The 56,723-nt window shown below is 69.2% G+C and carries 53 protein-coding genes; 35 read left to right on the top strand and 18 right to left on the bottom strand.

The window, feature by feature from the left end; all coding sequences use genetic code 11:
• The first annotated feature begins 126 nt into the window (after positions 1–126).
• The 9 genes from ASC59_RS12085 (at position 127) to ASC59_RS12045 (ending at position 10,316) form a co-directional block, all read left to right on the top strand.
• Positions 127–1,008, top strand: a complete 882-nt coding sequence (locus tag ASC59_RS12085; protein WP_055823418.1) for a nitrilase-related carbon-nitrogen hydrolase — start codon at positions 127–129, stop codon at positions 1,006–1,008.
• 21 nt (positions 1,009–1,029) lie between these two features.
• On the top strand, positions 1,030–2,493 hold the full coding sequence (gene hydA, locus ASC59_RS12080) for a dihydropyrimidinase (protein WP_055823415.1): 1,464 nt from the start codon (positions 1,030–1,032) through the stop codon (positions 2,491–2,493).
• Between the two features lie 8 nt (positions 2,494–2,501).
• Positions 2,502–3,518, top strand: a complete 1,017-nt coding sequence (locus tag ASC59_RS12075) for a TIGR03842 family LLM class F420-dependent oxidoreductase (protein WP_055823412.1) — start codon at positions 2,502–2,504, stop codon at positions 3,516–3,518.
• Positions 3,515–4,480, top strand: a complete 966-nt coding sequence (locus tag ASC59_RS12070) for an ABC transporter permease (RefSeq protein ID WP_082513647.1) — start codon at positions 3,515–3,517, stop codon at positions 4,478–4,480. The genes ASC59_RS12075 and ASC59_RS12070 overlap by 4 nt, the downstream gene beginning before the upstream one ends.
• Positions 4,477–5,331, top strand: a complete 855-nt coding sequence (locus ASC59_RS12065; RefSeq protein WP_055823409.1) for an ABC transporter ATP-binding protein — start codon at positions 4,477–4,479, stop codon at positions 5,329–5,331. The genes ASC59_RS12070 and ASC59_RS12065 overlap by 4 nt, the downstream gene beginning before the upstream one ends.
• A complete protein-coding gene (locus tag ASC59_RS12060) occupies positions 5,328–6,098 on the top strand; it encodes an ABC transporter permease (RefSeq protein ID WP_055823405.1) in 771 nt (256 codons plus the stop codon). Before ASC59_RS12065 ends, ASC59_RS12060 begins: the two co-directional genes overlap by 4 nt.
• Before the next feature lie 60 nt (positions 6,099–6,158).
• Entirely contained in the window at positions 6,159–7,310 is a 1,152-nt protein-coding gene (locus ASC59_RS12055) for an ABC transporter substrate-binding protein (RefSeq protein WP_055823402.1), read from the top strand.
• 129 nt (positions 7,311–7,439) lie between these two features.
• Positions 7,440–8,762 (top strand): aspartate aminotransferase family protein, encoded by a 1,323-nt coding sequence (locus ASC59_RS12050; RefSeq protein WP_055823399.1) that lies wholly within the window; start codon positions 7,440–7,442, stop codon positions 8,760–8,762.
• 60 nt (positions 8,763–8,822) lie between these two features.
• On the top strand, positions 8,823–10,316 hold the full coding sequence (locus ASC59_RS12045) for a CoA-acylating methylmalonate-semialdehyde dehydrogenase (RefSeq protein ID WP_055823395.1): 1,494 nt from the start codon (positions 8,823–8,825) through the stop codon (positions 10,314–10,316).
• Positions 10,317–10,523: 207 nt separating this feature from the next.
• Here the strand turns inward: ASC59_RS12045 and ASC59_RS12040 are convergent, their stop codons facing one another.
• Positions 10,524–11,285 carry an enoyl-CoA hydratase/isomerase family protein gene (locus ASC59_RS12040; protein WP_055825406.1) on the bottom strand — a complete coding sequence of 254 codons (762 nt, stop codon included), beginning with the start codon at positions 11,283–11,285 and terminating at the stop codon, positions 10,524–10,526.
• Positions 11,286–11,412: 127 nt separating this feature from the next.
• Positions 11,413–12,327 (bottom strand): LysR family transcriptional regulator, encoded by a 915-nt coding sequence (locus ASC59_RS12035; RefSeq protein ID WP_055823392.1) that lies wholly within the window; start codon positions 12,325–12,327, stop codon positions 11,413–11,415.
• A gap of 97 nt (positions 12,328–12,424) precedes the next feature.
• Between ASC59_RS12035 and ASC59_RS17720 the strand changes: the two genes are divergently transcribed.
• The 7 genes from ASC59_RS17720 to ASC59_RS12005 all read left to right on the top strand — a co-directional run bounded on the left by ASC59_RS17720 (position 12,425) and on the right by ASC59_RS12005 (position 19,257).
• The gene (locus ASC59_RS17720) at positions 12,425–12,547 is read left to right on the top strand and encodes a hypothetical protein (RefSeq protein WP_268765492.1); all 123 of its coding nucleotides are present in this window, start codon (positions 12,425–12,427) and stop codon (positions 12,545–12,547) included.
• Positions 12,548–12,682: 135 nt separating this feature from the next.
• Positions 12,683–14,002, top strand: coding sequence for a threonine/serine ThrE exporter family protein (locus ASC59_RS12030; protein WP_055823388.1), 1,320 nt, complete (start codon positions 12,683–12,685; stop codon positions 14,000–14,002).
• A gap of 4 nt (positions 14,003–14,006) precedes the next feature.
• Positions 14,007–14,567 carry an orotate phosphoribosyltransferase gene (gene pyrE, locus ASC59_RS12025; RefSeq protein WP_055823385.1) on the top strand — a complete coding sequence of 187 codons (561 nt, stop codon included), beginning with the start codon at positions 14,007–14,009 and terminating at the stop codon, positions 14,565–14,567.
• Positions 14,560–16,491, top strand: a complete 1,932-nt coding sequence (locus ASC59_RS12020) for a hypothetical protein (RefSeq protein ID WP_055823382.1) — start codon at positions 14,560–14,562, stop codon at positions 16,489–16,491. Before pyrE ends, ASC59_RS12020 begins: the two co-directional genes overlap by 8 nt.
• A 3-nt stretch (positions 16,492–16,494) precedes the next feature.
• The gene (locus ASC59_RS12015) at positions 16,495–17,463 is read left to right on the top strand and encodes a ribokinase (protein WP_055823379.1); all 969 of its coding nucleotides are present in this window, start codon (positions 16,495–16,497) and stop codon (positions 17,461–17,463) included.
• Complete coding sequence (locus ASC59_RS12010; RefSeq protein WP_055823376.1) at positions 17,460–18,398, top strand: nucleoside hydrolase; 939 nt, start codon at positions 17,460–17,462, stop codon at positions 18,396–18,398. Before ASC59_RS12015 ends, ASC59_RS12010 begins: the two co-directional genes overlap by 4 nt.
• Positions 18,399–18,456: 58 nt before the next feature.
• The gene (locus ASC59_RS12005; RefSeq protein ID WP_055823373.1) at positions 18,457–19,257 is read left to right on the top strand and encodes an LLM class flavin-dependent oxidoreductase; all 801 of its coding nucleotides are present in this window, start codon (positions 18,457–18,459) and stop codon (positions 19,255–19,257) included.
• A gap of 113 nt (positions 19,258–19,370) precedes the next feature.
• On the opposite strand, the gene ASC59_RS12000 is transcribed toward ASC59_RS12005, so the two are convergent.
• Positions 19,371–20,168: an HAD-IIA family hydrolase gene (locus ASC59_RS12000; RefSeq protein WP_055823371.1), complete on the bottom strand. Its 798-nt coding sequence runs from the start codon at positions 20,166–20,168 to the stop codon at positions 19,371–19,373.
• A gap of 244 nt (positions 20,169–20,412) precedes the next feature.
• Here ASC59_RS12000 and ASC59_RS11995 point away from each other — a divergent pair, with 244 nt between their 5' ends.
• From ASC59_RS11995 to ASC59_RS11965, 7 genes are read left to right on the top strand one after another with little or no spacing between them, the layout of a single operon-like run.
• Positions 20,413–22,059: an ABC transporter substrate-binding protein gene (locus tag ASC59_RS11995; RefSeq protein ID WP_055823368.1), complete on the top strand. Its 1,647-nt coding sequence runs from the start codon at positions 20,413–20,415 to the stop codon at positions 22,057–22,059.
• Entirely contained in the window at positions 22,037–23,056 is a 1,020-nt protein-coding gene (locus tag ASC59_RS11990; RefSeq protein ID WP_055823365.1) for an ABC transporter permease, read from the top strand. Before ASC59_RS11995 ends, ASC59_RS11990 begins: the two co-directional genes overlap by 23 nt.
• Complete coding sequence (locus ASC59_RS11985; protein ID WP_055823362.1) at positions 23,053–23,913, top strand: ABC transporter permease; 861 nt, start codon at positions 23,053–23,055, stop codon at positions 23,911–23,913. Before ASC59_RS11990 ends, ASC59_RS11985 begins: the two co-directional genes overlap by 4 nt.
• Positions 23,913–25,631 (top strand): dipeptide ABC transporter ATP-binding protein, encoded by a 1,719-nt coding sequence (locus tag ASC59_RS11980; RefSeq protein WP_082513646.1) that lies wholly within the window; start codon positions 23,913–23,915, stop codon positions 25,629–25,631. The genes ASC59_RS11985 and ASC59_RS11980 overlap by 1 nt, the downstream gene beginning before the upstream one ends.
• Positions 25,628–27,001, top strand: coding sequence for an NtaA/DmoA family FMN-dependent monooxygenase (locus tag ASC59_RS11975; protein ID WP_055823359.1), 1,374 nt, complete (start codon positions 25,628–25,630; stop codon positions 26,999–27,001). The genes ASC59_RS11980 and ASC59_RS11975 overlap by 4 nt, the downstream gene beginning before the upstream one ends.
• Positions 26,998–28,236: an acyl-CoA dehydrogenase family protein gene (locus ASC59_RS11970; RefSeq protein ID WP_055823356.1), complete on the top strand. Its 1,239-nt coding sequence runs from the start codon at positions 26,998–27,000 to the stop codon at positions 28,234–28,236. The genes ASC59_RS11975 and ASC59_RS11970 overlap by 4 nt, the downstream gene beginning before the upstream one ends.
• The gene (locus tag ASC59_RS11965) at positions 28,233–29,654 is read left to right on the top strand and encodes an NtaA/DmoA family FMN-dependent monooxygenase (RefSeq protein ID WP_055823353.1); all 1,422 of its coding nucleotides are present in this window, start codon (positions 28,233–28,235) and stop codon (positions 29,652–29,654) included. Before ASC59_RS11970 ends, ASC59_RS11965 begins: the two co-directional genes overlap by 4 nt.
• Positions 29,655–29,668: 14 nt before the next feature.
• Here ASC59_RS11965 and ASC59_RS11960 read toward each other — a convergent pair whose 3' ends face one another.
• Positions 29,669–30,310 carry a metal-dependent transcriptional regulator gene (locus ASC59_RS11960; protein ID WP_055825402.1) on the bottom strand — a complete coding sequence of 214 codons (642 nt, stop codon included), beginning with the start codon at positions 30,308–30,310 and terminating at the stop codon, positions 29,669–29,671.
• A gap of 20 nt (positions 30,311–30,330) precedes the next feature.
• A complete protein-coding gene (locus ASC59_RS11955; protein WP_268765491.1) occupies positions 30,331–31,626 on the bottom strand; it encodes an Nramp family divalent metal transporter in 1,296 nt (431 codons plus the stop codon).
• 75 nt (positions 31,627–31,701) lie between these two features.
• Between ASC59_RS11955 and ASC59_RS11950 the strand changes: the two genes are divergently transcribed.
• On the top strand, positions 31,702–32,400 hold the full coding sequence (locus ASC59_RS11950) for a TrmH family RNA methyltransferase (RefSeq protein WP_055823348.1): 699 nt from the start codon (positions 31,702–31,704) through the stop codon (positions 32,398–32,400).
• Between the two features lie 100 nt (positions 32,401–32,500).
• Here the strand turns inward: ASC59_RS11950 and argG are convergent, their stop codons facing one another.
• Positions 32,501–33,931 (bottom strand): argininosuccinate synthase, encoded by a 1,431-nt coding sequence (gene argG, locus ASC59_RS11945; RefSeq protein WP_055823345.1) that lies wholly within the window; start codon positions 33,929–33,931, stop codon positions 32,501–32,503.
• Positions 33,932–34,327: 396 nt separating this feature from the next.
• Between argG and ASC59_RS11940 the strand changes: the two genes are divergently transcribed.
• Together ASC59_RS11940 and ASC59_RS11935 are read left to right on the top strand one after the other, a co-directional pair.
• Positions 34,328–34,972, top strand: coding sequence for a DUF3151 family protein (locus ASC59_RS11940; RefSeq protein WP_055823343.1), 645 nt, complete (start codon positions 34,328–34,330; stop codon positions 34,970–34,972).
• A gap of 7 nt (positions 34,973–34,979) precedes the next feature.
• Positions 34,980–36,266 carry an adenylosuccinate synthase gene (locus ASC59_RS11935; RefSeq protein ID WP_055823339.1) on the top strand — a complete coding sequence of 429 codons (1,287 nt, stop codon included), beginning with the start codon at positions 34,980–34,982 and terminating at the stop codon, positions 36,264–36,266.
• Between the two features lie 119 nt (positions 36,267–36,385).
• Here the strand turns inward: ASC59_RS11935 and ASC59_RS11930 are convergent, their stop codons facing one another.
• From ASC59_RS11930 to ASC59_RS11915, 4 genes are all read right to left on the bottom strand, one after another.
• Complete coding sequence (locus ASC59_RS11930) at positions 36,386–38,395, bottom strand: YhgE/Pip domain-containing protein (RefSeq protein WP_055823336.1); 2,010 nt, start codon at positions 38,393–38,395, stop codon at positions 36,386–36,388.
• Positions 38,392–39,141, bottom strand: coding sequence for a hypothetical protein (locus ASC59_RS11925; RefSeq protein WP_200942394.1), 750 nt, complete (start codon positions 39,139–39,141; stop codon positions 38,392–38,394). Before ASC59_RS11925 ends, ASC59_RS11930 begins: the two co-directional genes overlap by 4 nt.
• Positions 39,138–39,794 (bottom strand): TetR/AcrR family transcriptional regulator, encoded by a 657-nt coding sequence (locus ASC59_RS11920; RefSeq protein WP_055823334.1) that lies wholly within the window; start codon positions 39,792–39,794, stop codon positions 39,138–39,140. The genes ASC59_RS11925 and ASC59_RS11920 overlap by 4 nt, the downstream gene beginning before the upstream one ends.
• Before the next feature lie 65 nt (positions 39,795–39,859).
• Positions 39,860–40,072: an Rv0909 family putative TA system antitoxin gene (locus ASC59_RS11915; RefSeq protein ID WP_055823332.1), complete on the bottom strand. Its 213-nt coding sequence runs from the start codon at positions 40,070–40,072 to the stop codon at positions 39,860–39,862.
• Between the two features lie 123 nt (positions 40,073–40,195).
• On the opposite strand from ASC59_RS11915, the gene ASC59_RS11910 reads away from it, so the two are divergent.
• A complete protein-coding gene (locus tag ASC59_RS11910) occupies positions 40,196–40,849 on the top strand; it encodes a GNAT family N-acetyltransferase (RefSeq protein WP_055823329.1) in 654 nt (217 codons plus the stop codon).
• A 115-nt stretch (positions 40,850–40,964) separates the two neighbouring features.
• Here the strand turns inward: ASC59_RS11910 and ASC59_RS11905 are convergent, their stop codons facing one another.
• Genes ASC59_RS11905 through ASC59_RS11890 form a run of 4 tightly spaced genes read right to left on the bottom strand, consistent with a single transcriptional unit; the run spans position 40,965 to position 44,816 of the window.
• Entirely contained in the window at positions 40,965–42,440 is a 1,476-nt protein-coding gene (locus ASC59_RS11905; RefSeq protein WP_055823326.1) for a sodium/solute symporter, read from the bottom strand.
• On the bottom strand, positions 42,437–42,862 hold the full coding sequence (locus ASC59_RS11900; protein ID WP_055823323.1) for a hypothetical protein: 426 nt from the start codon (positions 42,860–42,862) through the stop codon (positions 42,437–42,439). The genes ASC59_RS11905 and ASC59_RS11900 overlap by 4 nt, the downstream gene beginning before the upstream one ends.
• A complete protein-coding gene (locus ASC59_RS11895) occupies positions 42,859–43,614 on the bottom strand; it encodes a LytR/AlgR family response regulator transcription factor (protein WP_235492713.1) in 756 nt (251 codons plus the stop codon). Before ASC59_RS11895 ends, ASC59_RS11900 begins: the two co-directional genes overlap by 4 nt.
• A complete protein-coding gene (locus tag ASC59_RS11890; protein ID WP_055823320.1) occupies positions 43,611–44,816 on the bottom strand; it encodes a histidine kinase in 1,206 nt (401 codons plus the stop codon). The genes ASC59_RS11895 and ASC59_RS11890 overlap by 4 nt, the downstream gene beginning before the upstream one ends.
• Before the next feature lie 194 nt (positions 44,817–45,010).
• Between ASC59_RS11890 and ASC59_RS11885 the strand changes: the two genes are divergently transcribed.
• From ASC59_RS11885 to ASC59_RS11860, 6 genes are all read left to right on the top strand, one after another.
• Positions 45,011–45,367 carry a DUF485 domain-containing protein gene (locus ASC59_RS11885; RefSeq protein ID WP_055823317.1) on the top strand — a complete coding sequence of 119 codons (357 nt, stop codon included), beginning with the start codon at positions 45,011–45,013 and terminating at the stop codon, positions 45,365–45,367.
• Complete coding sequence (locus ASC59_RS11880; RefSeq protein WP_055823314.1) at positions 45,367–46,971, top strand: solute symporter family protein; 1,605 nt, start codon at positions 45,367–45,369, stop codon at positions 46,969–46,971. Before ASC59_RS11885 ends, ASC59_RS11880 begins: the two co-directional genes overlap by 1 nt.
• A 138-nt stretch (positions 46,972–47,109) precedes the next feature.
• A complete protein-coding gene (locus ASC59_RS11875; RefSeq protein WP_055825396.1) occupies positions 47,110–48,003 on the top strand; it encodes a DMT family transporter in 894 nt (297 codons plus the stop codon).
• Positions 48,004–48,098: 95 nt separating this feature from the next.
• Positions 48,099–49,847, top strand: a complete 1,749-nt coding sequence (locus ASC59_RS11870; protein ID WP_055823312.1) for a SulP family inorganic anion transporter — start codon at positions 48,099–48,101, stop codon at positions 49,845–49,847.
• A gap of 19 nt (positions 49,848–49,866) precedes the next feature.
• On the top strand, positions 49,867–50,217 hold the full coding sequence (locus ASC59_RS11865) for a chorismate mutase (RefSeq protein WP_055823309.1): 351 nt from the start codon (positions 49,867–49,869) through the stop codon (positions 50,215–50,217).
• Complete coding sequence (locus ASC59_RS11860; RefSeq protein WP_055823306.1) at positions 50,214–51,122, top strand: SDR family NAD(P)-dependent oxidoreductase; 909 nt, start codon at positions 50,214–50,216, stop codon at positions 51,120–51,122. Before ASC59_RS11865 ends, ASC59_RS11860 begins: the two co-directional genes overlap by 4 nt.
• A gap of 18 nt (positions 51,123–51,140) precedes the next feature.
• Here ASC59_RS11860 and ASC59_RS11855 read toward each other — a convergent pair whose 3' ends face one another.
• Positions 51,141–51,563 carry a GNAT family N-acetyltransferase gene (locus ASC59_RS11855; protein WP_055823303.1) on the bottom strand — a complete coding sequence of 141 codons (423 nt, stop codon included), beginning with the start codon at positions 51,561–51,563 and terminating at the stop codon, positions 51,141–51,143.
• An 87-nt stretch (positions 51,564–51,650) separates the two neighbouring features.
• Here ASC59_RS11855 and ASC59_RS11850 point away from each other — a divergent pair, with 87 nt between their 5' ends.
• Positions 51,651–52,058 carry a hypothetical protein gene (locus ASC59_RS11850; protein ID WP_055823300.1) on the top strand — a complete coding sequence of 136 codons (408 nt, stop codon included), beginning with the start codon at positions 51,651–51,653 and terminating at the stop codon, positions 52,056–52,058.
• A gap of 52 nt (positions 52,059–52,110) precedes the next feature.
• On the opposite strand, the gene ASC59_RS11845 is transcribed toward ASC59_RS11850, so the two are convergent.
• The 3 genes from ASC59_RS11845 to purL are packed head-to-tail and all read right to left on the bottom strand — an operon-like array spanning position 52,111 to position 55,567.
• Positions 52,111–52,602 (bottom strand): NUDIX domain-containing protein, encoded by a 492-nt coding sequence (locus tag ASC59_RS11845; RefSeq protein WP_055823297.1) that lies wholly within the window; start codon positions 52,600–52,602, stop codon positions 52,111–52,113.
• 2 nt (positions 52,603–52,604) lie between these two features.
• Positions 52,605–53,252, bottom strand: a complete 648-nt coding sequence (locus ASC59_RS11840; protein WP_055823294.1) for a hypothetical protein — start codon at positions 53,250–53,252, stop codon at positions 52,605–52,607.
• Entirely contained in the window at positions 53,252–55,567 is a 2,316-nt protein-coding gene (gene purL, locus ASC59_RS11835) for a phosphoribosylformylglycinamidine synthase subunit PurL (protein ID WP_055823291.1), read from the bottom strand. The genes ASC59_RS11840 and purL overlap by 1 nt, the downstream gene beginning before the upstream one ends.
• A 188-nt stretch (positions 55,568–55,755) precedes the next feature.
• Between purL and ASC59_RS11830 the strand changes: the two genes are divergently transcribed.
• Positions 55,756–56,286 (top strand): adenine phosphoribosyltransferase, encoded by a 531-nt coding sequence (locus ASC59_RS11830; protein ID WP_055823288.1) that lies wholly within the window; start codon positions 55,756–55,758, stop codon positions 56,284–56,286.
• Positions 56,287–56,723 lie beyond the last annotated feature (437 nt).

Genomic DNA, 56,723 nt, shown 5'->3' with positions numbered 1-56,723 from the left:
AGAGAAATGTTTACGCCGAACAATAACAGAACGGACGAAGAAGTCCGGTTCGGCTTCAACCCTCGGCGTTGGTGACGCAAGTAGAACCGCCATCGCCGGCAGATCCTTTCGTGGAGGCAACCGGTCATGACCAACGTCAGCAACAGCACGAGTACCAGCACGAACACCGTGCGAGCAGCGATCACCCAGACGACCTGGACGGGCGACAAGGAATCGATGATCGCCAAGCACGAGCAGTTCGCCCGCGAGGCGAAGGAGCAGGGTGCCCAGGTCATCTGCTTCCAGGAACTGTTCTACGGTCCGTACTTCGGCATCACCGAGGACGCCAAGTACTACGACTACGCCGAGCCGGCCGATGGCCCCATCGTGCAGCGCTTCGCGGCGCTCGCCAAGGAGCTCGACATGGTCATGATCCTCCCCATCTACGAGGAGGAGCAGCCGGGCGTCTACTACAACACCGCTGTCGTCGTCGACTCCGACGGCACCATCCTCGGCTCCTACCGCAAGCACCACATCCCCAACCTCGATCGGTTCTGGGAGAAGTTCTACTTCCGCCCGGGCAACCTCGGCTATCCGGTGTTCGACACCGCCGTCGGCAAGATCGGCGTCTACATCTGCTACGACAGGCACTTCCCCGAGGGCTGGCGCGAGCTCGGTCTCAACGGGGCCCAGATCGTGTTCAACCCGAACGCCACGAAGCCCGGTCTGTCGAACCGCCTCTGGGAGATCGAGCAGCCGGCAGCCGCCGCTGCGAACGGCTACTTCGTGGCCGCAGCAAACCGCGTCGGCCTCGAGGACAACGAGTACGGCGATCTGGCGGTGAACTTCTACGGCAAGAGCCAGTTCGTCGATCCGCAGGGCAACATCGTCGGCGAGTACGGCTCCGAGGACCACGAGGAGGTCGTGGTGCGCGACCTCGACATGGACATGATCAGGCAGGTGCGCAACAACTGGCAGTTCTACCGGGACCGTCGCCCGGAGTCCTACACGTCCATTCCGAAGCCGTAGCCGACCGCGAAGGAGCGAACCATGGCAACGACTCTCATCACCAACGGCACCGTGGTCAGCGCCACCGGCCGCGCCCGGGCCGACGTGCTCATCGACGGGGAGCGCATCACCGCGGTGCTGGAGCCCGGCAGCATGCTGCTCGGCACCGATGTGGCGGCATCCGTCGACACTGTCATCGACGCCGCCGGCAAGTACGTGATCCCGGGTGGGATCGACGCGCACACGCACATGCAGCTGCCGTTCGGCGGCACCGAGGCATCGGACACCTTCGAGACCGGAACCCGGGCGGCCGCCTGGGGCGGAACCACGAGCATCGTCGACTTCGCCGTGCAGACCTACGGCCAGAAGATCCAGGACGGCCTCGCCGCCTGGCACGAGAAAGCCGCCGGAAACTGCGCCATCGACTATGGATTCCACCAGATCGTGGGCGACGTGAACGACGAGTCGCTCCTCGCCATGCGCGGGCTGGTCGACGAGGGCATCTCGAGCTTCAAGCTCTTCATGGCCTACCCGGGCGTCTTCTACTCGGACGACGCGCAGATTCTCAAGGCCATGCAGCTCTCCCGCGACACCGGCATGCTCACGATGATGCACGCCGAGAACGGTCCAGCCATCGACGTTCTCGCCGCGCAGCTCGTCGAGCAGCGCAAGACCGACCCGTTCTACCACGGCAAGGCCAGGGCCTGGGAGATGGAGGAGGAGGCGACGCACCGGGCGATCATGCTGGCGAAGCTCACCGGAGCCCCGCTCTACGTCGTGCACGTGAGCGCCAAGCAGGCCGTCGAGCAGGTCGCGTGGGCCCGTGACAAGGGCCAGAACGTCTTCGCCGAGACCTGCCCGCAGTACCTCTACCTCTCCCTCGAGGAGCAGCTCGGCGCGGTGAGCGAGAAGTGGGGTGCCTTCGAAGGCGCCAAGTGGGTCTGCTCGACGCCGCTGCGTTCGCGGGAGGAGGGCCACCAGGACGCGATGTGGCAATCGCTGCGCACGAACGACGTGCAGATGGTCTCGACCGACCACTGCCCGTTCTGCATGAAGGACCAGAAGGAACTCGGCCTCGGCGACTTCCGCAAGATCCCCAACGGCATCGGCTCGATCGAGCACCGCATGGACCTGATGTACCAGGGCGTCGTGACGGGCGAGATCACCCTCGAGCGCTGGGTGGAGCTGACCAGCACCACCCCGGCGCGGATGTTCGGACTGTACGGGCAGAAGGGCGTGATCCAGCCCGGGGCGGATGCCGACATCGTCGTCTACGACCCCGACGGCCACACCTCCATCGGCCTGCCCGTCGATGAATCCGGCAAGCCGACCGGCAGGACCCACCACATGAACATGGACCACTCGGCCTGGGAGGGATACGAGATCGACGGGCACGTCGATACCGTCATCTCGCGCGGCAAGGTCGTGGTCGACGACAACCAGTACCTGGGCGCCAAGGGCGACGGCCGGTTCCTCAAGCGCGGCCTCTCGCAGTACCTGATCTAGGAGAACCCATGGACTTCGGAGCAGTTCTCCAGACCAATCCACCGGCCTCGCGCACGGTGCAGCTCGCCAAGCTCGCCGAGAACCACGGCTTCACGCACGTGTGGACCTTCGACTCGCACCTGCTCTGGCAGGAGCCGTACGTGATCTACAGCGCCATCCTGGCGGAGACCCGCAAGGTGATCGTCGGGCCGATGGTCACCAACCCGGCCACGCGCGACTGGACCGTGACGGCATCGGTCTTCGCCACCTTGAACGAGATGTACGGCAATCGCACGATCGTCGGCATCGGGCGAGGCGACTCGGCGGTCCGGGTGACCAATGGGGCACCGACCACGCTCAAGACCCTGCGCGAGTCGATCCACGTCATCCGGGAGCTCGGCAACTCGCGCTCGGTCGAGTACAACGGCTCGCAGCTGCAGTTCCCGTGGAGCCGCGGCTCGGAACTCGACGTCTGGGTGGCGGCCTACGGGCCCCTCGCACTGAAGCTCACCGGTGAGGTGGGCGACGGCTTCATCCTGCAACTGGCCGACCTCGACATCGCCGCGTGGATGATCAAGACCGTGCGGGACGCCGCGGAGGCCGTCGGGCGCGACCCGATGTCGATCAAGTTCTGCGTGGCGGCGCCCATGTACATCGGCGACGACTGGGAGCACATGCGCGACCAGTGCCGCTGGTTCGGCGGCATGGTGGGCAACCACGTGGCCGACATCGTCTCGAAGTACGGAGCCCACGGCGATGTGCCCGAGGCTCTCACCGACTACATCGCCGGCCGCGAGGGCTACGACTACAACGAGCACGGGCGGGCCGGCAACTCGCACACCAGCTTCGTTCCGGACGAGATCGTCGACAGGTTCTGCATCCTGGGCACCGCAGAGCAGCACATCGAGAAGCTCGAGGCGCTGAAGGCCCTCGGGGTCGACCAGTTCGCCGGCTACCTGCAGCACGACAACAAGGAGGAGACCCTCCGCGTCTACGGCGAGACCGTGATCCCGGCCCTGTCGGACCACATCACGGCGAAGGCATGAGCGTGTCCGAGGCACTGAAGGCCGTCGACGCCGGGTCGATCGGCACAGTGCCCGGACTCGTCGAGGACGCCACCCGGCGGCCCCTTCGCGGCGGGGCCTTCCTCCGGCGCTTCCTCCTCGGCGCCCTCGGCGTGCTGCTGCTGGCGGCGGTCTGGGAGCTCTACAAGGCGCTCGGACCGGCGGAGGGTGTGATCGTCGGCGGCGTCACGGTGCTTCCGCGCACCACGGACCTCGCCATGCCGCACGTGGTGGACATGGTCGGCCGGCTGTTCGAGCCGGTCTCGAGCGCCGCGAACGCCCTGCCGATGTGGCTGGCCGTGCTGCAGGCCTCGGCGTTCAGCCTGGGGGTCGCATCCGTCGGCTGGATCGCCGGAGTCGTCGTCGGGCTCTTCCTCGCCCTTCTCATGCAGCGCTTCATCACGGCCGAGGCCGCGCTGTTCCCGTGGATCGTGCTGAGCCAGACGGTTCCGCTCATCGCCATCGCGCCGCTCGTGCGGCGCTGGGGTTCGCAGATCGAGATCGGATCCTTCGAGTGGGAGCCGTGGATGTCCGTGGCCCTCATCGCCAGCTACCTCGCCTTCTTCCCGATCTCGATCGGGGCTCTCCGAGGCCTCAACTCGCCCGACACGAACCACGTCGAGCTCATGCGCAGCTACGGAGTCGGATGGTGGACGACGCTGTTCAGGCTGCGCCTGCCGGCCAGCGTTCCCTACCTGCTGCCGGCGCTCCGTCTCGGCGCGGCCAGCGCCGTCATCGGCACGATCGTCGCCGAGGTGTCGATCGGGCTGCGCGGCGGGATCGGGCGCATGGTCGTCGAGTTCGCCGCGGCGTCCGGCGGCGACCCGGCCAAGCCGTACGCGCCCATCTTCGGTGCAGTGCTCGTCGGCCTGGTGGCCGCGGGCTTCGTCAGTCTCATCGGCGTGTTCCTGCGCCGCTACCGCCGTGGAGAGGTTCCAGCATGACCGACCAGAAGAGCACCCCGGGCGCTGCTGCCGCGACCGCCTCCGACGCCGTCAGCATCACCGGCGTCTCCCGCGTCTTCACGGGTCGCAGGGGCGAGAGCACTGTCACGGCCCTCGACGGCATCGACCTCGCCGTGGCACCCGGTGAGTTCGTGAGCCTGATCGGGCCGAGCGGATGCGGCAAGTCCACTCTGCTCAGGCTCATCGCCGACCTCGACCAGCCGACGGCGGGCGACATCCGGGTGTTCGGCAAGACGGCGAAGAAGGCTCGCCTCGACCAGGAGTACGGCATCGCGTTCCAGCAGGCAGGACTCCTGCCGTGGCGGAGCGTCGCTGCCAACATCGAGCTGCCGCTGCAGCTTCACGGCATGGGGGCAGCGGGACGCAAGGCCCGTACGGCGGAGTTGCTCGAGCTCGTGGGCCTCGGCGACTTCGGCTCCAAGTTCCCCGATCAGCTGTCGGGCGGCATGCAGCAGCGCGTCGCCATCGCCAGGGCGCTCGCCGAGAGTCCCAACCTCCTGCTCATGGACGAACCGTTCGGGGCCCTCGACGAGATGACGCGCGAGCGGATGCAGAACGAGCTCGTGCGCATCTGCGGTGAGACCCAGGCGGCTGTGGTGTTCGTGACCCACAGCATCCCCGAGGCCGTCTTCCTGTCCAACCGCGTCGTGGTGATGTCGCCCCGACCCGGGCGCATCCAGGGCATCCTTCCCGTCGCCCTCGGCTCGGCGGGGCAGCGCGGCGACGGCCTGCGCGAGGCCGACGGCTTCTTCGACGCGGTGAGCGAGGTGCGCGAGCTCCTCCACGGCGCGCCGGCCGAGGCCGGGGCGCGGGGGGTCGAGAACCGATGAGGCCGCAGATCGGCTCAGCGCGCGCGATCGCTGCTCCTCTCATCCTCGGCGTCGGCGCCCTGCTCATCTGGCAGCTCGCCGTGATCGCCCTCGACATCAAGCCGTTCGTGCTGCCGAGTCCGGTGTCGATCTTCACGCAGTTCATCGACAACATCCCGACGGTCTGGGCGGCATCCGTGGTCACGGGAACCAACGCTCTCGTCGGACTCATCGTCGGAGGCATCGTCGGCGTGATCTCCGCCGTGATCGCCGCCCTGCTGCCGATCATCGACGAGCTGAGCGCCGGACTCGTCGCCGCGCTGTCCGTGATCCCGATCGTCGCCCTGGCCCCCGTGCTCTACACGATGTTCAGCGCCAGTGCAGAGACAGCGCGCCAGATCGTGGCAGCCATCGCCGTGTTCGTGCCGGTGTACCTCAATTCGCTGCGGGGTCTGCGGCAGGTGCGCCCGGTGCACCGCGACCTCATGCGCGCCACCGCGGCGACACCGTGGCAGGCGACCCGGGTGGTCACCCTCCCCACGGCGACGCCCTTCGTCTTCACGGGCCTGCGCATCGCGTCGTCCCTCGCCGTCATCTCCGCCCTGATCGCGGAGTACTTCGGCGGCCCTGTCGGCGGCCTTGGCAAGTCGATCACCTCGGCCGCGTCGAGCAGCAATTACGCGCTCGCCTGGGCCTACGTCCTCGGATCCATCATCCTCGGCCTGTTGTTCTACACGGCAACCCTGGCCCTCGAGAAGCTCGCGTCCCGGCACCGTCCGAGCGCGTAATCGCGCGCCGGTCATCCGGCGCGCGGTGCACCAACCAAGAGGCACCTGAAGGAGGAAGAAATGAAACGCAGCAGACAGTACGCACTCGGCACGGCAGCAGCACTGGCCGTCTCGGCACTCGTTCTCAGCGGATGCAGCAGCACCGGCAGCGGTGGGGATTCGACGTCGGAGGCCGGCGGCGAGCTCACCCCGGTCAAGCTCCAGCTCCAGTGGTTCTCCCAGGCACAGTTCGCCGGCTACTACGCCGCGGTGGACCAGGGCTACTACGAGGACGAGGGCCTCGACGTCGAGATCGTCGAGGGCGGGGCCGACATCGTGCCGCAGGACGCCCTGGCGTCCGGAGACGTCGACTACGCCATCTCATGGGTCCCGAAAGTGCTCGGCTCCATCGAGCAGGGCGCCCACATCACCGACGTCGCCCAGATCTTCGAGCGCAGCGCCACCACGCAGATCTCGTTCAAGGACAAGGACATCACGGCGCCGAGCGACCTCGCAGGCAAGAAGGTCGGAAGCTGGGGTTACGGCAACGAGTGGGAGCTCTTCGCCGGCATGCAGAAGGACGGCGTCGAAGTCGGCGACATCTCGCTCGTGCAGCAGGCATTCGACATGAACGGCTTCCTCGCCGGCGACATCGACGCTGCCCAGGCCATGACCTACAACGAGTACGCGCAGGTGCTCGAGACCGTCAACCCCGCGACCGGTGAGCTCTACCAGCCCGACGAGCTGAACGTCATCAACTGGAACGACGTCGGAACGGCGATGCTGCAGGACGCCATCTGGGCGGATGCCGACAGGCTCGCCGACGACGAGGGCTACGCCGACACCACGGTCGCCTTCATCAAGGCGTCCATCAAGGGCTGGGTCTACGCACGCGACAACCCCGACAAGGCTGCCGCCATCGTCACGGCCGCTGGCTCCACCCTGGGTGCGAGCCACCAGCTCTGGATGACCAACGAGGTCAACAAGCTGATCTGGCCGTCGACCGACGGCGTCGGCGTGATCGACGAGGCCGCTTGGGATCAGACGGTCGACATCGCCATGAAGACGAAGAACGAGACCGGGGCCACGATCATCTCGACCGATCCGCCCGAGGACGCCTACTCCAACGAGTACGTGGAGAAGGCCCTGGCCGAACTGAAGGACGAGGGGGTCGACACCCTGGGTGCCGACTTCGCGCCCATCGACGTCACCCTCGCCGAGGGTGGCAACTGAGAATGACCCGTTGATCGAGTAGCGACCGACGAAGTCGGACGCGTATCGAGATCACCTCACCGGGTCTCGATACGCGTCCTCCCTCCGCTCGGTCGCTCCTCGACCGGCGATGGATGAAAGGCACCCAGCATGACCGACCTCGACCTCTCCGAACTCGACGACCGCACCCGCGAGCTCGATGCCGCGCACGTATTCCACTCCTGGTCGGCGCAGGCGGGCCTCGCCCCTCTCGTCATCGCGGGCGGCTCCGGTTCCCGAGTCTGGGACCACGCCGGCCGCAGTTGGCTCGACTTCTCGTCGCAGCTGGTCAACACCAACATCGGCCACCAGCATCCGGCGGTCATCGCCGCCATCCACGAGCAGGCCGACCTGCTCACCACGGTCGCTCCTGCCACGGCGAACCTCGCGCGCGGCGAGGCCGCCAAACGCATCACCGACCGCGCACCTGCCGGCTTCTCCAAGGTCTTCTTCACGAACGGCGGGGCGGATGCCAACGAGAACGCCATCCGCATGGCTCGCCTGTTCACGGGCCGCGACAAGATCCTCTCGACCTACCGCTCCTATCACGGCAACACCGGAGCCGCCGTCGTGGCAACGGGGGACTGGCGACGCATCCCCAACGAGTACGCGCGTGGCCACGTGCACTTCTTCGGCCCCTGGCTCTACCGGAGCGAGTTCTGGGCGACGACGCCGGAGCAGGAGTCGGAGCGGGCCCTGCGCCATCTCGAGCGGGTCATCCAGTCCGAGGGGCCGGCGTCGATCGCGGCGATCCTGCTGGAGACGGTCCCAGGCACCGCCGGAGTGCTCGTTCCGCCGCCCGGCTACCTGGCCGGCGTTCGGGAGATCGCCGACCGCTACGGCATCCTCATCATCACCGACGAGGTCATGTGCGGCTTCGGGCGCACCGGGCGCTGGTTCGCCTTCGAGGGCTACGACCTCGTTCCCGACCTCATCACCTTCGCGAAGGGCGTGAATTCGGGCTACGTGCCAGCGGGTGGCGTGATCATCTCGGATGCCATCGCGGCCACCTGGGACACCTCCGTCTTCCCCGGCGGGCTCACCTACAGCGGGCATCCGCTCGCCATGGCTGCCATCGTCGGGGCGCTCGACGCCATGAGCTCCGAGGGCATCGTCGAGAACGCTGCCCGTATCGGGCGCGAGGCCATCGGTCCTGGTCTCGCCGAGCTCTTCGACAAGCACGACCTCATCGGCGAGGTGCGCGGAGAGGGTGTCTTCTGGGCGCTCGAACTCGTCGCGGACCGCGAGACCCGCGAGCCCGTCAGCGCGGCCGTGATCGGCCGCATCAAGGGCGCGCTTCTCGAGCGCGGCCTGCTGCCCTTCATCGCCGACAACCGCATCCACGTCGTGCCGCCGTGCATCGTCACCGATGACGAGGTCGCCGAGGCGCTCGCAGCCTACGACGAGGTGCTCTCACTCCCGCTGGTCGGATAGCGCCGACGACGTCGACGCGTATCGAGACCACACCGCACACGAGACAGAACGGACCCCATCATGACCACAACACTCGACCACTGGATCAATGGAGCTGCCAGTGCGGGAGAGTCGACGCGCACGGCGCCCGTCTACGACCCCGCGAAGGGCATCGTGCAGAAGGAGGTGCGCCTGGGCAGTGCCGCCGACGTCGGTGCCGCCGTCGCGGCTGCGGCTTCCGCCTTCCCGGCGTGGAACGAGACCTCCATCGCGCGTCGTCAGCAGGTGATGTTCGCGTTCCGCGAGCTGCTGAACTCGCGCAAGGGTGAGCTCGCCGAGATCCTCACCAGCGAGCACGGCAAAGTGCTCTCCGATGCGGGCGGAGAGATCGCGCGCGGTCTCGAGGTCGTGGAGTTCGCCTGCGGCATCGCCCACCTCACCAAGGGCGACTACTCCGAGAATGTCTCGACGGGCGTCGACGTCTACACGGTGCGCCAGCCTCTCGGCGTCGTCGGGATCATCTCGCCGTTCAACTTCCCGGCGATGGTGCCGCTCTGGTTCTTCCCGATCGCGATCGCGGCCGGCAACACCGTCGTGCTGAAGCCATCGGAGAAGGATCCGTCGGCAGCCATCTGGATGGCCGAGCTGTTCGCCGAGGCTGGGCTCCCCGCCGGCGTGTTCAACGTGGTGCACGGCGACAAGGAGGCCGTCGACGCCCTGCTGACGCACCCTGAGGTCGCCTCCATCTCCTTCGTGGGATCGACGCCGATCGCTCAGTACATCTACGAGACGGCGTCTGCCAACGGCAAGCGCGTGCAGGCTCTCGGAGGCGCGAAGAACCACATGCTCGTGCTGCCGGATGCCGACCTCGACCTCACGGCCGACGCCGCCGTGAACGCGGGCTTCGGCTCGGCCGGCGAGCGCTGCATGGCCATCTCCGTCGTGTTGGCGGTCGACTCGATCGCCGATGAGCTGGTCGCGAAGATCACGGGGCGCATGGCGGGGCTGAAGACCGGCGACGGCCGACGCTCCTGCGACATGGGCCCGCTCATCACCGAGGTTCACCGCGACAAGGTGGCCTCCTACATCGACGTGGCCGCGACGGACGGCGCGACCGTGGTGGTCGACGGTCGCGACGGCGAGTTCGACGGCGAGGAGGCGGGCTTCTGGCTCGGACCGACGCTCATCGACAGGGTGCCGCTCACCTCATCGGTCTACACCGACGAGATCTTCGGCCCGGTGCTCTCGATCGTGCGGGTGTCCTCCTACGAGGAGGGTCTCGGCATCATCAACGACGGCAGGTACGGCAATGGAACCGCCATCTTCACCAACGACGGTGGTGCCGCCCGCCGGTTCCAGCGCGAGGTGCAGGTCGGCATGGTGGGCGTGAACGTGCCCATCCCGGTGCCGGTGGCCTACCACTCGTTCGGAGGCTGGAAGGCCTCGCTGTTCGGCGATGCCAAGGCGTACGGGCCGGCCGGAGTGCAGTTCTTCACCCGCGAGAAGGCCATCACGTCGCGCTGGCTCGATCCGAGCCACGGCGGCATCAACCTGGGCTTCCCGCAGCACGACTGAGGCCTCGGACTCGGTCTTCCGCTGGTTGAGTAGGCCGCGAGCGCAGCAGTTCCCGCTGGTTGAGTAGGCCGCGAGCGCAGCAGTTCCCGCTGGTTGAGTAGGCCGCGAGCGCAGCGAGCAGCCGTATCGAAACCACTCCTCAGGGAGTGATCTCGATACGCGACCTCGCTGCGCTCGGGCGCTACTCGATCAGCGGGTGGGACGAACTCAGCGCGGAGCGCTGAACGCCGCGATGCGCGCCTGCGCCTCCGCCGTCTCGAAAGCGGCGCCGATCGTGCGAGCCTCATCGTCGAGGTTCGCCTGGAACGATCGGTCGCGGCCCGCGAGCAGCAGCCGCTTCGCCTGGCCGAACGCCCCGGTCGCACCGGTGAGCCACGCCTCGGCGATGGCGCGCGCACGCACGGCGACGGCATCCGCTTCGACGACCTCGGTCACGAGTCCCCAGTCGAGGGCTTCGGATGCCGTCAGGCGACGTGATGTGAGGGTGAGCTCGAGGGCACGCCGCATGCCGATCGCCTCGGGCAGCAGTGTGCTCACGCCGCAGTCCGGGGTGAGGCCGATGTCGGAGTACTTGCTGGCGAAGCTGGCCTGCTCCGAGGCCACGATCACGTCGGCGCAGAGCATGAAGCCGAGTCCGCCGCCGGCGACGGCGCCCTGGACCGCCGCGACGATGGGCTTGCCGCTGCCTCGAAATGCGACATGGCCGGCGTGGATGACGTCGGCGTGCGCTGTGATGACGGCACCGTCGCCCACCGTCGTGGCCATCTCACGCACGTCGCCCCCTGCGCAGAACGCGCGACCGGCCGCATCGAAGAGAACGGCGCCGATGTCGTCACGCTCGGCGATCTCCCGACCGATGGCGCGCCAGCGCTCGGCGGCCTCCGGGTTGATCGCGTTGAGGCGATCGGGGCGGTTGAGGGTGACGTGGGCGAGCCCGTCCGTCACCTCGAGGAGAATCGTGTCACTCATCGACGGCAGCATACTCACCCGGCCCGCGGCCGGGGCAGGCACTGTGGCATCCGACAGCGAATACGGAGTTGGGGCGGGTGCCACCCCCCTGCGACCCACAACGCCTCCGTTCTCGCGAGCCGCCGCCCTACGCGTGCGCCGCCTCGATCTCGGCGGCCCGCGTGCGCAGGATGTCGACGACGGTGCGCACCGCGAGGCGCTCGGCGACGTCGGGCCGCAGCAGTGCCACGATGTCCCGCTCGGCATCCACACCCCGGAGAGGCTTCAGGATGACGCGGCTCGGGTCGATGCCGCCGGAGGTGTATCGCGGGATGAGCGACACTCCGAGTCCCGCCGCCACGAACGACTCCACCATGCGCAGGTCGCTGATGCGCTGGAAGACCGTCGCCCGTCGCCCGGCCACCTGCTCGATGTCGTGGAGGATGCGCTCGAACGGGAAGCCAACGGGAACACCGATCCACGGGTCGTCGATGACGTCGGCCGGGGTCAGATAGCTGCGTCCGGCGAGGCGGTGGTCGGGAGGGATGGCGATGTCGAGCGGCTCGACCATGAGCGGTACTGCACGGAGGCCACGCCCGCCCCAGGCCCGGGTGCCACGCAGGGAGTGCGCCAGCACGATGTCGAAGTCCGCGGTCAGTGAGGGGAAGTCGAGCAGCTCGGCGTCACCGTCGGAGCAGTGCACCACGAGCCCGGGGATGAGGGCCACGTCGGCGAGGACTCCCGGCAGCAGCACCTGTCCGGCCGACGGGAACGTGGCCAGCCGCACCTCGCCGCTCGGGTGATTGCGGAACTCGTCCCACAGCGCCGTGGCCCGCTCCAGGGCGACGGCGACATCGGTCGCGCTGCGCGCCAGCGCGATACCCGCACCGGTGAGTTGAATGCCGCGTCCGACTCGCTCGGTGAGCGGCATCCCGGCCTCCCGTTCCAGCACCTTCAGCTGTTGGGAGACCGCGGAGGGCGTGCGATGGGTGGCCTCGGCCACAGCGGTGACGCTGCCGCGTTCTGCGAGTTCGCGGAGCAGATCGAGTCGGCGTACATCCATGTAGCCAACCTACATCCATCATGCAGAACCATTCGATTGTGCTGCATGGTTTCGCAGAGCAGAATGACAGTACCCACCAAACTCGAAAGGCTCCATCATGATCGCGCTCCTCATCCTCCTCGGCATCATCGCGGCCGCTGCGATCGCCGGAACCTTCACCCTCCTCGCGTCCGACGGCTACGGCCGCACCCCCAAGCGCGAGTACGTCCGCATCTTCTAGGAAGCCAGCGGGCATTCGCATCCGCCCCGTTCGCCGCACAGACGAACGCCGGATGCGCCGAGGCCGCCACCACGCCAGGGACGGCGCGGGAGGCGGCCTTTCTCGTGTGCCTCGCAGCAGGTAGCGTTGGCCGACATGGCGGAGACGGCACCGGACGACGGCGAACTGCGCCGCTTCTTCGTCGGCCTCGCCGAGGGTCTGACGGCGGCGGGCGAGTCCGTCGACAGGGTGCAGTCGATCATGCAGGAGGTCGCAGCGGCCTACGGTGCCCCCGACACCAATTTCGCCGTCCTTCCGACGATGATCATGGTGCAGACCGGGGAGGCCACCGACACGCGGGTGGCCATCTCGTCCCGAGTGCGGTCGAGTCTGAGGTTCGACCAGATCGCCGAGCTCGGCAAGCTCGTGCGTCGAGCTCGCGACGGGGCGGTCGATCCGGTGGAGGGCATCGACGAGCTCAACGCGATCGGGGAGTCGACGCCCCGTTTCGGCTGGCCGCTGCGGGTCTTCGGCCATGGCGTGCTCACGCTCGGCCTGGCCCTGATGCTGTTCCCGAGCTGGCAGGGCGCGGCCATCGCGTTCGGGCTCGGGCTGCTGGTGGGCCTTCTGAAGCTGTTGCGGTCCCCCACTCTCGCCCTGATCTTCCCCGTGGTGGCCGCGTTCACCTCATCCCTCGTCGTGTTCCTGCTGGCAGACACCCTCGGCATCTCCGACCCGCTTCGCGTGCTCATCGCACCTCTCGTCACCTTCCTGCCCGGGGGTCTGATCACCACGGGGACCGTCGAACTCGCGGCGGGCCAGATGGTGGCCGGAACGGCGCGACTGGTCACGGGCTTCGTGCAACTGGCGCTGCTGGCGTTCGGAATCCTCGCCGCGGGAACCCTCGTCGGTGTCGACGGGTACAGCTACATGTCGAGCGACTCCGAGCGGCTCTACCTCTGGTGGGTGCCACTCATCGGGCTCGTGCTGTTCGCGGCCGGGAACTACCTGCACTTCTCGTCTCCGCCGCGCACCTTCGGCTGGGTGCTGCTCGTGCTGGTGGTCGCCTACGCGGGTCAGCTGCTCGGCGGAATCGTCTTCGGCGCCCAACTCAGCGGGTTCTTCGGCGCTGTGCTCATGACGCCGGTCGTGCTGTGGATCGACTCCCTGCGGCGGGGTGTGCCGTCGCAGCTCACCTTCCTCCCGGCCTTCTGGATCCTGGTTCCCGGATCAGCCGGACTCATCGGACTGACCGAGGTCTTCGGTGCGGGCGCCGACGATCAGGATCTGAGTTCGGCGCTGACGACGGTGACGGCCATCGCCCTCGGCGTGCTCATCGGCACTGCTGCGTATCGGAGCATCCGGTACGGCGCACAGGAGCTCGGCAACTTCCATATCGACCTTCCCGGAGTCGTCGCGCCCCTGAAGCCCGGAACGCCGGGCTCCTGGAGGCGCGTCTTCCGGCGCGGGCAATAGGCTTATGGCCGTGACTGACGCGCGGACCAAGCTCATCGAACTCATCTCATCGGATGCCGTGTTCCACGGTGATTTCACCCTGACCAGCGGCAAGAAGGCGAGCTACTACGTCGACCTCCGCAAGGTGAGCCTCGACCACCGCGCTGCGCCGCTCATCGGACAGGTCATGCTCGACCTCATCGCCGACATCCCGGACGTCGCCGCCGTCGGCGGAATGACCATGGGAGCCGACCCCGTGGCATCCGCGATCCTCCACCAGGGCGTGGCGCGCGGCCTCGAATACGACGCGTTCGTCGTGCGCAAGGAGCCCAAGGACCACGGCCGTGGCCGCCAGGTCGAGGGCCCCGAGCTGGCCGGCAAGCGCGTGATCGTGCTCGAGGACACCTCCACGACGGGCGGTTCGCCGCTCAAGGCCATCGAGGCCCTGCGCAAGGTGGGAGCCGAGATCGCCGCAGTCGCCGTGGTCGTCGACCGCGACACCGGAGCCCGCGAGATCATCGAGGCCGAGGGTGTTCCCTACTTCTTCGCCATCGGACTCGACGACCTGGGCCTGCGCGATGCCTGACGGTCCCGACGAACAGGCCGGAGCCGACGGCGAGCGCGAGCCGGACCCCGAGATCGGCGGCGCGGACTGGCTGCTCGCTCAGCTCTCGGGCGGACGCCGTGCGCGGCGGGATGCCGACGCGCACGCGGAGGAGACCGATGACGTCGTCGAGGTCGACCGAGACGCGGAGACGTCGAACGAGGACATCGCTGACGATGAGCCGATCATCCCCGTCTGGTACGGCGCGCCGGCCGACGACACGGCTTCCGGTCCGTTCGCTGACGACTCCGCCCCTTCCGACCACTTCGCGCCCGCTGACGACTCCGCGTCCGCCGCAGTAGCGCCGTCGGCTGAAGAGACGACGCCGCTGCATCCGACGGGGCCGGTCTTCTCTCACGCCGGTGACGAAACGGATGCAGCCGTCGCATCCGATGCACCCGTGGCTCCGGTCGCATCGGGTGCATCGCCCGACTCCGGCATCGAGACCGACCGCGATCCGGGCGCGACCGCCACGAAGGCAGCGACATCGTCGGCCGTCTGGCACCTCTTCTCGGACTTCGATGACGAGCCCGTTGCGGTTCCGCCCGCGGCGGCCGCCGCCCTTCCCACCCCCGGCGTTCCCGGCGACGAGCTGGAATCCGACGCTGAGAGTCCGGGCGCCGAGGCGAGGACCCCCGCCGAGGACGGTGCCACCGGCGACGCGGCCGAAACAGGATTCCACTGGGGGCTGCGCCCCGGCGAGGACCCGGCGAAGTACGCAGTCGACCCGGAACCGAAGCCCGACGGCGATGACCCCGACGCCGACGACCCCGACGGCGATGTCCCCGAGGACGATGTTCCTCCCGTCATCATGGCTCCGTTCGTCACACCGGTCTTCGGAGCTCCGCCCCCCGAGCCCCTGCGATTCCCCACACCCGTGGCGCCGCCCCAGCCCGCGCCCGAAGCGGGCTCGGAGGGGGAGCAGCCGACCGAGGCCGGTTCCGAGTCGCACGCCGCCACCGCCGCAGGATCGGACTCCGGCGCCGCAGGATCCGCCGATGCCGATGCCGATGCCGATGCCGATGGCAATGGCAATGGCGACTACGCCGACGCCGACACCGCGGCCACAGCGTTGCTCACGACCTCCGCCGCCGAGCGTCAGGCCACGTTCATCGACACGCTCGATGCCAGCCCGGCGCTCAGCGGGCTGTCGCTGCCGCCGGTCTATGCCGCGTCCGTCGCCGACCCCGACGACAACGATGACACACACGACGACGCTGCTGATCCCATCACCGCCGACCCCCGCAATGCCGCGTCGACGGGTGCGCGCGGGTCCGACGGCGGTGCGCCACCGACGGACGGTGCTCCGCCGACGGCGAAGGCCCCCGTAGACCGCCGCCTGCTCTGGATCGCCGGCGGCCTCGTGCTGCTCGTGCTGCTGGTCGGGCTGTACTTCCTCGGAACCCTCCTGCCGAAGATGTTCGCCGGGGCACCGGCGCCGACACCCACGGCGTCGGCGACTCCGACCCCGACGCCCACCCCGACGCCGACCGTCGCCCCTCCGGTGACCGGTCCGGCCGCCGCCGGCGAGCAGCCGTGGGATCGGTTGGGCGGCGGAGAGTGCATCGATCCGTATGCAGGGCCGTGGGCCGAGACCTTCACCGTCGTCGACTGCGCAGCACCCCACGCCGCTCAACTCGTCTACCGCGGAACCTTCGGGGGCGAAGCGACGACGGCGTTCCCCGGCGAGGAGGCGCTGGCCTCGCAGATCAACCTGCTCTGCAGTGCGCCGGGAGTCATCGATCTCGACGCCGCGAGCGGGTTCCCCGACCTGCAGTTGCAGGGCAGCTTCCCCGTGACGGAGGAGCAGTGGACCAGCACCCAGCGCTACTACTACTGCTTCGTCTCGCGCTCGAGCGGCGAACCCATCACTGCGAGCGTCGCCGGCCCCGGCCCGGCGGCCTGAGGCATGACAGGCCGCGTGCTCGTCCTCGGATCCCTCAACGTGGATTCGACGAGCTATGTCGCCGAGTTCCCGGCTCCCGGTGAGACGGTCTCGAGCACGGGCTACGCCGTCGCGCTCGGGGGCAAGGGCACGAACCAGGCCATCGCCGCGCATCTGGCGGGAGCATCAGTCGACCTGGTCGCCCGGGTGGGCACCGACGCTGCGGCGACCTTCGCGCTCGAGACCGTGCGCGGGTTCGGGGTCGCGCTCGACGCGGTCGACCGGGTTCCGGATGCCGCGACCGGCGTCGCGCAGATCACCGTGGCGGCATCGGGCGAGAACACCGTCATCGTCTCGGCCGGGGCGAACGCCACAGTCACGGCCGCCGCTGTCGAGGCCCACCGCTCGGACATCGACGCAGCCGACGTCACGCTCACCCAGGGCGAACTGCCGGCAGAGGCCGTCGAGCGGCTCGCGTCCCTGAGCGCCGAGGTCGGCACCCGCTTCATTCTCAACCTCGCTCCGCCGGTCGCGATCACCGACGAGGCCCTCGCCGTCTGCGACCCACTGGTCGTGAACCAGCACGAGGCCATCGCCCTGGGGATCGGCACCGCCGAGACGAGCGGACTGGACGACTGGCGCGCCATCGCCGAGTCCGTCGCCGGTGAACGCTGCCGGTCGATCGTCGTCACGCTCGGCGCCGAGGGTGCCGTGTCCGCTGCTGGATCGGGCTCAGCCAGCGTCGAGGACTCCGAGAGCCCGCTCGCTTCGCAGTGCCGGGCACCGAAGGTGACCGCCGTCGACAGCACGGGAGCCGGCGACTGCTTCACGGGCACCCTCGCGGCCTTCCTCTCGGAGGGCCGCCCGCTCGGCGAGGCCGTCGCCATCGCCGTGGCGGCCGGTGCCCTCTCGGTCACCTCCCGCGGCACGGTGGGCTCCTATGCGCCCCGAGCCGAGCTGCTGGCCTTCGCCGTGGGATCGGGGCTCGCGTGACCGATCGCATCCCGGTGATCGTCGATTGCGATCCGGGCCACGACGACGTCTTCGCGCTCTGGCTGGCGGCAGGCAGCCCCCTCCTCGACCTGCGGGCCGTCACCGCCGTCGGTGGCAACGGCACCCTGGTCCACACGGAGCGCAACGCCCGCATCGCCCTCGGGGTCGCCGGGGTGACGGATGTGCCGGTGGCTGCCGGTGCCGACCGGCCCCTCGCGCGCGAACTGGCCACGGCCGAGTGGATCCACGGCGAGAACGGGCTCGGCGGCCCCGTGCTGCCGGAGCCCGTCGTGGCTCTCGATCATCGGCCGGCCGTCGACCTCATGGCCGACGTGATCACGGCATCCGTCGATCCCGTGGCGATCATCGCGACCGGGCCCATCACCAACGTCGCCATCCTGCTGCGCGATCGCCCCGACCTGGCTGTCGGCATCCGCGAGATCGTCTGGATGGGCGGATCGACGGGGCGAGGCAATGTGACTCCAGCGGCGGAATTCAACGCCTGGGTCGACCCCGAGGCACTCGCCATCGTGCTCGACAGCGGAGTGCGCTTCACCATGGTGGGGCTGAACGTCACCCACGACGCCCTCGTCACCGCCGAGGTGCGACAGCGACTGGCCGCCATCGGCAACGGCACTGCCGCATTCGGCGCCGAGCTGCTCGACTTCTTCTGCGCCACCAACGACGCCGTGTTCGGTCTGCCGGACGGCCCGCTGCACGATCCGGTGGCCGTCGCCGTGCTGGCTGCTCCGGATGCCGTCGCCACCGTGTTCACCCGGCTCGACGTCGAGGTCGCCGGCGTTCACACGGCGGGCGCGACCCTCGTCGACCTCGACGGCATGCTGGGGCGCGCCGCCAACGCCCATGTCGCCGTCGGCCTCGACGTGCCGCGGTTCTGGGACGCGCTCGAGGACGCGATCACTCGTCTGGCCTGAGCCGGCCGGGACCGGCCCCCACCAACGATCGGGGACGAAGGCTGCGTACGCTGGTGTGATGAGCCAGACTCCAGCCTCCGTCTCCCTCGGCCTCGCCGGTGCCCTCGACCGAGCCGTCATCCAGGAGCTCGCTGTGGCGGCGGAGGCCGCCGGACTGCACGCTCTGTGGCTGAACGACACGCCTGACGGCGATGCCATCGTCGGGCTCGCCGCAGCGGCCGAGGTCACCGATCGCCTGGTGCTGGCGACAGGGGTGCTTCCCTTCGACAGGCGCCCGGCATCCGTCATCGCCGACAGGGTGCGCGAGCTGGCACTGCCGCAGCACCGGCTCGTGCTCGGCGTCGGATCGGGAGGTGCCAGGCGCCCGCTGGCGCTCGTTCGGCCTGAGCTCGACGAGCTGCAGCGCAGCGTCGATGCGCCCGTGCTGCTCGGTGCGCTGGGTCCGAAGATGCGCGAGCTGGCGGCGACCCTCGCCTCGGGCGCGCTGCTCAGCTGGCTGCCGCCGGAGGTTGCCTCTGACACGGCCGCCGCGTTGCGGGAGACGGCGACGGATGCAGCCAGTCCGCGTCCGCGTGCCGTTCTCTACGCGCGCGGCATCGTCGACGCCGACGCCACGGCGGCTCTCGCCGAGGAGTCTGCGCGCTACGCGTCCTACCCGAGCTACTCCGCCAACTTCGAACGGCTTGGGATCAGTGCGCGCGACACCACCATCACGGGGACGACGCCGGAGCGGCTGCAGGAGCGCCTGGACTCGTACAGGTCAGGAGTCGACGAGCTCGTCTTCAGGGCCATCACGGCCGACGGATCGACGCCGGCGTACCGGCGGATCATCGACGCGCTGGCCGTCGCCGCCCGCTGAGGCGCCCGCTCGCCGAGGGCCGAGCGGAGCGACCGCCCGAAGCGCCCATGGTGTTGGCTCGTCCGGCGCGCTTCGAACGCCGACTTCGTCGGGTCCTCAGCGAGCGTGACGCGCTACACCTCGGTCTCGAACGGTTCCTTCTCGACCAGTTCGTGCACACCGCTGAGGATCTCGTCGGGCCGGAACGGGTACCGGTTGATCTCGGCCTCGTCGCTGATGCCCGTCATCACGAGGATGGTGTGCAGGCCGGCCTCGATGCCGGCGACGATGTCGGTGTCCATGCGGTCGCCGATCATCGCCGTGTTCTCGGAGTGCGCGCCGATGCGGTTCATGGCAGAACGGAACATCATCGGGTTCGGCTTTCCGACGACGTACGGGTCCTTCCCGGTCGCCTTGGTGATGAGGGCGGCGATGGCTCCCGTCGCAGGCAGGGGCCCGTCGGCACTCGGGCCTGTGGCATCCGGATTCGTCACGATGAAGCGTGATCCGGCGGCGATGAGCCTGATGGCCTTCGTGATGGCCTCGAAGGAGTAGTTGCGGGTCTCGCCCACCACGACGTAGTCGGGCGCCGTCTCGGTCATGATGAAGCCGGCCTCGTGGAGAGCCGTGGTGATGCCGGCCTCCCCGATCACGAACGCCGATCCGCCGGGGATCTGCGAGGCGCAGAAGTCGGCCGTGGCCAGAGCGCTGGTCCAGATGCGCTCCTCGGGAACGATCAGGCCCGAGGCGCGCAGCCGGGCGCTCAGGTCGCGCGGCGTGAAGATCGAGTTGTTCGTGAGCACGAGGTAGGGGGCGTCCTGATCGCGCCACTGCTGCAGCAGGGCGGCGGCTCCGGGAAGGGGCTCGTTCTCATGCACGAGCACGCCGTCCATGTCGGTCAGCCAGCATTCGATCTCGTCACGACGGTGCATGGCACCCAGCCTAGAGCGTCGCAGTCACCGCGTGATCGCCGCTCGAACGGGCACTCCATAGCGCATCGGGTGGCCCCGCGGGAAAGTTTTCGCCATGTGAAGCACTCTTACGCCGCCCGTCACATTGGACTCCCCTTCTGCCCGACATGCTCCATAACCTTGCGGCACTTCGACCGGCATCCCGTCCGGCACCTCGACAGGGACCGGCCCACTCGGCCGGCCCTTCCCCAGGAGCACTCACCTCATGACCAAGACCCGCATCATCCTCGCGCCAGTGGTGGCCGTCGCCGTGACGGCTGCCATCGCCCTCTCCGGCTGCGCAGCGAACACCGCCACGACGCCGGCCGCAGACGCCCAACCCCTCGAGGGCGGCACGATCGTCTACGGCCACCAGCAGGAACCGGCCTGCGTCTTCGGCGGGTGGATCGAGCAGGCGTACCTCAGCTACAACGTGCTCGACAGTCTGGTCTCCCTCGACGAGGACCATCAGGTGGTGCCGTGGCTGGCCGAGAAGTGGTCCGTCTCCGACGACGGCCTGCACTGGACGTTCGACCTCAAGCCCGACGTGAAGTTCACCGACGGCAGCGACCTGACCGCTGAGGTCGTGGCCTACAACTTCGACTACTGGGTGAACGGCGGCGGGAACAGCACCGCGCTCGCCTGGCTCGGCGGGTATTACGAGGGAGCCGAGGCCGTCGACGACCTCACCGTGCAGATCGACCTGACCCAGCCGTATCCGCGTCTGGCCGACAACCTCACCCAGGGATACTTCGGCATCCAGTCCCAGAAGGCACTGACCGAGCGCACCGCGGAGGAGAACTGCGCGGCGCCGATCGGCACCGGAGCCTTCACCGTGGATCACTGGGACCGCGGCCAGGAGATCGTGCTGAAGCGCAACGACGACTACACCTCGCCCCCGGCCAACGCGGAGCACACGGGTCCGGCACTGGTCGACGAGGTGGAGTGGAAGTTCATCGCCGATGCGACGACACGCGTGGCGGCTCTGAAGAGCGGTGAGCTCGACGCCGTCTACGACGTTCCGGCAGTGCAGTGGAAGCCGACCGGCGACGCCGGATTCACCCTCGAGAAGTACGTCACCCCGGGGCGCCCGCAGGTGCTCACCTTCAATACAGCGCAGGGTCCGTTCACCGACGAAGCGGTGCGCCAGGCGTTCGCCTACGCCGTCGATCGCAAGGAGATCGTCGAGTCGATCGGCCGCGGCGTGATCCCCTACGAGGGCAACGGCGGGGTCAGCCAGACCACGCCGGGTTACAGCCAGAAGGCCGCGGACTGGTACACCCAGGACCTCGACAAGGCATCGAACCTGCTCGACGACGCCGGATGGACCGGTACGGACTCCGACGGCTACCGCACCAAGGACGGCGAGACCCTCGAGGTGACGCTGCCCTACTTCACGGGTTCGATCATCACGGCCGACGGCGTCTCGATCCTGCAGGGAGTGCAGGAGCAGGCCAAGGAGTCCGGCTTCAAGGTCGACCTCATCCCCGTGCCCCAGGCCGAGGCGTTCTCCGGCGCCTACAGCAAGCCCGACGAGCGCGACATCTACCCCGGATACTGGACGGCCGTCACCAGCGGCATCCTGCAGATCAACTGGGGTGCCGGCTCCGGCGGGAACCCGAACAACTGGAACGCCTCTTTCACCGACTACCCCGAGCTGCAGGCTCTCATCCTGAAGGCCAACTCGGAGCCGGACCTCGATACGCAGAACGCGCTGTACGAGCAGGCACAGGAGTACATCGCCGAGCACGCCCTCGCCATCGGCGTCTACGACAGGCTCTCGACGCTGGCCGTCTCGCCGAAGCTCAAAGGCGTCTGGCAGGAGCACGCACAGGGAGGACCGACGTTCTATGACGCGTACTTCGTTCAGTGAGACGGATGCCGAGACGGGCGTCCTCCTCGGGTCCGGCGCTCCGCGCAGGGGGCGGGGAGCACCGCGGCTCGTGATCGGCAAGGTGGTGGGCGCCGCGCTCGTCCTGTTCGGCGCCGCCACCGCCGCCTTCTTCGCCCAGGCGTCGCTTCCGGGCGACAGGGCCACGGTGATCCTCAACATCCGAGCCGGACAGGCCGTCGCCCGCACTCCCGAGGAGCTCGCGCCGATCAACGCCGAGTACCACCTGCACGACCCGCTCGTCGTGCAGTACTTCGCCTACCTGCGCGGTCTCGTGCTCGGCGATCTCGGCAACTCATACCAGCAGCACCGCCCGGTCATCGCGATCATCGCCGACCAGCTGGGCGCGACCATCGTGCTCACTCTCACCGCCCTCGTCTTCGCCTGGATCATCATGGTGGTCTGGGTGACCCTCACGGCCGGCAGGGGCGGGGCGTCTCGCGCCATCGGCGGGTTCTTCGACACCGTGGCCGCAGGGCTGCCGCACTACTGGCTCGGGATCATCCTGCTGCTGGTGTTCGCGCTGTCGCTGGGGTGGTTCCCGGTGATCGGAGGTTCCGGGCCCGTCGGGCTGGTGCTTCCCGCCCTGACCCTCGCGATCCCGTTGGCCGGGTTCCTCGGCCAGGCGACGCGCACGGAGTTCGAGCGGGCCCTGGACTCTCCCTTCGTCCTGACGGCACGGATGCGGGGGATGGGCGACGTCGCGATCCGGCTGCGCCACGTGCTGCGGCACGCCGTCCTTCCAGCGGTCACCCTGTCGGGCTGGGCGCTCGGCGCCACCATCTCGGGAGCCGTCGTGGTCGAGGCCGTGTTCGCACGCCCCGGAATCGGTCAGGTCCTGGTCACGGCCGTGAGCAGCCAGGACATGCCCGTCGTCATCGGGATCGTCATGCTCATCGCAGCCTTCTACGTGCTGGCGAACCTTCTCGTCGACATCGCCTACGCCATCATCGACCCGCGTCTGAGGAGGACGGCATGACCGCGACCATCGCAGGGGCCTCGACCCGACCGGCGGCATCCGCTCGACTGGTGCAGCTGCCCTGGGACCTGTTCGCGGCCATCGCCGCCACGGCCGTGTTCGCCGTCGCAGCGCTGTGGCCGGCTCTCCTCGCGACGCAGGGGCCGTTCGCCATGGACCTGGCCGACACGCTCGCACCGCCGTCGTCCGCCCACTGGTTCGGCACCGACGAGTCCGGCCGCGACCTCTACTCGCGAGTCATCTACGGAACGGCGGCGTCGCTCGGCGTCGGTATCGGGGCTGCGCTCGTCAGCCTGACCCTCGCCGTCATCCTCGGCTCGCTGGCTGCGCTCGGCAACAGGCCGACGCGGGCAGCGGTGGGGTGGCTGCTCGAGGTGGCGTTCGCCTTCCCGGCGCTGCTGCTCTCCCTGCTGCTCATCGCCGTGCTCGGTCCGTCGATCCTCACCCTCATCCTGGCGGTGGGAGTCGGTACGGCTCCTGGCTACGCGCGCATGGTGCGCGGCCAGATCCTCAGTGCCCAGGGCGCTCCCTATGTCGAGGCCGCCGTGGCTCTCGGGCATTCCGGGGGCCGGATCCTGCGCCAGCACATCCTGCCGAACTCGCTCCGGCCTCTCGTTGCGGTGTTCGCGCTCTCCATCGGCCAGTCGATCGTCTGGGCGTCGAGCCTCTCGTTCCTCGGCCTCGGCATCGCGCCACCGGCCCCGGAGTGGGGAGCACTGCTCGATGCCGGACGCAGTTACATCACCGTCGCCGGCTGGCTGACGGTGATCCCGGGCCTGGTGATCGTGGTGCTCGCCCTGACCACGACGACGCTCGGCCGTCACCTCCAGTCGTTCCTCGAGAAGGGTGAGAAGTGATGAGTGCCATCACCACGGATGCCGCGGGCGCAGACCTCGCGGCCGAGATCGACAACCTGGCCGGTTTCCGGCCGCGGTTGCGGGTGCGCGACCTCTCCGTCGCGTTCCAGACCACAGCGGGACTGCGGCCCATCGTGCAGGACGTGTCCTTCGACCTGCATCCGGGCCAGTGCGTCGCCATCGTCGGCGAATCCGGGTCGGGCAAGTCGGTCACCGCACGCACGGTGGTCGGCCTGACCGGCCGGGGCGCGCGCGTCTCGGCCGGCGAGCTCTCGCTGCACGACCGCGACGTGGCCGGTCTGTCCGACCGGCAGTGGCAGGCCATCCGGGGCAAGGAGGTCGGCTTCATCCTCCAGGACGCCCTCGTGTCCCTCGACCCGCTCCGACCCGTCGGCGCCGAGATCGCCGAGAGCCTGCGGCTGCACGGCTGGGGCGACGCCGCAGCGCGCACGCGGAAGGTCATCGAGCTGCTGAGTGCCGTGGGCGTTCCGAGACCGGAGCTGCGCGCCCGGCAACGACCGGACCAGCTCTCGGGCGGGCTCCGCCAGCGGGCCCTGATCGCCTCGGCCCTCGCCCTGGACCCGGATGTCGTCATCGCCGACGAACCGACGACGGCGCTCGACGTCACCGTGCAGGCCCAGGTGCTCGCGCTGCTGGAGGAGTCCAAGCGCCGTGGGGCGTCGATCATCCTCATCAGTCACGACCTCTCCGTGGTCGCGCAGCTGGCCGATCACATCCTCGTGATGAAGGACGGCAGGGTGGTGGAGCAGGGTGCTGCGGCAGAACTGCTGGCCTCGCCGCGCGAGGAGTACACCCGAGCGCTCATCGCCGCCGTGCCCGGGGAGGAGACGCGGGGCGGTGCACTCAGCCCGGCAGGGGCAGCCCTGCTCGCCGAGGCGCCGCCGGCCGCCGTGGTCCTGGACGAGGTCGTGCTCTCCGCCCGCGACGTCACCAAACGGTTCAGGTCGTCCGACGGCTCGGTGACGACCGCCGTCGACTCCGTGTCGTTCGACCTCCACCGCGGGGAGACCCTCGGCATCGTCGGTGAGTCCGGCTCCGGGAAGAGCACGACAGGACGCGTCGCCTTGGCTTTGGAGCAGGCCGACGCCGGCACGGTGACCCTGCTCGGTCAGCCGTGGTCGAGCCTGTCGGAGTCCAAGCGCCGCGGGCTGCGTTCGCGCATCTCCGTCGTCTCCCAGGACCCGCTGTCGAGCTTCGACCCGCGCTGGAACGTGGAGCGCATCCTGCTCGACGCGCTGGAGCGCAACGCCTTCCCCAGCGCGTCGGCCCGTGCGGGGCGCATCCGGGAACTGCTCGACCAGGTCGGCCTGCCGCACGCCGTGCTGCGGCGTTTCCCCCTGCGGCTCTCCGGAGGTCAGCGCCAGCGGATCGCCATCGCCAGGGCCCTGGCCGAAGCACCCGACATCATCGTGCTCGACGAGGCGGTCTCGGCCCTCGACGTGACGATCCAGGCTCAGATCCTCGACCTGCTGGTCGTGCTGCAGCGCCAGCACGGTCTGAGCTACCTCTTCATCTCGCACGACCTCGGTGTCATCGCGCACCTGAGTCACCGTGTGCTCGTCATGAAGGACGGCGTCGTGGTCGAGTCCGGCACGCCTGACGAGATCTTCCACCGTCCGCAGGAGCCGTACACCCGCGAGCTCATCGCATCCATCCCCGTCTTCGATCCCCGACCCGCCCAGGAGCAGACCTCATGACCACGCCGCTGCACTTCAACGCCTTCGTGATGAACACGAACTCCCACATCCACCACGGCCAGTGGCGACGCCCCGACGCGGGTCAGGTCGACTTCAACGACGTCAGGCTGTGGATCGACATGGCCAAGAAGCTCGAGGCCGCCAAGTTCGACGCCCTGTTCTTCGCCGACGTGACCGGCGTCTACGGCGACGCGGACGCCGATTTCGACGTGTACATCCGCGAGGGGCTGCAGATCCCGTCGAACGACCCCATCCCGCTCGTGGCTGCGCTCGCCGTGCACACCGAGAGGATCGGACTCGCGCTCACCTCCAACGTGGCCCAGAGTCATCCGTATCAGTTCGCCAGGCAGGTCTCCACCCTCGACCACATCTCGAACGGCCGTATCGCCTGGAACATCGTCACCGGCCTGCAGGACAACGGGGCACGCAACTTCGGTCACCCGCGTCTGACCGATCACGCCGAACGCTACGCGTGGGCCGAGGAGTACGTCGACGTCACCTACAAGCTCTGGGAGGGCTCGTGGGACGACGGGGCGCTCGTGAAGGACCGTGAGCGCGGGGTGTACGGCGACTCCTCGAAGATCCACAAGATCAACCACGAGTCGGAGCGCTACTCGGTGCAGGGTCCGCACCTGCCGTCCCCGTCGCCGCAGCGCACTCCCGTGCTCTACCAGGCCGGATCGAGTGCATCGGGGCGCGACTTCGCCGCCCGCAATGCCGAGGCCGTGTTCCTCATCTCGCCGAGCCCCGAGCTGGCCCGTCAGCAGATCGAGGCGACCCGGTCGCGCGCCGTGGAGTTCGGACGCCGGGGCGAGGACATCAAGTTCTTCCAGGGCCTCTCCTTCGTCATCGGCGACACCGAGGAGGAGGCCCGCGCGAAGGCCGAGGAGTACGAGAAGTACATCAGCATCGAGGGCTACCTCGCCCACTCCGCCCTCGTCGACTCAGATGGCAGGGTCTACGACCCCCAGACGCCGCTGCGAGACGTCGACACCAACACCGCCAAGGGCTTCGGCGAATGGGTCTCGAAGGCCATCACCGACAGGGAACCGATCGTCGCTGACATCGCCCTGCTCATCTCCCGATCGACGCGGCTCGTCGGAACCCCCGAGCAGATCGCCGACGCGCTCGAGGTATGGCAGGCGGCCGGTGTCGACGGCATCAACGTCATCAACTGGGTCATCCCGGGGTCATTCGAGGAGTTCGCCGACAAGGTCCTGCCCGTTCTCCGCGAGCGCGGCCTGGCCCAGAGCGACTACGGCGACGGAGTGACCCTCCGGGACAGGTTGTTCGGCCAGCCGCGCCTGAACGACCGGCATCCGGCGGCGAGGTACCGCGGTGCCTTCGCGCCGGTCGAGGTCGGGGCGTGAGCAGCGCCACCGCCGTCTCCGCACTGGCGGCGGCGCGCAGCAGGCTCGAGCCCGTGTTCGACCGCATCGCAGCGACGGCGACCGAGCACGAGCATGCCGGCACGCGGCCGCACGCCGAGACTGCAGCGCTCGCCCAGGCCGGGTTCGGTGCCCTGCGCATCCCGGTGGAGGACGGGGGCGCGGGGCTGGGCATCGAGGAGTTCTTCGAGCTGCTCGTCGATCTCGGTGCGGCCGACTCCAACCAGCCGCAGATCTGGCGCAACCACATCGCGTTCGTCGAGGACCGCCTCGTCGGGCGAACCGAGCGAGACCGGGAGTGGCGCCGACGGATCGGCGCCGGAGCCGTCATCGGCGGCGCGTGGTCGGAGCTCGGAACCACCAGCATCCTCGGGGAGACGAGACTCGAACGCGTCGACGGCCGCCTGCTGCTGAACGGCGTGAAGTACTACAGCACCGGCTCGATCTACGCCGACTGGATCGGCGTGCTCGCGCTCGCCGAGGATGGCGCGGCGCGGCTGGTGCTCGTCGACGCCCGCTCCCACGGCGTCGAGCTCGTCGACGACTGGGACGGGTTCGGACAGCGCGCCACGGGCAGCGGCACGACGCGACTCCGCGACGTCTCGATCGCCGAGGAGCACGTGCTGGCGTTCACCGATCGCTTCGTCTCCCAGGAGGCCGTGTACCAGCTCGTGCTGCTCGCCGCCCTCGCCGCGATCACCAGGGCCGTGCGCGACGAAGCCGTCGCGGCAGTGACCGCCCGAGCACGTTCCTATCCCCATGGCCTGGCCGAGCGCCCCCGCGACGACGCCCAGGTGCAGCAGGTGGTCGGCCGCATCGCCGCGCTCGCCTTCGTCGCGGAGGCGGCGGTCGGTCGTGCCGCCGCTGTGCTCGACACCGTCTGGGACCGGATCGACGCCGGTGTCGACCCCACCCCGAGCGCCCGTGCCGCTGCCATCGCGGTGTACGAGGCCCAGATCGGTGTGACGGATGCCGCCCTGGCCGCGTCGACCCTGGTCTTCGATGCCCTGGGCTCGTCGGGTGTCGGGCGGCAGCCGGCCCTCGACAGGCACTGGCGGAACGCCCGCACCATCACCTCGCACAATCCGCGCATCTACAAGGAGCGCGTCGTCGGCGACGTCAGGCTCAACCAGGCGGATCCGTTGAACATCTACGCGGTCCCGTCGGTGGATCCGGATGCGAATCCCGCACCAGCGAACACGGAGGCATCGGCATGACCGAGAAGAAGCAGCTCATCCTCAACCTCTTCGAGATGGCGTGCATCAGTCACATCACGCACGGACTGTGGCCGCTCCCCGGCAACAACCGCCACAGGTTCGACGAGCTCGAGTACTGGACCGAGCTCGCCGGGATCCTGGAGGACGGCGGCTTCGACGCCGTGTTCCTCGCCGACGTGATCGGGGCCTACGACGTCTTCCGCGACGGTCCGGAGACTGCCCTGCGTGAGGGGCTGCAGAGCCCGAACATCGACCCGCTGCTGGTCATCCCGGCGATGGCGGCCGTGACCAAGCGCCTCGGCTTCGGCGCCACCTTCTCGACGACCTACGAACCCCCGTTCGCGTTCGCGCGCCGGGCGTCGACCCTGGACCACCTCACGCGGGGCAGGTTCGGCTGGAACATCGTCACCTCCTACCTGCCGAACGCCGCACGCAACTTCGGGCTCGAGGGGGAGATCCCCCATGACCGCCGCTACGAGCTCGCCGACGAGTACCTTGATGTGCTCTACAAGCTGTGGGAGGGCTCGTGGGACGACGGAGCCGTCGTGTACGACCGTGCCCGCGGCATCGCCACCGATCCGTCGAAGGTGCGCTACATCCACCACGTCGGCGAGGCCCATAAGGTCGCGGGACCCCACATCGTGCATCCGTCGCCGCAGCGCACTCCGGTGCTCTTCCAGGCCACAGGGTCGCCGGCGGGAACGGAGTTCGCCGGACGCCATGCCGAGCTCGTGTTCACCGGCGGGCGAACGGCCGAGGACTTCCGCGACAACGTCGCGGGCATGACCGCCGCAGCCGAGCGGCACGGCCGCACCCGCGACGACATCAAGTTCATCGTGCAGGCCGGCGTGATCGTCGGTCGCACGGAGGAGGAGGCGGCCGACAAGTGGCGGCTCTACCGCGAGCACACCAGCCTCGACGGCATCCTCGCGCACGCCAGCCTGCCTGTCGACATCACGACATCACCTCGCGACATCACCGTCGCTGAGGCGATCCGGCGCTCGGGCAGCACGCTCGATCGGCTGCCGTTCCTTCCGGTCGACAAGACCGTCGGCGAGGTGCTCGACGGGCTGCGCGCCGGCCGGGCCGAGCGCTACTTCGTGGTGGGAACCCCCTCGGTGGTGGCCGACGAGATCGAGCGCTGGCTCGACGTGGACGGCGTCGACGGCATCAACCTCCGCCAGTACCACTCGTTCGACACGGCACGGGACTTCGCCGAACTCGTGGTGCCGGAGCTGCGGCGCCGTGGTCGGCTCCCCGACCCCAGCGAGACCGACGAGCGCTCCACCCTGCGGGAGCGGTTGTTCGGACGCGGACCTCGCCTTCCCGACAATCACATCGCCACTCGATACCGGGGCGGGGCCAACCTCGACGTGCCCGTGCCCTCGCTGCGGTTCCCCGAGCCGGCGCTGGCCTGATCCGCCGCGGGGTCTCAGGCGGCGAGCCAGATAGCTTCCCGATCGTCGCCGTCGACCTCGACGGACGTCCCGTCGGCGGCGGCGAGGGTCGTCTCCGACAGGGTCACGACGACTCCCGGCCGGATGCCGCAGGCGGCCAGGCGGCGAAGCAGCAGCGGGTCGCGGTCGCTGATGCGCACCACCGCGCCGGTGTGTCCATCGCGCGCCTCCGAGAGCAGCACCGTCGGCACGCTCACGATGCTGCCGTCCGCCTGCGGGATCGGGTCGCCGTGCGGGTCGCGCGCCGGCCTGCCCAGGTGCGCGTCGATCGCCTCGAGCAGCCTGTCGCTGATCGCATGCTCCAGCACCTCGGCCTCGTCGTGCACGGAATCCCAGCCGTAGCCCATGTCGCTCACCAGCCAGGTCTCGACGAGCCTGTGCCGGCGCACGACCCCGAGGGCTCTTGCGAGACCGGCATCCGTCAGCCGGATCGCGCCGTACGGCTGATGCCGCACGAGTCCCTGGGCGGCCAGCTTCTTCACCATCTCCGTCACGGACGACGGCGCGACGGCGAGTCGTGTGGCCAGAACCGACGGGGTGATGGGCTCCGGCTGCCACTCGGTGTGCGCGTGGATCGTCTTGAGGTAATCCTCGATCGCCGGGGAGGTGGTCGCCATCGTGTTCACACTCTCCGCGTTCAGCCGGTGAAGACGAGCCAGAGCAGCACGCCGTTGAGGGTGACCAGGAAGACGGATGCCGCCACTCCGGCCGCAGTCGTCGCCCAGTGGTTGCGCCACGGGCCGAGAACGCTGGAGCGGGCGGTCAGGATCACGAGCGGGATGAGCGCGAACGGGATGCCGAACGAGAGCACGACCTGACTGAGCACGAGCGCGAGGGTGGGGTCGAAGCCGAGGGCGAGCACCACGAGGGCGGGCACCAGGGTGACGAGGCGGCGGGTGAGGAGCGGGATGCGGGCGTGCAGCAGGCCGGCCATGATCTCGGCGCCGGCGTAGGCGCCGACCGAGGTCGATGCCAGGCCCGATGCGAGCAGGCCGACGGCGAAGAGGGTGGCGATGATGGGGCCGAGCGACGCTCCGATCGCGTCGTAGGCGCCCTCGAGGCTGTCGGTGCCGTCGATGCCGGCGAGGTTGGCGGCGGCCAGCAGCAGGATGCACAGGTTCACGGTGCCCGCGATCGCCATGGCGATCGACACGTCCCACCGGGTGGCCCGGAGCAGGCGCCTGGTGGTGAAGCCACCGCTCGCCGTGCGGGCCGCGTCCCCGCCGAAGCGATCCCGGGAGAGCGCCGAGTGGGCGTAGATGGCGTGGGGCATGATCGTGGCACCGAGGATCGACGCTGCGAGCAGCACCGAACCCGAGTCCTCGAAGCGGGGAACCAGTCCGCCGAGCACGCTCCCGGCATCCGGCGGCGCCAGGAAGACGCCGACGCAGAAGCCGACGGAGATGATGACGACCAAGCCGATGACGATGAACTCGAAGGTACGCGGGCCCCGCCTGCTGTGCACGGCGAGCAGCACCAGCGAGACGATCCCGGTGATCAGACCGCCGACCACGAGGGGGATGTCGAACAGCAGGTTGAGGGCGACGGCACCGCCGATGACCTCGGCGAGGTCGGTGGCCATGGCGACGGCCTCGGCCTGCAGCCAATAGGCGATTCTGGCCGGACGACGACGGATGCGTCTGCCCAGCACCTGGGGCAGGCTCTCGCCGGTGACGATGCCCAGCTTGGCCGAGAGGTACTGGATGAGCCACGCCATGCCGTTGGCGAGCACGACGACCCAGACGAGCAGGTAGCCGTAGCGGGCGCCGGCGGTCATGTTGCTGGCGACGTTGCCCGGATCGAGGTAGGCGACGCCGGCGACGAGGGCCGGGCCCAGGAGCCAGACCACACGCGTTCCGGCGGCCGACCGCTGGGCGCGCGCCGGCGGTGCAGAGGGTTCATGCGGCGTCGTCGCCACGGCATCTTTCGGCACACCGAAACCCTAGTCCGAATTTAGGCGCACCGAAACCGGGCTGCCGGGCGAGTAGCGCGGTGGTTAGCCTTGGGTGTGCCAGAGAACCCGACCGCAGCGCAGGACCACGCAGAGCAGGACCACGCAGAGCCGAACCACGCAGAGCCGAACCCGACGAACGAGCTCAGCACTCACGGCGTCGGCCCGTGGCCCGGCGGCGAGGAGGAGTGGCCGCAGGACGCGCACTTCGACCCGGAGCTGCTGCGCGATGGCGACACCAGGAACGTCATCGATCGCTATCGGTACTGGCGCATGGACGCCATCGTGGCCGATCTCGACCAGCACCGGCATCCGTTCCACGCGGCCATCGAGAACTGGCAGCACGACATGAACATCGGCTCCATCGTGCGCAGCGCCAACGCCTTCGCCGCCGACACCGTGCACATCGTGGGCCGCCGACGCTGGAACAAGCGCGGCGCCATGGTCACCGACCGCTACCAGCACGTGCTGAACCACCCGGATGTCGCCGACCTCGTGGCGTGGGCGCGCGCCCACGACCTGCCCATCATCGCTGTCGACAACGTGCCGGGCTCGGTCTCGATCGAGACCTTCGACTGGCCGGAGCGCTGCATCCTGCTCTTCGGGCAGGAGGGCCCCGGCATGAGCGTCGAGGCGCTGGCCGCAGCGGATGCCGTCGTCGAGATCACCCAGTACGGGTCGACCCGCTCTCTCAACGCCAGCGCCGCTGCCGCCGTGGCCATGCACTCGTGGGTGCTGCAGTGGGGCAGGCGCTGACCTTCGAGCCTCACGCCATTTCGCGGGGCTGCGCGCCACATCAGTTGGCGCAGCGCCCCCGGAAATGGCGCACCGCTGCAGTGGCGGCGCCGCGCCGGCCCTAGTCGGTGCCGAGGTCGAAGGCCGAGCCCTCGTTGACGGCATCCGTCGCGGCCTCGAGATCGGTCTCGGGAGAGCCGGCCAGGATCTCCGACGCCTCGCCCTCCGTGAGGTCTCCGACGAGTGCCGCGGTCGCACCGCCGACGATGCCGAGGTGCGCGTACTGCTCGAGGCGGGCGCGCGAGTCGGCGATGTCCAGGTTGCGCATGGTCAGCTGGCCGATGCGGTCCTCAGGGCCGAAGGCCGCGTCTCCGACACGCTCCATCGAGAGCTTGTCGGGGTGGTAGCTGAGCGAGGGCCCCGTGGTGTTGAGGATGGTGTAGTCGTCGCCGCGACGAAGGCGCAGGGTCACCTCGCCGGTGACGGCCGACGCGACCCACTTGACGATGGACTCCCGCAGCATGAGCGACTGCGGGTCGAGCCAGCGTCCCTCGTACATGAGTCGGCCGAGGCGGCGGCCCTCGTTGTGGTAGTTCGCGATGGTGTCCTCGTTGTGGATCGCGTTGAGCAGGCGCTCGTAGGCGATGTGCAGCAGGGCCATGCCCGGTGCCTCGTAGATGCCCCGGCTCTTGGCCTCGATGATGCGGTTCTCGATCTGGTCGGAGACACCGAGACCGTGGCGGCCGCCGACGCGGTTGGCCTCGAGCACGAGCGCGACGGCGTCTCCGCCGAAGTCGTCGCCGTTGATGGCGACGGGTCGACCCTGCTCGAAGCGCAGGACCACGTCCTCCGTCGCGATCTCGACCTCGGGATCCCAGGAGGCGACGCCCATGATCGGCTCGACGCTCTCGACACCGGTGTCGAGGTGCTCGAGCGTCTTGGCCTCGTGCGTCGCGCCCCAGATGTTGGAGTCGGTCGAGTAGGCCTTCTCCACGGAGTCGCGGTAGGGAAGGTCGCGCTGACTGAGCCACTCGCTCATCTCGGTGCGTCCGCCGAGCTCGGTGACGAAGTCGCGGTCGAGCCACGGCTTGTAGATGCGCAGGCGCGGGTTGGCCATGAGGCCGTAGCGGTAGAACCGCTCGATGTCGTTGCCCTTGTAGGTCGATCCATCGCCCCAGATGTCGACGCCGTCGTCCATCATGGCGCGCACGAGAAGGGTGCCCGTCACAGCACGGCCGAGCGGAGTCGTGTTGAAGTAGGTCTTGCCACCGGAACGGATGTGGAACGCACCGCACTGCAGTGCGACGAGGCCCTCCTCCACCAGCGCGGCGCGGCAGTCGACCAGCCTGGACAGTTCGGCGCCGTACGCGATGGCGCGCCCGGGGACCGCCTCGACGTCGGGCTCGTCCGGCTGGCCGAGGTCTGCGGTGTAGGTGCAGGGCACCGCGCCCTTCTCTCGCATCCAGGCGACGGCCACGGAGGTGTCGAGCCCTCCTGAGAATGCGATGCCGACGCGCTCGCCGACGGGAAGGGAGGTGAGGACCTTGGACATGCCTACGATTTTAGGGCGTCGTGGTGCCTCGCCCTGACCGCTGAGGAATGAACCCCGGTCAGGGGGCATTTACTCGCCTCGGAGTACCATTTCGGCCCGTGCGGAATTCGTTGCGTTTACGGCGCTTTCGTGCGTGAATTGCGCGTGTGACGACGAATTCCGTCGTCAAACCGGACAATGATGACCGGATACAAAGTGAGTGACCCTCATAGTGGGGGTGTTCACGCGCCCCCGGACGGGGCACACTCTTCTCAGACCCGTTGTCACACCGACAACACCCGGGCGAGGTCGTGAAACCCGAATTCCCGACCTCGCACCGGAGGGTCGTTCTGTGTTTAAGGGAGGCTTGCTCCCGACCCTCCGGGGCGCCGCGAAACCCGTGCGATAAGGTGGAGTGTGACCGGAGACATCCCGCCCTTCGTGGCTTCCGCGCCCGACGTGGACGACTCTGACGAACCCCGCACCCCCGCCTCCGAGGTCGATCGCGACCCGGCGGACGACGGCGCCGACGACGTCTCCGAGGCGGGCTCTCCCGTCGCAGAAGAGCGTGGCGCATCCGTCGTCGTCGCGGATGACGAGGTGGTGCGCACCCTCGTCTCCTCGGTTCACCGCGACGCGCTTCCCGGCTTCGTGCTTGCCCATTCGACCTCGCCGCTGGCCTGGGCCGAGCTCGCCGACATCGCCCATTCGGAGGGGCGCGAGGTCGAGGCCTACGCCTACGCCACCGTCGCGCACCGTCGGGGACTCGAGCTGCCCGAAGCAGCCGGCTGGAGTGACGGCGACGCTGTGAGCTGGACGGATGCTCCCAACCAGGCCGTGCTGCGCGCGGCCTATGCGCTGCGCCGCGCCGCCGCCGCCATCGGCCTGGTGTTCGAGGCCGATGCGCTGGGCGAGTTCCTCGCCTCGGCGGATCCCGACGCCGTCGCGCGCATCGAGTCCGAGCACACGGCGACCCAGTTCATCACCATCATCCCGCCCGGAGCGACTGCCCCGGCCACCATGCCTCCGACGGAATCCTTCGTCATTCGAGGAGAGGACTGACACCCATATGCCAGCCATCGTTCTGATCGGAGCCCAGTGGGGCGACGAGGGCAAGGGGAAGGCGACCGACCTGCTCGGTTCGCGCCTCGACTACGTCGTGAAATTCAACGGCGGCAACAATGCCGGCCACACGGTCGTCATCGGCACGGAGAAGTACGCGCTGCACCTCCTGCCCTCCGGCATCCTCAGCCCGAACGTCATCCCCGTGATCGCCAACGGCGTCGTCGTCGACATCGAGGTGCTGTTCGAGGAGCTCGACGCGCTCATCGCCCGCGGCGTCGACGTGTCGAAGCTCAAGGTGAGCGCCAACGCGCACATCATCACGGCCTACCACCGCACCATCGACAAGGTCACCGAGCGGTTCCTCGGCAAGCGCCAGATCGGCACGACGGGCCGGGGCATCGGGCCCGCCTACGCCGACAAGATCAACCGCGTCGGCATCCGGATGCAGGACCTGTTCGACGAGAACATCCTGCGGCAGAAGGTCGAGGGTGCCCTCGACAGCAAGAACCACCTGCTGGTGAAGATCTACAACCGGCGCGCCATCGAGGTGGAGGAGATCGTGCAGGAGTTGCTCGGCTACGCCGAGCGGCTGCGTCCCATGGTCGCCGATACCGCACTGCTGCTGCACCGCGCTCTAGACGAGGGCAAGACCGTGCTCTTCGAGGGTGGCCAGGCCACCATGCTCGACGTCGATCACGGCACCTACCCGTTCGTGACCTCATCGAACGCCACCTCGGGTGGAGCGGTCACGGGCTCGGGAGTCGCGCCGAACCGCATCGATCGCGTCATCGCCGTCATCAAGGCCTACACGACCCGCGTCGGCGCAGGGCCGTTCCCCACCGAGCTGTTCGACGAGTGGGGCGACTTCCTCACCGAGCGGGGCCACGAGTTCGGCACCACCACGGGACGCAAGCGTCGCACCGGCTGGTACGACGCCCCGATCGCCCGGTACTCGGCGCGCATCAACGGCGTCACCGACTTCGTGCTCACCAAGCTCGACGTGCTCACGGGCCTGAGGACGATTCCCGTCTGCGTCGCCTACGACGTCGACGGCGTGCGCCACGACGAGGTTCCGGTCTCGCAGTCTGACTTCCACCACGCCACTCCCATCTACGAGGAGTTCCCCGGCTGGACCGAGGACATCACGACGGCGCGCTCCTTCGAGGACCTGCCGAAGAACGCGCAGGAGTACGTGCTGGCCCTCGAGGCCATGAGCGGTTCACGCATCTCGGTGATCGGCGTCGGCCCCGGCCGCGACGAGATCATCGTGCGTCACGACCTCATCGACTGATCGCCCCGCGCACTCTCCTCGTGAACGGATGCTGATCGCGCTGCCGCTCGCCGTGCTGGCGCTCGGCGGCCTGCTCGCCATCTGGGCGGCTCGGCGCGCTCTGAAGCGCCGCCGTCGGCCTAGCCGATGAGGCTCGGACGGAGATCCCGCAACGTGCGGTGATGCGTCATCCGGGTCACTCCGATCGCGGCGAGAGTGAACGCCCCCACCAGCCAGAGCAGCAGAACGCCGACGTCGCTCCAGGCCGCAGCCGGGTTTCCGCCGTACATCGCCTGTCGCAGGGCGTCGACGACGAAGCCCATCGGCAGAACGTGATGGAGCCCGGCCAGCGGGCTGGGCAGGGTCTGCCAAGGGAAGGTCCCCCCTGCGGTGACCAGCTGCAGCACCATGAGCACGAGACCGAGGAACTGGCCGACACTGCCGAGCCAGACGTTCAGCGCCAGCACGATGGCCGCGAAGGTCGCCGACGCGAGCAGCATGATCCCGAGCATGCCGGCTGGGTTCTCGATCCTGAAGCCCAGCGCCCAGGACAGCACGAGGTAGAGCGACGACATCTGCACGGCGCCGAGCAGAGTCGGCGTGAGCCATCCGGCCAGAGTCACCCGGATCGGCGAGTGCAGGGCGGTGACGGCGCGGCGCGAGACCGGCTTGACGATGAGGAACAGCGCGTAGATGCCGATCCATCCGGCGAGGGCCGCAAAGAACGGCGCGAGACCGGCGCCGTAGCTTCCGGCGCTCGTGACGGCGCCCGTCTCGAGCGTGACGGGGTCGGCGATGTTCGCGGCCTGGGCGGTGCGCGTCGCCTGCGAGCTGTCGGGGATCTGGTCGCGCCCGGCGAGAAGGCCGTCGCGCAGCTCCGCGGCGCCGGACTCGAGGGCCGGCAGCTTGTCGGCGAGCTCGGTGGCGCCCGTGCTCAGCTTCGCGGCGCTGTCGGATGCCGTGGCCGCTCCCGACGCCAGCTGGGCGGCGCCGGACGCCGCCTCGGCGGTCTTGCTCGCGAGCGTCGACGTGCCGTCGGCGAGAGTGCTCGCGCCCGATGCGAGCTGGGCGGAGCCGTCGGCCACCTGCTGGGTTCCGGCCGCGACCTGAGCGGCCCCGGCTGAGAGCTGGTCGATCTGCCCGACGGCACCCTGCACGGTGGCGTTCGCGTCCTGGATCCTGCCGTCGAGCGGATCGAGCAGCGCGAGGGCCTCATCGACCGTCGCCGGGTCTGCTCCGGCGTCGATCAGGCGCTGACGGATGTCGGCCCTGGTCTGCGGCAGGGCCGCGGCGGCGTCTCCCACCGCCGAACCGATCGCGTCGGCCCGTGCGGCGAGCGCGGCGTTGCCGTCGGCCACCTGTGCTGCGCCCGCGGCGGTCTGCGCGGCGCCATCCGAGAGGGTCGCCGACCCCGTCGACAGCTGTGCTGCTCCATCGGCGGCGCTGCCGGCGCCGGCCGAGAGCTGGGCGAGACCGCTCGAGAGGGTGGCCGAACCCGTCGCGAGGGTCGCAGTTCCGGTGGCGAGGGCTGACGCTCCAGCGGCGAGTTGCCCACTTCCGTCCACGGCCGGGGCTGCGCCGTCCGCCAGCTGCGACGCACCGTCGGCAGCCTCGGCGAGCTTGCCCCGGATCTCGGAGAGGGAGTCGAGGAAGGTGATCGCCGCGTTCTTGCCGACTGTCCTCACGATCTGGGTCTGGATCGTCTTCACCGCCTGCTCGCCGATGGTGCTGGCCAGGTAGCTGTTGGCGTCGTTGGTGCTGAGCACCACCTCGGCCTTGCGCGGTTCATCCGTCGACGATGACTCGAGGTCGGTGGTGAAGTCCGCCGGGAAGGTGACGCTGAAGTCGTAGGTGCCGTTCGCGACCCCGGCCTCTGCGGCCTGGCTGGAGACCTCGTGCCAGTCGAAGGTGCCGGCCTCGATGAGGTTGTCGGCCACGTCGTCGCCCTTGTTGCCGTCAGCGGCGCCGGTGTCGTCGACGACGAGGGCCACGGGCACCTCTGAGAGCTTGGCATAGGGGTCCTGATTGGCCCAGAGGTACAGGCCGCCGTAGATGACGGGAACGCACACCAAGGCGATCAGGGCGATGACGGACATGCGCGATGAGGTGAGGCGCCGGAGTTCGGCTGCGATCATCTGCGGAACCTTCATGCCGCACCTCCTTCTGTCGGTCGTGATTCTGTCGGTCGTGACTCCGGTGTCGGGGAATCGGATGTCGGGGATCCGGCTGTCGGGGACTCAGGCACCCGCGGCTCGGATGGCGGTGGTTCGATCGGCTGGGCTTCGCTCTCGAGCCTGGCGAGCAGACCCTCGGCGCCGATCGCGGCCGCTGAGGCGTCACCGGCGATGACCAGCACCGCGTAGCCCCGAGCGGCGAGGGCCCGAGCGATGCGCCACCACTCGAGCGGATCGCCGCCGTGCCGGTCCGGTGCTGCGATCACGAGGCCCTCGACTCCGTCGCGCAGGACGGCGAGCTCGGTGAGCAGTCGCACGCGCACGGAGGGGGGCAGGTCGGCCATGCTCGTCCTGGCGTAGTCGCCGAGCTCGAGTTGCGCGAGGGTGAGCATCGCATCCCGGCGGCTTCCAGGAAGCCCGGCGAACATCAGTTCCTCCATGACGACGCCCGTCACGGTGACGTCGGCTGCTGGGTCGCTCACGTCGGGGGCATCGACCAGCGCCACCCTTGTCCGCAGTGCTGCATTGTCGGCGACGCCGTCGATGAGCACGCGCCCGGTGTCCGGCCGCATCCGCCCAGAGGCCATGAGGCCGAGCACCGTGGGGCGACGCTCCGTCTCGGCGCGGGCGAGAGTGGCGACGTCGGTCTCGAATCGCACGGTGGTCTCGGGCAATGACGAGCCGTTGCGGCCCTTGCTCACGCCGATGAGCTCGATCTTCATGCTTGCGCGTCCTCGGGGAGGGGGTGGTGGAGTTCCGGGGTTGAATCGATGAGCTGGTTCGCCTCGCGCGCCGACAATCCGGCCGTCGACAGGGCGATGAGCATGACGACCCGATGACCGTCGTCACGGGTGAAGCCGCTCTCCGTCGCCTCGACGAGCACGGCGATGGCGGCCTGCTCGATCAGGCGGCTGAGGGAAGCCGGCGGGATGTCGTCGCGGATGCTCCCGGATGCCGCCCCCGCTGTCACGATCGCCAAGAGCCGGGATCGCACCGGCGCGAGAGCCTCGCCCACGACGGCGAGCGACGGGCCACGCACCGCGAGGCTCGCCAGCACGCGCACCTGCTCGACGGCGTCCCAGAGGCGTGCGCCGAGCAGGGCGAGTGCGACCCGGGCGTCGGCCCTGTCGACATCCATCGTCGCGGCGGCCAGGCGCACGGCTCCGCGCTCGACGGACGCCGCCACGAGTTCCTCGCGGTTGGCGAAGTGGCCGTAGACGGCGCGCCTGCTGAGACCCGCTGCAGCAGCGATGGCCTCGAGCGACGCATCGGGATCGGAGCCCAGGACGGTCGTCGCTGCATCGAGCAGGGCGGAGCGATTCTCTTCGGCGTCTCGCCGGGGAGCCCGGCGGGCGCCCACAGCGGCGGAGGTCATGGCTCCAGTGTAATAACTTGCACAACGGTGTGCAAGTTATTGAGAGTCAGCTGGGAGCGCGGCGATCAGTCGGTGCCGACCGCCTTGTCGGCCGCGTCCTTCGCGCCGTCGATCTGCGACTCGAACTTGCCACCGGTGACCTTGTTGGCGGCATCCGCCACCCCTGAGAGGAGCTTGTCGCTGATGTCCTCGGCCTGTTCGCTCTTCAATGCGCCCTTCACCTGATCACTGTTCAGGAACTCCTGGGCTTTCTTCGTCACGTCATCGAGTCCGGACATCGGTGTCTCCATTCATCGTCGAGGGCTTCTGACGTTCACGTTAGCCCTCGGATGCGGGCCGGGACAGGGCAGCCGGAAGGCCCGGCGCCGCGCACGGGGCGCACCGACTGCGAGAATCGATGGATGACCGCCGTTCTTCCCCCGTTCGAACCGCTCGTCGGACGATTCATCGCGATCGAACCCCTGACCAGGGCGCACCTCCCCGAGCTCTACGACGCCCTCGCCCATCCCGAGGTCTTCGCCGGCGGATTCGGTGGCGGTCCGGCCGGCTTCCGTGCGGATCGGGTGGGATTCCTGGCATGGGCCGAGCAGGGGTACAGGTTCGACAGCGAGCTCGCCCAGCCCTACGCCATCCGCCTCGTCGGTGGCCATGACGACGGCCGACTGGTCGGGTCGAGCACCCTGGCCGATTTCGATCTGCCCTTGGAGTCGACGCACATCGGATGGACGGCCTACGATCCACGCGTGTGGGGAACGGCCGTGAACCCCGAGACGAAGCTCCTGCTGCTCGGCCGTGCCTTCGACAGCGGGTTCGGGCGTGTGAAGATCCAGGCGGATGCGCTCAACGACCGCTCCCGCGCGGCCATTCTCAAGCTCGGCGCGCAGTTCGAGGGCATCGTACGCCGCGAGCGTCCTCGCGCCGACGGCAGTTGGCGCGACACCGCGGTCTACTCGATCCTCGTGGACGAGTGGCCAGCGGTGCGCGCCGGGCTGCTCGCACGCCTGGAGGCAGGGAGCGGCGACCCTGTGGTCCTTCGCCCTTACTCCGCTCGCTGACGACTCCGCTCGCCAACGACTCCGCTCGGAGACGACTCCGCTCGCAGAGGGCCGAGCGCAGCGACCGCCCGAAGCGCACCGAGGCGGCGCTTCGACCGCGGACTGCGTCCGGGCCTCAGCGAGCAGAGGGAGGCCGCTCCGGCACGTGCAGGCGCGCCAGCAGGTGGTCGACACCGCGCGGAACGCGGCCCCGGTCGAGCAGCGACACCAGTACCGTCACGCCGACGGCCAGAGGCACGGTCCACGCTGCGGGCAGCTCCAGCACCGTCCGGAGTGCCGGCACCGCCTGAGCGATCGCCGGGCCCGCGAGGATCGCCGCTCCGCACAGCAGTGCACCAGAGGTCATGCCCGCGATGGCGCCCCGCGCCGTCAGCCCGCGCCACCAGATGCCGAGCAGAAGCACAGGGCAGAGCGTCGACGCCGTGAAGGCGAACACCAGGCCGACGCTTCCCGCCAGTCCCGACGACGCCGTCATCAGCGCGACCGCCAGGGGAACCAGCGAACACGCGATCGCCGCGATCCTGAACCCGCGCACGCTCCCTCCCAGGAGCTCCTGGCTGATCACGCCGGCGAGGGAGACCACGAGTCCTGAGCTCGTCGACAGGAACGCCCCGAACGCTCCGGCGATGACGAGGGCCGTGACGGCGTCGCCGAGCAGTCCCGGAAGCATCCGACCGGGAAGGAGCAGCACGAGGGCGTCGGCGGTTCCCGCGTCGGCGATGTCGGGCGCGAAGGCCCGGCCGAGCATGCCGATGATCACCGGGAAGAGGTAGAACACCGACAGCAGCCCGAGCACGATGAGGGTTGTCGTGCGCGCGGCGTCGCCATCGGGGTTCGTGTAGAACCGCACGAGCACGTGCGGCAGCCCCATCGTGCCGAGCAGCAGCGCGACGAGCAGCGAGATCGTGCGGTAGGCATCGAGCGATTGCGGGCCGACGGATGCCGGGAAGGCCGTGCCGGCATCGAGTGAGCTCGGGGTTCCATCGGTGACCGCCAGAAGCACGAAGACCACGGGCACGGCGATGGCGACGAGCTTGAGCCAGAACTGGAACGCCTGAACGAAGGTGATCGAGCGCATGCCGCCCGCCGCGACGACGATGCCCACGATGACGGCGACGGCCACGGATCCCACCCACGGCGGCAGGCCCGTCGTGATGTTCACGGTGAGAGCGGCTCCCTGCAGTTGCGGCACGATGTAGAACCAGCCGACCACGATGACGATCACGCTGGTGAGACGCCGGGCGGTGCGCGACTCGAGCCTCGCCTCCACGAAATCGGGGATCGTGTAGGCGCCGGATCGCCGCAGCGGAGCCGCCACGAACAGCAGGAGCATGAGGTATCCGGCGGTGTAGCCGATGGGGAAGAGCAACCCTCCCGAGCCCGAGAGCAGGATGAGTCCGGCGATTCCGAGGAAGCTCGCCGCCGAGAGGTACTCGCCGCCGATGGCGGAGGCGTTCCACCACGGGCGGACGGTACGCGACGCCACGTAGAAGTCGCTCGTCGTGCGCGAGACGCGGAGGCCGTAGAACCCGATCAGTGCTGTGGCCAGCGCCACGATGGCGATGGAGGCGTAGCCGAGGGCGGCGTTCACGAGTCGTCGGCCAGCGAGCTGTAGCCGCTCTCGTTCCGACGCGACGCCCGCCGGTAGAGCACCGCGATGACGAGGACGACGGGGTAGGCGCCGAATCCGAGCAGCAGCCAGGGGAGCGGGACACCGGCCCAGGCGGCACCGGCGAGCGGCGGCAGAGCCGAGACGATGATGATGGCGGCGAGCGCGACGATGAAACCGAGCGCGCAGACGACGGCGAGCCGCAGTTGGGAGCGGATGAGCGAGCGCACGTACAGCCTGTCGGCCTCCGAGGGCTGCTGTCGGATGGCCGGTGTCGAGCCCGTTCCGGTGGACGGGCCGATGGCTCCGATGGCGCTTCTCGACGCCGACGTCTGCGGCGCGGTCACCCGCACCCGCGGAAGGGGCGGCGGTGGCGGAACCGGCCCGCGGTCGGGTCCGGTCATGGCGTCGGGCGGATGCGGCGGGCCTCGAGGGTCTCGCGCAGGGTCGGCAGGAGGCGGCGGCTCACCGGCAGCTCGGCGCCGTCGACGGTGACCGTGGGTGGCACGGCCCCGAGGCGGATGCGCGTGACATGGGCGAGCGCCACCAGGTAGGAGCGGTGGATGCGCACGAAACCGGCATCCGCCCACTGCCGTTCGAGGTCGGCCATCGGGATGCGCACCAGGTAGCTCGCCTCGGCCGTGTGCAGCCTGGCGTAGTCGCCCTGGGCCTGTACGTAGCGGATGTCGTCGCGTCGCACGATGCGGGTGGTGCCACCGAGGCTGACCGAGATCATCGCCTCCTCGGGCTGGGGCGGCAGGTGCCCAGAGACGGATGCCGCGCGCAGCGCGTCCAGCACCCTGGTGACCGAACGCTCCAGACGCTCGGGGCGCAAGGGCTTCAGCAGATAGTCGACGGCAGCGAGGTCGAACGCCTCGACGGCGCCCTCCTCGTCCGCCGTCACGAAGACGAGCGCGGGCCTGTGTTCGAAACGCGCGAGTGCCCGCGCGAGGTCGAAGCCCGACAGGCCGGGCATGTGGATGTCGAGGAAGGCGGCGTCGATGCGTTCGGTGGACAGCAGGCGCAGTGCCTCGGCACCCGATGATGCGAGGTGGATCGAGCCGATCCTGACGTCGCGGCGCAGCAGGAACGCCAGCTCGTCGAGGGCCGGACGCTCGTCGTCGGCGATGAGCACGCTCATGTGGCGGCCCGTCATCGGATGCCACCTCCTGCGATCTCGTGGTGGGGCTGGGACTTCGGCACCCGCATCCGCACCAGCATCCCGCTGCCGACGTTGGTCTCGACCACCAGGCCGTACTCGTCGCCGTAGACCTGGCGCAGGCGCGAATCGACGTTGCGCAGGCCGACGTGCTCGCTCGCGCCTCCGGCCAGTACCTCGGCGACGACGGCGGGATCGATTCCGACACCGTCGTCCTCGACGCTGATCTCGGCGAAGCCGCCGGCATCGTCGGCGCTGATGGTGATGCGTCCTCCGGTCTCCCGGGACTCGAGTCCGTGACGTACCGCGTTCTCCACCAGGGGCTGCACGCTGAGGAACGGGATCACCGTCGAGAGCACCTCTGGAGCGATCTGCAGGGTCACCGACAGGCGCTCGCCGAACCGGGCCCGCTCGAGCTGGAGATAGCTGTGGATGCTGCGCAGTTCCTCGGCGACGGTGGTGAAGTCGCCCTGCCGTCGGAACGAGTAGCGGGTGAAGTCGGCGAACTCGAGCACGAGTTCGCGCGCCTTGGCCGGATCCGTGTTGATGAAGGAGGCGATCGCGTTCAGTGCGTTGTAGATGAAGTGCGGGCTGATCTGGGCGCGCAGCGCTCGCAGTTCCAGTTCTGCCAGGGCCGTGCGCGATGCGTCGAGTTCGCCGAGCTCGAGCTGTGCCGAGACCCAGTCGGCTACCTCGCCCGTGGCCCGGACGAGGCCGGCACGGGCGCGCGGGGCGAATGCGATGACGGATCCCGTCACGACGCCGCCGCGGGTCACCGGGGCGACCACGGCGTCGAGGTGCGTGCGTCCCGACGCGATGGAGTCGCGCAGCAATTGCGCGCGGCGCCCTGAGACCGCGCCCGAGACGCCGGCAGCCAGTCGTCCAGCTTCGGCGCGCACAGCGTCGTCTCCGCCATCGAGCGCGACGACCACGGTTCCGGCCGTGATCGCGAGAGCCTCGCAGCCCAGCAGGATGCGCAGCGGGCGTGCCGCCTTGGCCGCATCGCCGGCGTCGAACCCGCCGCGCAGGTGCGAAGCGGCGCGTGAGGCCAGGTGCAGCGTCGTGTACGTGGCGCGTTCGGCATCGGTGCCGAGCTCGCGCGATCCGCGCACCAGCCGCCGAGCGATCGCGAAGGCAGCGGCGATCGCGACGCCGAGGAGGATTCCCGCAGCGCCGATCATCACCACTGACTCCGGCATCGCTTCACGACCCTATCCGCTCGGCCCGCATCGTTCACCGGCCGACGGCATCCGCTCGTCGCACGGTGCCCTCCGCTCGGCGACGACGAACGGATGCCCCTCCTCATGCGGCACCGACCGCAGCAGAGTGGGCACGAACCGCAGCGGCGCGGCGCGGAAGCGTCGTCGCTCCCCCACTCTCGAAGGAGAACGCCATGGGCAACGACGCCCCCGGTGCTGAGACGACGGAATCGACCGTCGACTTCCGCGCCGTTCAGCAATCACCGGAGTTCCAGAAACTGCGCAGTCGGCACCGCCGCTTCGTCTTCCCCGTCACGATCGCCTGCCTGCTCTGGTACCTGGCCTACGTGCTGCTCGCCGGTTACGCGCATGACTTCATGTCGACGCCGGTGTTCGGGGCCATCAACATCGGCCTGCTGCTCGGCATCGCCCAGATCATCACGACCTTCGCCGTGACCATGTGGTATGTCAGCTTCGCGAACCGCCGCCTCGACCCGCTCTCAGCCGAACTCCGCGCCGAGCTCGAGCCCGCGACGGGGGTGACCCGCTGATGCTGCACCTCGAGACCAGCGCATCGCCGGGCGAGCCGTGGATCAACATCTGCATCTTCGGCGCCTTCGTCGCGATCACGCTCATCATCGTGTTCCGAGCCAGCCGCAACAACAAGACTGCGGCCGACTACTACGCGGCCGGACGCTCGTTCACCGGTGGACAGAACGGATCGGCGATCGCCGGTGACTACCTGTCGGCGGCATCCTTCCTCGGCATCGTCGGGGCGATCGCCATCACCGGCTACGACGGCTTCCTCTACTCCATCGGCTTCCTCGTGGCGTGGCTGGTGGCCCTCCTTCTCGTCGCCGAGCTGCTGCGCAACACCGGCCGCTACACGATGGCCGACGTGCTGTCGTTCAGGCTCAAGCAGCGACCCGTGCGCATCGCGGCCGCCATCACGACCCTCGCCGTGTGCTTCTTCTACCTGCTCGCCCAGATGGCTGGTGCCGGAGGACTCGTCTCCCTGCTCCTCGGCATCAGCGATGGAGTCGGCCAGGCCGTCGTCATCACCGTCGTCGGCGCGCTCATGATCCTGTACGTGCTCATCGGCGGCATGAAGGGCACGACCTGGGTGCAGATCATCAAGGCCGTGCTGCTCATCGCCGGTGCCGGCGTGATGACGGTGTGGGTGCTGGCCCTGCACGGCTTCAGCCTGTCGTCGCTGCTCGAGCACGCCGTCGCCACGGCCGGCACTCCGGCCATCCTGGAACCCGGACTCAAGTACGGCGTGAGCGAGATCTCCAAGCTCGACTTCCTCTCGCTGGGCCTGGCGCTGGTTCTCGGAACCGCAGCGCTGCCCCACGTGCTGATGCGCTTCTACACGGTGCCGACGGCCAAGGAGGCGCGCAAGAGCGTGGTCTGGGCCATCTGGCTGATCGGCATCTTCTATGTCTTCACCCTCGTGCTCGGCTACGGCGCGGCTGCCCTCATCGGCGCCGACGTCATCGCCGCTGCTCCCGGAGGCGCCAACTCGGCGGCGCCGCTGCTCGCCTTCGAGCTGGGCGGCCCCATCCTGCTCGGCCTGATCTCGGCCATCGCCTTCGCGACGATCCTCGCTGTGGTCGCCGGTCTCACCATCACGGCTGCCGCGTCGTTCGCGCATGACATCTACGCGAGCGTCATCAAGAAGGGCAAGGCCGAACCCGGGTCGGAGGTGAAGGTGGCCCGGCGCACTGTCGTGGTCATCGGCATCGTCGCCATCATCGGCGGCATCGGGGCCAACGGGCAGAACGTCGCGTTCCTCGTCGCGCTGGCGTTCGCCATCGCGGCATCCGCGAACCTGCCCACCATCCTGTACTCGCTGTTCTGGAAGCGCTTCACGACGCGGGGCGCCGTCTGGAGCATGTACGGGGGCCTCATCTCGGCGATCGTGCTCATCATCTTCTCCCCGGTGGTGTCGGGCAACGAGACGGCCATGATCAAGGGAGCCGACTTCGACATCTTCCCGTTGTCGAACCCCGGTATCGTCTCGATCCCGTTGGCGTTCTTCCTCGGCTGGCTCGGAACCGTGCTCGACAAGCGTCTCGAGTCTCCCGAGAAGCAGGCCGAGATGGAGGTGCGCTCGCTCACCGGCATCGGAGCCGAGAAGGCGACCGAGCACTAGGGAACGTGCGCAGGCAGCCATCCTTCGGCGGATTCCGGACAGCGTGTTCGCGCGCGTCGTCCGGGGTCCGCCGTCGGCCGTAGTGTCTGGGGAGTGAACACACGCGGCACCCTCGGCATCTGGCTCCAGTTCCTCGGCATGGGCGTCGTCTGGGGGGCGAGCTTCCTCTTCATGAAGGTCGCGCTCGAGGGCGTCGGCTTCGGACAGATCGCGTGGTCCCGACTGGTGCTCGGTGCCCTGGTGCTCGGCGTCATCGTCCTCGTCACCCGCCCGCGGGTCGACGGGGGTCCTGTCCTGCCCCGCGAACCGGCGGTCTGGCTGCACTTCGTCGTCATCGCCATCAGCGGATGCGTCGTGCCCTACCTCCTCTACGCCTGGGCCGAGCAGTACGTCTCGTCGAGCCTGGCGTCCATCTACAACGCCGTCACCCCGATCACCACGGCCATCATGGCGACGGCGGTGTTCAGGGTGGAGAAGCTCGTGCGCGACCAGGTGCTGGGCGTGGTCGTCGGCATCGTCGGCGTGGTCGTCATCATCGGCCCGTGGGGCTACGCCGCCATCACGGGCGATCTCTGGGGCCAGTTCGCCTGCCTCGGCTCCGCGCTCAGCTACGGCTTCACGTTCGGGTACACCCGACGCTTCCTCAGCGGACGACCCATCGCCGGGGCGACTTTCGCCTTCCTCAACATCGGCATCGCCGGAGCTCTCATGCTGCTGCTGACGCCGATCGTGGCCGCAGGTCCCGTCGAGCTGGACTGGCCCATCACACTCAGCCTGATCGCGCTCGGCGCGCTCGGCACCGGTGTCGTCTACATCTGGAACATCAACGTGCTGAGGGCGTGGGGGCCCACCAACGCATCGACCGTCACGTACGTGACGCCGGTGGTGGGGGTCGTCCTCGGGGTACTCGTGCTCGGCGAGACCTTCTCCTGGCACGAGCCCGTCGGCGCGCTGCTCGTGCTCCTCGGCATCCTGCTGACGCAGAAGCGGCTGCGCGTCTTCGCCCGACCGGTGCCAGCGCCGGTCGGCTGAACTCCGGCCGGTGACCGGGCGCGCCTCGCACGGTGATGATCTCGTTCCCCATGCGCAGTCGGCATCCGACAGACTGGTGCCGGATGGGAGCGAGCATGACCGAGGAGCCGCAGCCGGCGTCGCAGTCGCAGCCGACGAAGCGGTTCCCGCGACTCCGCAGCAGCTTCGCTCGCAAGAGCATCGGCCGCGATGCCATGGCCGGGCTGGTTCTCGGTGTCGAGAGCGTCCCGGACGGGCTGGCGGCCGGACTGCTCGCCGGGCTCAACCCGGTCTCGGGCCTCTACGCCTACCTCTTCGGCATGATGGGCGCGGCTCTCTTCACCAGCAGTTCCTTCATGGCCGTGCAGGCGACAGGGGCCATGTCGCTCGTGGTCGCCGATGCCGCGATCCTCTCGCGACCCGATCCCGCCGGAGCCCTCGTCACTCTCGGCCTGCTCACCGGAGTCATCATGGTGGGAGTCGGCCTCCTCAAGGGTGGACGACTCCTGCGCTTCGTCCCGACCGCCGTCATGACCGGATTCATCACCGCTGTCGGCGTCAACATCGTGCTGGGCCAGCTCGGCAACTTCACGGGCTATGCGGCCAGGGGTGACGGCCGGATCCAGCGCACCTTCGACCTGCTGCTGAACATCGGCGGCATCAGCTGGCCCACCCTGCTCGTCGGTGTGCTGACGATCGCCGGCATCGTCCTGCTGCAGCGCACGCCCCTCAGGGCGATGGGGATGGTTGTGGCCGTCATCCTCGGGTCGGCGCTCGCCGTGCTGTTCGCCGATGTGCTCGGCCTTCCCGTCGCCCTCGTGCGCGACATCACCGAGGTTCCGGCAGGCCTTCCCGGCCCGGTGCTTCCCGATCTCGGCGAGGTGGTTCCGCTGTTCGTGCCGGCTCTCTCCCTCGCCCTCGTCGGCCTCGTGCAGGGTGCGGCGGTCTCCGGCGCCTTCCGCAACGTCGACGGCCGCACGGCCGATGCCTCACGCGACTTCATCGGGCAGGGCGCGGGAAACATCCTCTCCGGGCTGTTCCAGGGTGCGCCCGTCGGCGGATCGATGTCGGGCTCGGCCCTGATCGTCGCTGCCGGCGCGCGCTCCCGGCTGGCGTTCTTCTTCGCGGGCGGAGTGATGGCGCTCATCGTCCTCACGCTGTCCGGGATCGTCGGCTTCGTCGCGATGCCGGCGCTCGCCGCACTGCTCATCGTGGTGGGCGTCACCACGGTGAAGCCGGCCAAGATCGCCTCGGTGGCGCGCACCGGACCCGTGCAGACCGTCGTCATGGCGACGACGTTCGTGCTCACCCTCATCATTCCGCTGCAGTTCGCCGTGCTGTTCGGAGTGGGCCTCGGCATCATCCTGTACGTCGCGTCGCAGTCGAATCGCCTGCGCCTGGTTCGGCTGGAGTTCACCGAGGGGCGACGGATGCGCGAGACCCAGCCGCCCGGCACCCTTCCGGGCGCCGAGGTCGTGGTGCTCCAGCCCTACGGCAGCCTGTTCTTCGCGAGCGCACCCACGTTCTCCACGGGACTGCCCATGGTGACGGCCGAGAGTGCCGGATCGGTCGTCGTCATCAGGCTGCGCGGCGTCGACGAGATCGGGCTCTCGCTCATCGACGTGCTGCGCGGCTATGCCACCAGGCTCCAGGCGAGAGGTTCGCTCCTCAAGCTGGTGGTGAGCAACGACCACGTCTTGAGCCAGCTGAAGCACGAGAAGGTCGAGAGCCTGATCGGCCCAGAGAACGTCTACCGCAGCACCGAGTGGGTCGGAGACACCGTTCTGCGCGCCGTCGCCGACGCCGAGGCCTACGTGGCCGCTCAGCGGCCGGGCGGTGTCGCGGCCGACGATGGACAGCGGTGAGTCGTATTAGGGTCGAGACATGCCTGATGCCACGACGCCGGACGCCCACCGCGAGGCGGCTCTCGCCGAGCTGGGCGGCATCCGTCAGTCCATCGACAACATCGATGCAGCCCTCGTGCACCTCCTGGCGGAGCGCTTCAAGTTCACCCAGCAGGTGGGACGCCTGAAGGCGGCGCACGAGTTGCCCGCGGCGGATCCCGAGCGCGAGAAGCGTCAGATCGCACGACTGCGCGCCCTGGCCGTCGACGCGAACCTCGATCCGGCCTTCGCCGAGAAGTGGTTCAACTTCGTGGTGGCCGAGGTCATCCACCACCACGAGCGTCTCGCCAGCGACGCCGCGACCCCCGAAGCATCCGGCGACGCCCAGTGAGCTGGGACCCGCGCCACCTCCCCTCCCAGGTCGGCAGGACCTTCGTGGTCACCGGAGCCAACGCCGGCGTCGGCTTCTTCGCCGCTGCGCAACTCGCCGTCGCCGGAGCCTCGGTCATCCTCGCCTGTCGGAACGACGAGCGAGCGGATGCGGCGGCAATGGCCATCCGCACGCGCGCGCCTCGGTCGACGGTCGGCACGCTTCACCTCGACGTGTCGGACCTGTCCTCCGTCGCCGCTGCTGCCGACGCCATCGCGGCCCTTCCGAGGCTCGATGGCCTCATCGCGAACGCCGGGATCGTGCATCCGCCCCGCGATCGCGAGGTCAGCCTCGACGGCAACGAGCTCGTCTTCGCCACCAACTACCTGGGGCACTTCGCCCTCGTGAACCGGCTGCTGCCGACGCTCGAGAGCACGCCCGGCGCCCGTGTCGTCCTGCTCGGCTCGCTCGCGGCCAGGCTCACCCGTTCGGCGCTCGACGACCTGCAGCTCGCAGGCGCCTACGACTCCTGGACGGCCTATGCCCAGTCGAAGCTCGAGGTCGAGTCCTTCGGGTTCGAACTCGATCGGCGGCTGCGAGCGGCAGGCAGCACCACCCGGGCTCTCGTCGTCCAGCCCGGGTACTCGATCGGCGGTCTGAGCCCGCGCGTTCCCGGGGTCAATGAGCCCAGCCGGGCGAAGCGCTTCGGTGACGCGCTCCAGGGCCTCTGGGCGCAGGGCAAGGACCGGGGTGCGTGGCCGGTCGTGCGGGCGGCGACGGATCCGGCTGCCCAGGGCGGCTGGTACTTCGGGCCGAGTCTGCTCACGCAGGGAGCCCCGGTGCGTCGCCGACCGATCCGGGCGTCCACCGATCCGGCCATCGGCACGCGGCTCTGGGAACGGACCGAGGCGATCCTCGCCGGGTGACCTGTTCCGGGCCGTCGCTCACACCGGCTTGACCCAGCGGCCCCACTCGTCCTGCCGGACGTAGCCGGCGGCGCTCCAGATGCGCTGGCCCAGCTCGTTGCCGTCGAGCACCATGGCGTCGATGCGGCTCGCCCCGAGCGCGATCAGGCGCTTCTCGGCGGCATCCAGCAGCGCGCGTCCGATCCCGTGGCGCCGAAGCGCCGGATCGACCGCGAGGCGATAGAGATGGAACCGCCAGCCGTCCCAACCGGAGATGATCGACCCGACGATGCTGCTTCCGATGGTCGCGACCACGAGGGCTTCCGGATCGCGGGCGATGAGGCCGCGGATGGCGTCGGCACTGTCGGCCGGCCGGGCGTCGTTCTCGGCGGCGCGCGCCCAGAACGCCAACAGGGCGTCGACGTCGGCTTCGGTTGCGGCACGCAGGGGATACGGATCCACGGCACGATCCTGTCAGACTGCCGACGATTCGGGTGTCACCCGGGCGGCGCCCTATCGCGCGTCGCAGGGCTCGGGCACGATGGGGGGATGATCTCCCGAGAGCTCGCCGCCGAACTGCGCACCGCCGGCCTGGTGTGGCGGCCGGAGTCCGGAGACAGGTTCCAGATCGACATCCCCGATCTCGACGACGACATCTTCACCGTCAGCGAGATGACCATCGAGGCCCAGCACCACCCGACGGGCACGGTGCTGGGGTTCAACGGCACGACGGAGTGGGCCCTCGACTCCCTGCCGCTGACGGATGCCGTCTGGCTGCCGCGCGAGGACCAGTTGCGCGAACTGCTCCGCTCGAGGTTCCGCGCGCTGCGCCGACTCCCCGACAGCTTCGAGGTGACGATCGAGCTCGACGGCGCCGAGATGGCGTTCGAGCATCCGGAGCCGGCCGAGGCCTATGGCCAGGCGCTGCTCGTGGTCATCGCCCGAGCCACGGAGTGACGTCCGCCGCGTCGGCCGAGGCCAGGACGACGTCCGCGGGTGCAGCGCGCGCTCAGAACCCGAACGCCGTCACCGGCTCCAGCGCCCCGTCGCGGAGAGCCTCGAGGACGGCCAGCTCGTGCGGCACGACCGGCTCAGGGAGGGCGTCGAGCGCGAACCACCTCAGGTCGCTGGCCTTGTCCTCCTGCAACGCGGGCTCGCCCGTCCAGCGGGTGCAGGAGAAGAACACGTCGAGCCGCTCGTCGATGGCGGCTCCAGTTCCCCCGGTGCGGTGCATCACAGTGAGCGTCTCGAGGTCGCGCACCTCGACGAGCACCCCGAGCTCCTCCACCGCCTCCCGGGCAGCGGCGGCGAGCACCGACTCGCCCTGCTCGACGTGTCCGGCGGCTCCGGCGGCCCAGTACCCGTCGTAGTAGCCCGTGCCCGCGCGTCGCTGCAGCAGCACCTCATCACCGCGGCGCAGCACGACGTAGGCCGCCGGAATCAGGGCGAACCGCCCGTGTTCGCCCGCGTAGGCCTCGCTGTAGTCCTCGACCGCAGCCATGATCAGCCGGCGGCGAGAGGCGCGACGATACCGAGCTTGCCCTCTGCGGTGGCGATGGCGGTGCGCACGTCGGTTCCGGCGGAGCACTGGCCGCTCACGCCGACGGCGGCGTCAACCGAACTGAACACCCGGAGGAGCACGAACCAGGCGGAGCCGTCCTGGCCGCCGGAGCTCAGGAGCAGTGCCTCGGTCGGGTCGTCCCCTCCAGCGAACTGGTGAACCTGCGCGTTGTCCTCGACCACCTGGGGGTCCTCCTGCAGCACGGCCGCGAGGTAGGCGCGGGTCGCGTCGAGGTCATCCGTCCGCCCGGTCAGCTCCTCGGGAAGCAGCACCTGGCTCAATGTGAGAGTGCAGGCCTCATCACTCGAGGTGTACCCCCACGAGCCGGTGCCGTCGTCGGGGCTCGAGAGCGTCCAGCGCGGGTCGGAGACGAGCCCGTCTGCGATCTGCGGGAGTTTGTCGCCCTCGAAGCGCGGATTCGCGGCGAAGGAGAGCGGTGAGTCCGAGGCGTCGACGACGCCGCCGTCAGCCGGAGACGGCGTGGCCGGTGGCGTGGTCGATGCACCACCCGCGTCGGACGCCGGCGTGCAGGCCGAGAGCAGGATGACGACGGCGAGAGCCGCCGTGCCGGCGATGCCCGCCCGGCGCATCAGTAGCCGACGACAGGACCGAACGCGTCGGCGAGCGGCGCGCGGTTCGTCGTGCGCAACTCGTCGATCGGCACAGTGAAGGCATCCTGCACCTCGAGAGCGCCGAGTTCGGCATCCGTCACGCCGATGCGCAGCACCGGGTAGTCCCGGCCCTCGCACAGGCCACGGAACTTCACGTCGTCCTCACGCGGCACCGTCACGATCACGCGGCCGGCCGACTCGGAGAACAGTGCCGTCGCCGCGTCGACCCCGTCGCGCTCGATGATCTCGCCGAGCCAGACCCGGGCGCCCAGGCCGAAGCGCAGCACGCTCTCCGAGAGGGCGACGCCGAGGCCGCCATCGGAGAGGTCGTGGGCGCTGTCGATGAGGCCCTCGACAGCGGCTGCACGCAGCAGCTCGCCGAGTCGCTTCTCGCCGGCCAGGTCGACCTGCGGCGGCAGTCCGCCGAGGTGACCGTGCACGACATCGGCCCAGGCCGAGCCGTCGAGCTCCTCGCGCGTCGTTCCGAGGAGGTAGATGTTGTGACCCTCGTCCTGCCAGCCCGACGGGATGCGTCGGGCGACGTCGTCGATCACGCCGAGAACGGCCACGACGGGGGTGGGGTGGATCGGCACGTCACCGGTCTGGTTGTAGAACGAGACGTTGCCACCGGTCACGGGGATCTCGAGCTCGAGGCATCCGTCGGCCAGGCCCGTCACTGCCTCGGAGAACTGCCACATGACCTCGGGGTTCTCGGGGGAGCCGAAGTTCAGGCAGTCCGAGATGGCCACGGGGACGGCACCGGATGCCGCGACATTGCGGTACGCCTCGGCCAGGGCGAGTCGAGCTCCCTGGCGCGGGTCGAGCTGGCAGTAGCGGCCGTTGGCGTCCGTCGCCACCGAGAAGCCGAGTCCCGACTCCTCGTCGACGCGCACCATGCCCGCGTCGTCCGGGTAGCTGAGCGCCGTGTTGCCGAGCACGTACTTGTCGTACTGGCTCGTGATCCACGAGGCGTCGGCCAGGTTGGCGCTGCCCATCAGCTGCAGCAGCTGGGCACGCAGGGCCGGGCCGTCGGAGCTGCGGGGAAGGGCGGATGCCGAGTCGGCCTGCAGCGCGTCGATCCAGCTGGGGTACGCGACCGGGCGGTCGTAGACGGGCCCGTCGACGGCCACGGTGCGCGGGTCGACGTCGACGATCACGCCGCCCTGCCACTCGATGATGAGTCGGCCGGTGTCCGTGACCTCGCCGAGCACGCTGGTCTCGACGTCCCACTTGGAGGTGACGGCGAGGAAGCCCTCGAGCTTGTCGGGGTGCACGATGGCCATCATGCGCTCCTGGCTCTCCGACATGAGGATCTCCTCGGCGTTCAGCGACGGGTCGCGCAGCAGAACGTTGTCGAGGGTGATGTGCATGCCGCCGTCGCCGTTCGAGGCCAGCTCTGAGGTGGCGCAGCTGATGCCGGCGGCGCCCAGATCCTGGATGCCCTCGACGAGCTCGCCGCGGTAGAGCTCAAGACAGCACTCGATGAGCACCTTCTCGGCGAACGGGTCGCCCACCTGGACCGCTGGCCGCTTGGTCGGGCCGCCCTCTGCGAAGGTGTCGGAGGCGAGGATGGATGCTCCGCCGATGCCGTCGCCACCGGTGCGGGCGCCGAACAGCACGACCTTGTTGCCGACGCCGCGGGCGTTGGCGAGGTGCAGGTCCTCGTGTCGCAGCACGCCGACCGCGAGGGCGTTGACCAGCGGGTTGGCCTGGTAGACGGAATCGAACCAGGTCTCGCCGCCGATGTTCGGAAGGCCGAGGCAGTTGCCGTAGAACGAGATGCCGGACACCACGCCGTGAACGACCCTGGCGGTGTCCGGGTGGTCGATCGCGCCGAAGCGGAGCGCATCCATCACGGCGACGGGGCGTGCGCCCATCGAGATGATGTCGCGGACGATTCCGCCGACGCCCGTCGCGGCACCCTGGAAGGGCTCGATGTAAGAGGGGTGGTTGTGCGACTCGATCTTGAAGGTGACGGCCCAGCCCTCGCCGACGTCGACGACGCCGGCGTTCTCGCCCATGCCCACCATGAGGTTCTTCTTCATGGCGGGGGAGACCTTCTGGCCGAACTGGCGCAGGTAGTTCTTCGAGCTCTTGTAGGAGCAGTGCTCGCTCCACATCACCGAGTACATGGCGAGCTCGCCGCTGGTCGGGCGGCGGCCCAGGATGTCGCGGATGCTCTGGTACTCATCGGGCTTCAGCCCGAGAGCCGCATACGGCTGCTCCTTCTCGGGAGTGGCTGCAGCGTTCTCGATGGTGTCGAGCACGGGCACGGTGGGAGTGGAAGTGGTCACGGGTGGCGAACTCCAGAAGAAGGGGGGCGCTTCGACGGGCCCGGCGCGAAGCGCGGGCGATCTCAGCGGGACAGCCTGACCGGCTCAGTCTACCGTCGGCCGATGGCGCCCGGTCCGTCGTCCCTGCCTCGGTCGGAGGGCCGAGCGGCCGGCGCTCTTCGGAACGGTGCCCGGGATAGCCTGACTGCGTGAGCAACCCGACTGCAGCTGAACAGGTGTCCGCACGGATCCACGTGATCCCCGACTTCCCGGAAGCGGGCATCCAGTTCCAGGACCTGACGCCGGTGTTCGCTGATGCCGCTGCCTTCAGGGTGATGTGCGAGGCGCTGGTGGCGCCGTTCGCCGGCACCTTCGACATCCTCGGCGGGCTCGAGGCGCGCGGCTTCATCATCGCGGGTGGCGCCTCGATCCTGACCGGTGCGGGTGTGCTGCCGGTCCGCAAAGCGGGCAAGCTCCCCCGTCGCGTCATCACTGAGACGTACGAGCTGGAGTACGGAGTCGCGAGCCTCGAAGTCCACGAAGACGAACTGCCCGCTGGCTCCCGCGTGCTCGTCATCGACGACGTCCTCGCCACGGGTGGCACGGCGCAGGCGGCCTGCCGCCTCATCGAACGTGCCGGCTGGGCTGTCGCCGGCGTCGCGGTCACGCTCGAGCTCGAGGGCCTGGGCGGCCGCGAGCAGCTCGCCGAATACGAGGTGTTCAGCCTCCTGCAGGCCTGAAACCGACCGACACGCCCGGGCTGCTCCCCGAATTTGCGACGAGCGTTCCGGCCACGTAACTTATTACTCATCACCCCAAAGGTGCGGCAGAGCGCCAAGGTTCATCAGAATCGTGCTCGCCGGCCTCAAGTGGGGATCACCCCCTGGAACACACAGACGAAAAGTCTTCGGACTACATCTGCGCCAGGGGTTCACCCGCTCTCGTGCAAGCGTCAAGCTTCGAGTCGCGTACGTCGAGTCAGTCCCAATGAGGATGCTCGGTCAGGCGCGAAACACTCGATTTGACAGCGAGAACGAGACGGGTAATATAGAGAAGTTGCCTCGGAGTTGATCACCTTTATGGGTGTGAAGTCGGGAGCGTCCGATCCTTGAGAACTCAACAGCGTGCACAATGTCAAATGCCAAAAACCTCGTGTGTGTGTGATCCGTTTCTAGCG

The organism is Leifsonia sp. Root1293 (assembly GCF_001425325.1).
GTDB lineage: Bacteria > Actinomycetota > Actinomycetes > Actinomycetales > Microbacteriaceae > Orlajensenia.
This window is presented reverse-complemented; position numbering and strand designations above follow the sequence as displayed.

Bases quoted from the DNA above. Each gene is read 5' to 3' on its own strand.
- ASC59_RS12085 (WP_055823418.1), top strand. From the start codon at position 127: ATGACCAACGTCAGCAACAGCACGAGTACCAGCACGAACACCGTGCGA.
- hydA (WP_055823415.1), top strand. From the start codon at position 1,030: ATGGCAACGACTCTCATCACCAACGGCACCGTGGTCAGCGCCACCGGC.
- ASC59_RS12075 (WP_055823412.1), top strand. From the start codon at position 2,502: ATGGACTTCGGAGCAGTTCTCCAGACCAATCCACCGGCCTCGCGCACG.
- ASC59_RS12070 (WP_082513647.1), top strand. From the start codon at position 3,515: ATGAGCGTGTCCGAGGCACTGAAGGCCGTCGACGCCGGGTCGATCGGC.
- ASC59_RS12065 (WP_055823409.1), top strand. From the start codon at position 4,477: ATGACCGACCAGAAGAGCACCCCGGGCGCTGCTGCCGCGACCGCCTCC.
- ASC59_RS12060 (WP_055823405.1), top strand. From the start codon at position 5,328: ATGAGGCCGCAGATCGGCTCAGCGCGCGCGATCGCTGCTCCTCTCATC.
- ASC59_RS12055 (WP_055823402.1), top strand. From the start codon at position 6,159: ATGAAACGCAGCAGACAGTACGCACTCGGCACGGCAGCAGCACTGGCC.
- ASC59_RS12050 (WP_055823399.1), top strand. From the start codon at position 7,440: ATGACCGACCTCGACCTCTCCGAACTCGACGACCGCACCCGCGAGCTC.
- ASC59_RS12045 (WP_055823395.1), top strand. From the start codon at position 8,823: ATGACCACAACACTCGACCACTGGATCAATGGAGCTGCCAGTGCGGGA.
- ASC59_RS12040 (WP_055825406.1), bottom strand. From the start codon at position 11,285: ATGAGTGACACGATTCTCCTCGAGGTGACGGACGGGCTCGCCCACGTC.
- ASC59_RS12035 (WP_055823392.1), bottom strand. From the start codon at position 12,327: ATGGATGTACGCCGACTCGATCTGCTCCGCGAACTCGCAGAACGCGGC.
- ASC59_RS17720 (WP_268765492.1), top strand. From the start codon at position 12,425: ATGATCGCGCTCCTCATCCTCCTCGGCATCATCGCGGCCGCTGCGATC.
- ASC59_RS12030 (WP_055823388.1), top strand. From the start codon at position 12,683: ATGGCGGAGACGGCACCGGACGACGGCGAACTGCGCCGCTTCTTCGTC.
- pyrE (WP_055823385.1), top strand. From the start codon at position 14,007: ATGGCCGTGACTGACGCGCGGACCAAGCTCATCGAACTCATCTCATCG.
- ASC59_RS12020 (WP_055823382.1), top strand. From the start codon at position 14,560: ATGCCTGACGGTCCCGACGAACAGGCCGGAGCCGACGGCGAGCGCGAG.
- ASC59_RS12015 (WP_055823379.1), top strand. From the start codon at position 16,495: ATGACAGGCCGCGTGCTCGTCCTCGGATCCCTCAACGTGGATTCGACG.
- ASC59_RS12005 (WP_055823373.1), top strand. From the start codon at position 18,457: ATGAGCCAGACTCCAGCCTCCGTCTCCCTCGGCCTCGCCGGTGCCCTC.
- ASC59_RS12000 (WP_055823371.1), bottom strand. From the start codon at position 20,168: ATGCACCGTCGTGACGAGATCGAATGCTGGCTGACCGACATGGACGGC.
- ASC59_RS11995 (WP_055823368.1), top strand. From the start codon at position 20,413: ATGACCAAGACCCGCATCATCCTCGCGCCAGTGGTGGCCGTCGCCGTG.
- ASC59_RS11990 (WP_055823365.1), top strand. From the start codon at position 22,037: ATGACGCGTACTTCGTTCAGTGAGACGGATGCCGAGACGGGCGTCCTC.
- ASC59_RS11985 (WP_055823362.1), top strand. From the start codon at position 23,053: ATGACCGCGACCATCGCAGGGGCCTCGACCCGACCGGCGGCATCCGCT.
- ASC59_RS11980 (WP_082513646.1), top strand. From the start codon at position 23,913: ATGAGTGCCATCACCACGGATGCCGCGGGCGCAGACCTCGCGGCCGAG.
- ASC59_RS11975 (WP_055823359.1), top strand. From the start codon at position 25,628: ATGACCACGCCGCTGCACTTCAACGCCTTCGTGATGAACACGAACTCC.
- ASC59_RS11965 (WP_055823353.1), top strand. From the start codon at position 28,233: ATGACCGAGAAGAAGCAGCTCATCCTCAACCTCTTCGAGATGGCGTGC.
- ASC59_RS11960 (WP_055825402.1), bottom strand. From the start codon at position 30,310: ATGGCGACCACCTCCCCGGCGATCGAGGATTACCTCAAGACGATCCAC.
- argG (WP_055823345.1), bottom strand. From the start codon at position 33,931: ATGTCCAAGGTCCTCACCTCCCTTCCCGTCGGCGAGCGCGTCGGCATC.
- ASC59_RS11935 (WP_055823339.1), top strand. From the start codon at position 34,980: ATGCCAGCCATCGTTCTGATCGGAGCCCAGTGGGGCGACGAGGGCAAG.
- ASC59_RS11930 (WP_055823336.1), bottom strand. From the start codon at position 38,395: ATGAAGGTTCCGCAGATGATCGCAGCCGAACTCCGGCGCCTCACCTCA.
- ASC59_RS11925 (WP_200942394.1), bottom strand. From the start codon at position 39,141: ATGAAGATCGAGCTCATCGGCGTGAGCAAGGGCCGCAACGGCTCGTCA.
- ASC59_RS11920 (WP_055823334.1), bottom strand. From the start codon at position 39,794: ATGACCTCCGCCGCTGTGGGCGCCCGCCGGGCTCCCCGGCGAGACGCC.
- ASC59_RS11915 (WP_055823332.1), bottom strand. From the start codon at position 40,072: ATGTCCGGACTCGATGACGTGACGAAGAAAGCCCAGGAGTTCCTGAAC.
- ASC59_RS11910 (WP_055823329.1), top strand. From the start codon at position 40,196: ATGACCGCCGTTCTTCCCCCGTTCGAACCGCTCGTCGGACGATTCATC.
- ASC59_RS11900 (WP_055823323.1), bottom strand. From the start codon at position 42,862: ATGACCGGACCCGACCGCGGGCCGGTTCCGCCACCGCCGCCCCTTCCG.
- ASC59_RS11895 (WP_235492713.1), bottom strand. From the start codon at position 43,614: ATGACGGGCCGCCACATGAGCGTGCTCATCGCCGACGACGAGCGTCCG.
- ASC59_RS11890 (WP_055823320.1), bottom strand. From the start codon at position 44,816: ATGCCGGAGTCAGTGGTGATGATCGGCGCTGCGGGAATCCTCCTCGGC.
- ASC59_RS11885 (WP_055823317.1), top strand. From the start codon at position 45,011: ATGGGCAACGACGCCCCCGGTGCTGAGACGACGGAATCGACCGTCGAC.
- ASC59_RS11880 (WP_055823314.1), top strand. From the start codon at position 45,367: ATGCTGCACCTCGAGACCAGCGCATCGCCGGGCGAGCCGTGGATCAAC.
- ASC59_RS11875 (WP_055825396.1), top strand. From the start codon at position 47,110: ATGGGCGTCGTCTGGGGGGCGAGCTTCCTCTTCATGAAGGTCGCGCTC.
- ASC59_RS11870 (WP_055823312.1), top strand. From the start codon at position 48,099: ATGACCGAGGAGCCGCAGCCGGCGTCGCAGTCGCAGCCGACGAAGCGG.
- ASC59_RS11865 (WP_055823309.1), top strand. From the start codon at position 49,867: ATGCCTGATGCCACGACGCCGGACGCCCACCGCGAGGCGGCTCTCGCC.
- ASC59_RS11850 (WP_055823300.1), top strand. From the start codon at position 51,651: ATGATCTCCCGAGAGCTCGCCGCCGAACTGCGCACCGCCGGCCTGGTG.
- ASC59_RS11845 (WP_055823297.1), bottom strand. From the start codon at position 52,602: ATGGCTGCGGTCGAGGACTACAGCGAGGCCTACGCGGGCGAACACGGG.
- ASC59_RS11840 (WP_055823294.1), bottom strand. From the start codon at position 53,252: ATGCGCCGGGCGGGCATCGCCGGCACGGCGGCTCTCGCCGTCGTCATC.